Below are 55,978 nucleotides of genomic sequence, written 5' to 3' on the forward strand. Positions count from 1 at the left end.
GCCAGGCCTTGCTGGCAGCGATGCAGACCGCACCGGGGGTGACCTTGATATCGGGGCAAACCGTGGTGGCCCAGGCGCCCGACGCAACCGGCGTTACCGTGACACTGGCCTCGGGCAAGACGCTGCGTGGGCGGGTTCTGGTGGGCTGCGACGGGCGCAGGACGGGCACCGGCACCCGGGCGGGGATCAAGCGGACGGGCTGGGATTACGGCCAGACCGCACTGGTCTGCGCCGTCGCGCACGAACACCCCCATAACGGCGAGGCGCACCAGTTCTTCATGCCGGCCGGACCGCTGGCGATCCTGCCGCTGCCGGGCAATCGCAGTTCGATCGTGTGGAGCGAAACCCATGCCGGCGCCGCCGCGATCCAGGCGCTGGACGACGAGGGCTACCTGGCCGCGCTGCGCCCGCGTTTCGGCGATTTCCGTGGCGAGATCTCGTTGACCGGCGCAAGGTTCGCCTACCCGCTGAACCTGACGCTGGCCAATTCCTTCGTCGCACCGCGCGTGGCGCTCTTGGGCGATGCGGCGCATGGGGTACACCCGATTGCGGGACAGGGCCTCAACCTTGGGTTGCGCGACGTGGGCGCGCTGGCCGAAGTCCTGGTCGAAGCGCGCCGCCGCGGAGAGGATATCGGTGCGAGCGATGTGCTGGAACGATACCAGACCTGGCGACGGTTCGATACCGTGCTGATGGCGGCCGGGACGGACGCGGTAAACAAGCTGTTTTCCAACGATAACCCTCTACTGCGACTGGCGCGCGACCTCGGAATGGGGGCGGTGAGCGCGGTTCCGGGCCTGCGCCGCCGTTTTATACGCGAGGCGGCAGGACTGAACGGAGACTTGCCGCGTCTGATGAGCGGGCGCGCGTTGTAGAGACATCAGCCGCTTTCACCCCGGCAATAGCGGGGGCGCACGGCCGGGGGTTTCACCCCCGGACCCCCAGGGTATTTTTCCAAGAAGAAGGACGGGCCGAGACGCGGCGGCGTCAATCCAGCCTGCGAGCCTCGTCGACCAGCATGATCGGAATGCCACCACGGATCGGGAAGGCCAGGTGTGCAGCCCGCGAGACCAGTTCCTGACGCTCGGCATCAAAGGCCAGCGGCGCATGGGTCACGGGACAGACAAGCGATTCCAGCATCTTGCGATCGGTATGGGGTGTTTCGGTCATTGCATCGTCTCCTCGTTGCTCCCGCTGCGGAGCGCGAATTCGATCAGGGTCACCAGGGTTTCGCGCCGGGTGGCCAGCGAGGGGGCCTCCAGAAGGGCCTGCCTGTCCTCGGGTGCGAAAGGACAGAGCATGGAAAGCGAGTTGATGAGCAATTCGTCCTCGGCCTCTTCGAGACTGTCCCAGTCGGTCGACAGGCCCCGGCTTTCGAAAAAGCGGGACAGGAGCGACAGGAAAGGCTTGCGGAGGAAACCCGGATCGGTTTCGCAGGGGCCCATGTCGCGCTCGAACCCGTCCCAGGAAATGTCGGCCTTGAGATAGGGGGTAAAACCGGACTGTTCGCCCAGCACACGGTAGCGCGAGATACCCGAAAGAGTGATCATGTAGCGTCCGTCCTCGGTTTCCGAGAAGGCCGTCACGCGGCCCGCGCAGCCAATGGATTGCAGTTTGCGCCCCGATCCGCCCGGCCCTTCGCGCGGCTGGATCATGCCGATCAGCCGATGCGGGGTTTTCAGCGTGTCATCCAGCATCGCGAGATAGCGCGGCTCGAAGATGTGCAGCGGCAGGCGGGCGCGCGGCAACAGCAACGCCCCCGGCAGCGGGAAGACGGGGATGGTGTCGGGAAGGTCGGGCGCTTTGAGCATGACTGGCAAGCTAGGACGCGCCTCTCGTCAGGCAAATATCATCGATGAAAGTTTCCTGCGGCCTTTGAGCACGATCGGGTCTTGGGGTTTGAGCGCGTCGAAGATCGTGAAGAGCTGATCCTTGGCCGCCCCCTCGTTCCAGTCGCGGTCGCGGCGGAACAGGTCCAGCAGCTGGTCGACTGCCTCTTCGACCTGGCCCGCGGCATGCAGCGCCTTGGCCAAGTCGAACCGGGCCTGATGGTTGTCCGGGTCGTGATCGACAGCGGCGCGCAACTCGTCCACCGGCCCGGCCTCGGCAGCTTGGCGGGCCAGTTCGACCTGGGCGCGGGCGGCCTCGATCTCGGGGGCGCTGACGATCTCGCGCGGCACAGCGGCAAGCAGTTGTTCAGCCTTTTCGGTCTCGTTCAGCACCAGGTGGGCGCGGATCATGCCACCATGGGCGGCGGCATTCGCGGGATCCTCGCCGAGGATCGCGGCAAAGGTCTGGACAGCATCGACCACCGCCCCCTCGGCCAACATCTCTTCGGCAGCCGCGATCGCCTCGTCGAGGCCATTACCGCCGGCTGCCTGCACCACGCGGTCGATGAAAGACGCGAGTTCGGAGGCCGGCAGCGCCCCCTGGAAGCCATCGACCGGCTGGCCGTCGACAAAGGCATAGACCGTCGGGATCGACTGGATGCGCAACTGTGCGGCGACCTGCTGGTTCTCATCGACATTGATCTTGACCATGCGGACCTTGCCCTTGGCCGCAATCACCGCCTGTTCCAACGCGGGGCCAAGCGCCTTGCAGGGGCCGCACCAGGGCGCCCAGAAATCGACGATCACGGGCACCTCGCGCGAGGCGTCGATCACGTCCTGCATGAAGGTCGCCTCGCCGATATCCTTTATCAGGTCGTTTTGCGGCGCCGCGGCGCCGTTACCACCAAGTTCCAGCATGTCCTCTTCCCCGCTTGTCAGAGATTTGCGCCTTATATGTGCTGCTTGTGACCAAAACCCAAGGGTGGAATCCTAAAGATCGAAACTCGCAAGGACCGGGACATGGTCACTGGGCTGATCCCAGCCGCGGGCGGCGCGCAGGATGCGGCTGGAATGGGCGGCGGCGGCGATATCGGAGCTGGCCCAGATGTGATCCAGCCGGCGCCCCTTGTCGGCGGCATCCCAGTCGCGGGCGCGGTAGGACCACCAGGAATAGAGCTTGCCCTGCGGAATGTCGGCGCGGGTGACATCCACCCAGCCGCCCGCCTCTTGCGCGCCGCCCAGGTGTTCGACCTCGATCGGCGTATGGCTGACGACCTTCAGCAACTGCTTGTGCGACCAGACGTCATCCTCGCGCGGGGCGATGTTGAGATCGCCCACGAGGATCGCCCGTTCCGGCGCGTTTTCGTGGAAAAAGTCGCGCATGCCGGTCAGGTAGTCGAGCTTTTGACCGAACTTCTCATTCACGGCCCGGTCGGGCACGTCGCCGCCCGCGGGGACGTAGAAATTGTGAACCGTCAGTCCGTTTTCCAACCGCGCTGCGACGTGCCGGGCGTGCCCAAGGCCGGCGAAATCCAGATCGCCCGCATCGGCAAGCGGCAGGCGCGACAGGATCGCGACGCCGTTATAGCCCTTTTGCCCGCGCGCCACGACATGCCCGTAGCCCAGGTCGCGGAATGCCTGCAGCGGCATCTTTTCGACCGGGCTCTTGCATTCCTGCAGGCACAGGATGTCCGGGGCCTGTTCGGACAAGAACCGGCACACCAGCCCCGCCCGCAGCCGGACCGAGTTGATGTTCCATGTGGCGATCGTAAGGGGCATGGGCAGGTTCCCGAATGTGGGGTCAGGCTGAACGCGCCAGCGTGGCGTCGATCTGACCCACTACCGGGGCCAGGTCGCCATCGCCGCGCAGCTCGGCGATCTTGGCCCGATACCAGTCCACCGCACGGTCATGCAAGCCGCGCAACTCGGGATCGTTCATGAACTGGTCCAGCCAGGCCCCGACCGCGGCGTCATAGCGGCGGATGGTGGTGTCCTCGACATGGTTCAGGTCGAATTTGCGCCAGTAATCCCAGCCCATGGTCTGGGACATGTGGTTGACCCGGCCGCGGGCCCGCTTGACCAGGAAGGTATCCGCCGCCCTCAGGGCATAGTGGTTGACCTGCGCGATCTCGAAAGAGACCTGGGCGCCCTGGGGTTCGGTCCGCACGAAGGGCGCGCCACCGGGCAGAACGACCCTGATCCGGTCGGCCCAGTCATCTGCGGGGATCGGGGCATGTATGCCCACCCGACTGAACCGGTCAAGCCCGGTAAAAAGCGATTTCTTGAACTTGCCCGCCTTGGGTCGCCGGTCGGGGGCGTGTTCGGCCAGGGTGAACTGTTGTGTAACCGGCCGATCCTCGAACGCCTGCACACCGCTGGGGCCAAAGACACGCCACGGCACCGAAATGACATCCGCATCCGGTCCCGATGCCTCGACCAGGGCGCGCACCGATCCGTCGCCGACATGGATGTTCAGGAACTCGTCCGCATCGCAGACGAAGATCCAGTCGGCCTGCTTGACCTCGCCATAGCGGCGCGACTGTTTCAGCGCCGAGCGCTGGATACCGGCGCGCGGCCATATGCGGGTGGCGTGATGGCGCACCAGCCCGCGCGCCTGCAGCGCCAGCAGCATCTCGGTGGTGGTATCCTCGCAGTCGTTGCTGCAAACCACCATGTGGTCAAAGCCCAATGCCTTGTAATGGGCCACCCATTCAAGAATGAACGGACCCTCGTTCTTCATCGTGGAAATCACGGTATAGCTCTGCCGCGCCATGCCCCATGTCCTGCTCGTTTCGTGGCTCTGGCGGTTACGCCAGTTTGCATCGGCGCGCAGAATCACAAAAACGCGCCCCGCGCACAAGCGCAGGGCGAACGAAAGAGGCCCGCAGGTGCCGACCGTGGCCTTTGCGACTCAGGCGACCAGCCGGTAGCCGCCCGATTCCGTCACCAGCAGGCTGGCATTGGACGGGTCGGGTTCGATTTTCTGGCGCAGGCGGTAGATATGGGTTTCCAGGGTGTGGGTGGTCACCCCCGCGTTGTAGCCCCAGACCTCGTGCAGCAGAACGTCGCGCGCCACCACGCCCTCGGAGGCGCGGTAGAGGTATTTCAGGATGTTGGTTTCCTTCTCGGTCAGCCGGATCTTGCGGTCGTTCTCGGTGATCAGCATCTTCATCGCCGGCTTGAACGTGTAGGGGCCAAGCTGAAAGATCGCGTCCTCGGATTGTTCGTGCTGACGCAATTGCGCCCGGATGCGGGCCAGAAGGACGGGAAACTTGAAAGGCTTGGTGATATAGTCGTTCGCCCCCGCGTCCAGCCCCAGGATGGTGTCGGCATCACTGTCATGGCCGGTCAGCATCAGGATGGGACATTTCACCCCCTGTTTGCGCAGCAGGCGGCATAATTCCCGGCCGTCCGTATCGGGCAGGCCGACATCGAGGATAACCAGGTCGTAAAGCGCCTCTTTCGCCTTGGCCAGGGCCTGTGCCCCGCTATCGGCCTCGAAGACATCGAAATCTTCGGTGGTGACGAGTTGTTCGCTCAACGCTTCGCGCAGGTCGTCATCATCGTCGACCAGCAGGATTTTCTTGAGGTTACTCATGATGCGTCCTCCCCGTTGCCATGCGCCACAGATGTGCGCGCAGCCCCCCCACCCGCAAGTATTGCGACAAGGATTTCACGCAAGCGTGTGGCACAGGCGGGTTTTGTTTCATATCTGTCAGACTTGGCGCTAGATGTGCCCTGCAGAAAGGATCGCCCATGCCCCTGGGACCAGATAGTACCGAACGGCTTGCCCGCGCACGCGGCGATCTGCGCATGGGGGTGCCGGTCGTGGTCGGGTCACTCCTGGTGCTGGCGGCCGAAACCCTCGGTCCGGGGCGGTTGGCGGGGTTGCGCGATCTGGGGGGCGAGCCGGTTCTGGCGATCACCGCGCGACGGGCCGAAACGCTGAAAGCGCGCGCTTATGACGGCGATATGGCGCGGCTTCGCCTGCCCCGAGACGCGAGTCCCGGCTGGGTGCGTGCTGTGGCCGATCCGGCCGACGACCTGGACCGCCCGTTTCTGGGCCCGTTCGAAACACTGCGCGCAGGCGATAGCCGGGCGCACCGCGCCGCGATCCACCTGGCAAAATCGGCGCACCTGTTGCCCGCGGTCGTGGCGCTGGAATTGACGGATGCCGACCGCCTTGCCGCCGAACAGGGCCTGACCCACCTGGCCCTGCCCGAGGCCGAGCGCGTGCTGACCGAGGAAATCGCCCTTCACGAGGTCGCCTCGGCCCGCGTTCCCCTGGCGGTTTCCCGCGCGGGGCGGGTGCATGTCTTTCGCCCCGCCGACGGCAGCGAGGAACATTACGCCGTGGAGATCGGCAGCCCGCCGCGTGGCGCGCCGGTGCTGGCGCGGCTGCACTCGGCCTGTTTCACCGGCGACCTGATCGGCAGCCTGAAATGCGATTGCGGCGCGCAGTTGCAGGCCGCCCTTGCCCAGATGGGGAGCGAGGGGGCCGGTGTGTTGCTCTACCTCAACCAGGAAGGCCGCGGTATCGGGCTTGCCAACAAGATGCGTGCCTACGCGTTGCAGGACCAGGGATTCGACACTGTCGAGGCCAATCACCGGCTCGGGTTCGAGGATGACGAGCGCGATTTCCGCATCGGCGCCGCGATCCTGCGCGAGATGGGATTTTCCGCCGTCCGGCTGATGACCAACAACCCCGCCAAGATCGAAATGATGCGCGCGAACGGCATCGACGTGACCGAACGCGTGCCGCTCAGGGTCGGGCAGACCTGCGAAAACGCGCGCTACCTTGCCACCAAGGCCGCAAAATCAGGGCACTTGCTATAGGGCGGGCTACCCCTGGTGGGGTGCGCGCATCTGCTGGATGGCGGCTTGCACCTTGCGCCATGTCTCGGCCGCCTCGGCCTGGCCTTCGGATTCCAGCGCAGCGGCCTTTTGTGCGGCCTCGGCCTCTGCCTTGTCGCCATGCGCATCGAAAAGGGCGCGGGCATACTCCATCACCTTGGACGATTCCATCTTTCATCCTCCTGTGCAGCCTGTTCGCGGGATGATCCTAGCACGGGGGGCGGGGGCCGGTCTTGATACGGCTCAAGAAGCCCCTTTTTCCCGCGTCCGATCCGGGGCACGATCACGCCATGACACCGTTGAAACCATCCGATCTTGTACTGACCCCGACCCATCTGCGCTTTCTCGGCCGACGTTTTCCCTGCGCAAGGGGCCGGTGCGGCCTGACCAAGGCAAAGCGCGAGGGCGACGGCGCCACGCCACGCGGCGTTCATCGGGTCGTGGGGATGCTGTATCGTCCCGACCGGGTCGCACCGCCCGCCAACTGGGCTGTGCCGATCGGGCCCTCGGACCTCTGGTCGGACGATCCCGGCCACGAGGATTACAACCAGATGGTTCGCGCACCCTACCCGCACGGCCATGAACGCCTGCGCCGCGCCGATCCGCTATACGACCTTGTCCTCATTACCGACTGGAACTGGCCACGGGCCGTGCGCGGGCACGGATCGGCCATCTTTGTTCATCAATGGCGCAAACCGCGCCACCCGACGGAGGGATGCGTGGCGCTCAGGCGCGATCACCTGCACTGGATCGCTGAGCGGCTGACACCGGGCGCGCGCCTGGTCGTGCGCTAGCCGTGATCGCGCGCGCCAAAGATCGCGCTGCCGACCCTCACATGGGTCGCGCCAAAGGCTATCGCCTGTTCAAAATCCGCGCTCATCCCCATCGACAACCCCGACAGCCCGTTTCGTTCCGCGATCTTTGCCAACAGCGCGAAATGCAGGCCAGGGGTTTCCTCGACCGGGGGAATACACATCAGCCCGTTCACCGGCAGGTCCAACGACCGGCACTCGGCCACCAGCGCATCCACATCGGCCGGAAGAACCCCCGCCTTTTGCGGCTCTTCCCCGGTATTGACCTGGATAAAGAGGTCAGGGCTTTGCCCACGCTCCTGTGCGAGGTCGGCCAGCCGGCGGGCGAGTTTCACCCGGTCAACGGAGTGGATCGCATCGAACAGCTCGACAGCGGGGCGGGTCTTGTTGCTTTGCAGCGGCCCGACCAGGTGCAACTCGACGCCAGAGAAACGATCCTTGAAGTCCGGCCACTTGCCTTGCGCCTCTTGCACCTTGTTCTCGCCAAAAACCCGCTGCCCGGCTTGCAACACCGCCTCGACGCGCTCCAGCGGCTGCACCTTGGACACCGCGATCAGCGTGACCGATCCAGGGGCGCGACCTGCCTCGGCCTCGGCGCGGGCGACCTTTTGGCGAATATCCTCAAGCCCCATCTGCGTTTCCTTTCCCTACCGCATCGCCCAGCGCCTCGATCAGCTCGGCCAAGTCATCCTCGTGGCGCTGCCATGCCTTCATCGAAGAGGCATAGATCGGCTGGCGAACCTGGTGCAGACTGAGTGTCGCTACGCGCCTCTCTGTGCGGTGCGAGGCCAGGCACGCGTCTTCCCAGTCCAACCCGCAGGCCGCGATCAGCGCCCGCGCCTGCCCCTCGGGATCGGCGATCAGGTCCTCATACCGGATTTCATACAACACGCCCGGCAACTTTTCGCGCCAGAACGCCACGATTTCAAGAAACATCCGATAGTAAAGCCCAAGATCGCGCAGCGCGTAAGCATAGCCATGCGTGCCCTCGGCAAAGATGTTCTTGTAAATCGACAAGCAGGTATCGCGCGGGTCGCGATGCACCACGACAATCCGCGCATTGGGCAGCGCAAGGTGCACGGGACCGGCCAACAGGTAGGTCTGGATCGACTTGTCGGTCACGATATCCGAACCCGGCAGGCGCATGCGGAAATGCGCCTCGGCCCGGCGGCCCAGCCCGGCCAGTTCCGCATCGTCCAGCGCGGCAACATCGCGCAACCCGCCTGCGCCATCGCCCATCAAGGCCAGTGTTTCGGGCACGAGAAACCCAAGCTCGCCGCCGCCGGTCACGCGGGAATGGCTGGCGATGATCTGTTCGACCAGCGTCGTGCCCGACCTCGGCATCCCGGTGACGAAGATCGGGGCATAATCGGTTGTTCCCGCCACACGGCGCGCGGTGAAATCGGTGCGTGCGCAGGCGGCCTTTACCCTGTCGATCTCGGCCCGCCGCTCTGTGATGTCATAGGGATAAAGCGCCCGCATCAGCGCGTTGGCGCGATGCAGATAGCCAAAGACACGATCGTTCTGACCGCTATCCTCCATCGCCTTGGCCAATGCAAAGGCCAGGTTCATGCGGCTGTGCTCGGACAGATCCTCGCGGGCATAAAGTGTCTCCATCTCGGCGATCAGCGGGTCGTCCTTGGCAATTTTCCGGCCCTTGACCAGCAGGCGGTAGGATTCGCCCTCTTGGGGGGCACGTTCGATGGCCCGGCGAAAACTGGCCTCGGCCTCGTCGAAACGGCCCATCTGTTGCAACTGGATGGCCCGGCGGCCATGGGTATCGGGGCGGTCGGGTGCGGCGGCAACAGCCTTGTCATGGGCCGCCAGCGCATCCTCTGGGCGGCCGGCACCGTCCAACGCCTGGGCCAAGGCCTGGTAGGTCGCCGCGCGCCTGTCGCCCAGCGCAATCGCCTTGTCAAAGGCGCTGGCGGCGGCGGCGTAATCGCGCCCCTGCAGATACGCCTGGCCCAGCCGGAATTGCGGCTCGGGCGCCTTGGGCTGCGCGCGAACGGCACGGGTCAGCACCTCGATCGCCTCGCCGGTCGTACCCAGGCGGATCAGCCCAAGACCCAGCGCAACCAGTGCCGCACCATTTCCCGGCGCCAAAGTAACCGCCTGGCGCAGTTGCGCCACGCCACGCGCGGGCTCTCCATGCTCTGAAAGGAAACGGCCATAGCCGATACGCGCCTCGACGAAATCGGGATCAAGACGGATCGCCGCCTCATGCGCGGCTTGGGCGGGCCCAGTCTGGCCCAGGCGTGCCAGGGTATTGGCGTGGATATCGGCCAGGATCGCCACATCGGGGTGCTGTTGGCGCAAGGCGCGGGCGCGCTGTTCGGCCTTGGACAGTTGACCGGCATTGACCAGTGCAACCAGGTCTTGCACCTGCCGGGGCGCCAGCGTGCCCAACCTGGGACCACGCGGCGGCGCCCCCTGTGCCAGCGCCCGTTCCAGCGCGGCAAGATGCCGAGGGTCCAGCCCGGCGCCACGGGCCTGTTTCAGAACGGCACGGGCCGCCGCCTTGTCGGGGGCGGCTGCCTGTGCCCAGGCTTGCCAGATCGCCGCCTCTGTCGGACGGGCACGGGCGGCGCGGGCAAAATGGACACAAGCCTCGGCGGATCTACCGCGGGCCATGGCGATCCGCCCCATCGCGAACAGCGCCTCGGGCATATCCGGATGCGCGGCCAAAACCTTGCGTAACAACGCCTCGGCCCCGTCGCGGTCCCCCGCCGCCAAGCGCTGTTGGGCTTCGTGATAAATACGTTTCACCTCGGTGGGGGTCAGCGGCAGCATGGGCAGGCCTTCATCGGTTCATCGCATTGCCACAGCCGATAGCACGCTACCGGGCACGGTGTCGAATTCCCTGGCCCCAAAGGGGACACGGGTCCGAAACGGAAAAGAGCGGGCACAAGGCCCGCTCTTCCCAAGCAGTAATAGACCGTGGGTCTATTAGAAGCTCATCGCAACACCGATCGACCAGGTTTCCTGGCCGGCGTCGGGGCCGAAGACGGCGTCCCACTCGCTGTCGCCATAACCGGCGTGGATCGAGGCACCGCCACCCAGGTCATAGGCAACGGCCAGGCCGTAGCCCGAGATGTCGCCGATGCCATCGACGTCATACTGGCCCCAGTTCGCGCCGATCGAGAAGGCGTCGAAGCTGTAGCCGGCCGACAGGGCATAGTGGTCGATGTCCTGGCTGACAACACCGTTGTCAAAGTTCCAGGCCGAGTACTCGATGCCGGCAACAAAGCCGTTGTTGAAATCGGCAGTCATGTCGACGGCGATGATTTCCGACTCGAAGCCGGCGGGGATCACGCCCAGAACGCCGACCGGGGCGTAGGTGCCGTCGGTTTCAAACGACTGGTAGCCGAGGCCAAAGCCCAGGCCGATGCCGCCCATTTCGGTGTCGTAGCTCATGGCGACCGCGTAGCCGTCATCGACGGTGTCCGTGTCGTCCAGTTCGACCGATGCCGACACGCCGAACGCGCCAAAGTCATAGTCATAGCGCAGGATCTGGTTGTCGTAGGCGCCGTCGGCATACGAACCCATGTAACCGGCGTGGATGGTTTCATCGTCACCGATGGTGCCCGGGTTGCCCATGTTCTCGGTCAGGCGCTTGTCAACGGCGCCGTCGATTTCGCCCATGGTCAGGGTGCCGAAGGCGCCCGAGATGAAGAACGCGGTGTTGTCAGCGGCGAATGCGCCGTTGGCGTTGCCTTCCGCTTTCTGGATCTCGGTGCTGACGCCGACGGTCAGGCCGCCATCGGTCTCGGTGGTGGCCGAGAACTTCAGCATCAGGTCGTTGTGGAACTGGGTCACACCACCGGCGGCAAAACCACCGTTGAAGTTGCCGCCACCGACGACACCCATTTCACCGTAGCCCGAGAATTCGATGCCTTGAGCCGACGCGATGCCCGCGGATGCAACCAGCGCGGTGGTCGCGAAGAGAACCTTTTTCATGGTTTTCCCTCATTCGTTTAAAGATGCACCTCAGGTCGGAGCATCCGATCTGAGTATGTATCGGTGTGTCGCCCTTCGGCCCCCGAATTGCAAGCGGCCGGAACCGGGCGGCAAAAGGGTAGCCCCGATTGATGCAGCTATGCCACACCGTCCGACAGCCGCCCCAAGCACCGCAAAGGGGAAAAACCTTGTCCCGCCGGGCGCCCTCCGCTAAAGACCGAAAGGGTTGAACGGGGGCGGTTTGCATGACCTTTCAAAGCTTTTCGCGCGTTGCGACGGTGGTTGTCGTCTCTTCGGCCCTGGCCGGGTGCGGCGGCGGCGGCTGGTTCGGGGGAAATCCCGAAACGCGCCAGGAAAACATAGAGCGTCAGCGCCAGAATACCCCCGTCGGCCAGAGCGAGGCACAGAACCGGTCGACCATCTGGGACCTGTTTTCCGACCGCGACAATCCCAACATCACCGTAGAGGTGAACAAATATATCTGGCAGGCCTCTCTCGAGGTGCTGAACTTTCTGCCGATCCGGTCCGTCGATCCGTTCTCGGGTGTGATCGTCACCGATTTCGGCACGCCGCCGGGCGGCGGCCAGGCTTATCGCGCGACCGTCTATGTCCAGGACCCCGCGCTTGAGGCTCGGTCACTGAAACTGTCCTTGAACACGCGCGGCGGCCCGGTCGACGCCGAAACCACCCGCGCGGTGGAGGATGCGATCCTGACCCGCGCCCGCCAATTGCGCATCCGCGACAGCAAGCTTTAGCGCGCGCCTCTGGACGGGCGCGCCCCGCTTGACTATGCACCACGCCGGGCTAGCAGTGCCCGGCGTTTGACTGAGTGAGGACCGCAAATGGCGCGCTACACCCCCCCCGAGATCGAGCCGAAGTGGCAGAAGGCATGGGAGAGTGACGGCACCTTCCTTGCGCAACGCGACCCCGACCGACCCAAATATTACGTGCTGGAAATGTTCCCCTACCCCTCGGGGCGCATCCATATGGGGCACGTGCGCAACTACACCATGGGCGATGTCGTCGCGCGCTATAAATCCTCTTGCGGATTCAGTGTGTTGCATCCGATGGGCTGGGACGCGTTCGGGATGCCCGCGGAAAACGCCGCGATGGAACGGGGCGGCCACCCCAAGGACTGGACCTATTCCAACATCGCCGACATGCGTGACCAGTTGAAACCGCTGGGCCTGTCCATCGACTGGACCCGCGAGTTTGCCACCTGCGACCCCGAGTATTACGGCCAGCAACAGGCGATGTTCCTCGATTTCCTCGATGCCGGGCTGGTCTATCGCAAGAATGCAGTGGTCAACTGGGACCCGGTCGACATGACCGTTCTGGCCAACGAACAGGTCGAGGACGGGCGCGGCTGGCGATCCGGCGCGCTGGTGGAACGGCGCGAGCTGACGCAATGGTTCTTCAAGATCTCGGATTTCTCCGAGGATCTTCTGGGCGCGCTGGACGGGCTGGACAACTGGCCCGAAAAGGTAAAGCTGATGCAGCGCAACTGGATCGGCCGCTCGCGCGGGCTTCAGATGGCGTTCTCGCTGATCGACGCGCCGCATGATTTCGACCGGATCGAGGTCTATACCACGCGGCCCGATACCCTGAGGGGGGCCAGTTTCGTCGGCATCTCGCCCGATCACCCGCTGGCCCGCGCACTGGAACGCGACGATCCCAAGGTAGCCGAATTCTGCGCCGAATGCCGCCGCATGGGCACCAGCGAGGAAGAGCTGGAAAAGGCCGAGAAACGGGGGCTGGATACCGGCCTGCGCGTTCGCCATCCCTTTGATACATCGTGGGAATTGCCGGTCTACATCGCCAATTTCATCCTGATGGATTACGGCACCGGCGCGATCTTTGGCTGCCCCGCGCACGACCAGCGCGACCTGGATTTCGCGCGCAAATACGGGCTGCCGGTCAGCGACACATTCGTCGCGCTGGAAAACGGCCAACCGGTGACCAACGAGGCCTTCGTGCCGCCCAAGACCGAAAAGGTGCGCTGGCTGCGTCCCTATGCCTGGGACGAGATCGCCACCGGCGAACAGGCCATCGACGCCGCGATCCGCTTCTGCGAGGAAAACGGCGTGGGCCACGGCGTGACCAAGTATCGGCTGCGCGACTGGGGCATCTCGCGGCAGCGCTACTGGGGCTGCCCGATCCCGGTGGTCCATTGCGCCGACTGCGGCGTGGTGCCCGAGAAGAAGGAAAACCTGCCGGTCCTGCTGCCCGACGACGTGACGTTCGACCAGCCGGGCAACCCGCTGGACCGTCACCCGACCTGGCGCGACTGCACCTGCCCGCAATGCGGGGCGCCGGCCCGACGGGAAACCGACACGATGGATACCTTCGTCGATTCCTCTTGGTATTACGCGCGCTTCACCGCGCCCCATGCGGCCACGCCGACCGACATGGCCGAGGCCGAATACTGGATGAACGTGGACCAATATATCGGCGGGATCGAGCATGCGATTCTGCACCTGCTCTATTCGCGCTTCTTCGCCCGCGCGATGCACATCACCGGGCATTTGCCCGAAAAGGCGCGCGAACCCTTCGATGCCCTGTTCACCCAAGGCATGGTAACGCATGAAATCTACCTGACGCGGGATGAAAACGGGCGGCCGGTCTATCACCTGCCCGAGGATGTCGAGGGCGGCAAGCTGAAGACGACCGGCGAACCGGTTGACATCATACCCTCGGCCAAGATGTCGAAATCCAAGAAAAACGTGGTCGATCCGGTGAACATCATCGAATCGTTCGGTGCCGATACCGCGCGCTGGTTCATGCTGTCCGACAGCCCACCGGAACGCGACGTGGAATGGACCGCCGCAGGGGCCGAGGCAGCCTATAAACACCTGGGCCGGGTCTGGCGCATCGCCAACGGCATCGCCGAGGAAATGGAACAGGGCGGCGGTATTGCGGCCTATGAATCCGAGGCCCCCGCAAATGCCAAGGGCGCGGCAGCAGATGGGGGAGACGACCTTGCCCTGCGCCGCGCCCTGCATAGAACAGTGCATGACGTGACAATGGGTATCGAAAGCTTTGGCTTCAATAGCTCGGTCGCAAAATTGTACGCTTTCACGAACACGTTAGCCAAATCCAGTGCCAGCCTTGCCGCGCGGCGAGAAGCCGCAATGGGCATGGCGCAACTCATGGCGCCCATGACCCCCCACCTGGCCGAGGAAATCTGGGACATGCTGGGGGGGCAAGGGCTGGTTGCCCGCGCACCCTGGCCGCAAGCCGATCCTGCGCTGCTGGTCGAGGATACGGTCGTTCTGCCGATCCAGGTCAACGGCAAACGCCGCTCCGAGATCGAGGTGCCCAAGGACATGCCCAAGGACGAGCTTGAAAAGCTGGCGCTGGCCGACGATGCTGTTGTCAAGGCGCTGGCGGGCGGCGCCCCGAAAAAGGTGATCGTCGTGCCGGGCCGCATCGTCAATGTCGTCGTCTGACCGCCGCAAATTCGTGATGTCGCTTGGCGCCCTGGCGGCCCTCGGCGGGTGCGGCTTCGCCCCCGTCTATGGGCCGGGCGGCGTGGCCGAGGGGCTTCAAGGCCAGATCGCGCCAGATGCGCCCAAGACGCGGGCCGAATTCGCGCTGGTGGAACGGCTGGAGGCTCGGCTCGGACGGGCGGGCGCAGCGCGCTACCGGCTGTCCTACCGGATCGACATGGCCGAGGACCGGCTGGGGATCACCTCCCAGCAGGAAACCACCCGGTTCAACCTGACGGGGCGACTGGCATATGACTTGCGCGATCTGAACGGCGACATGCGAACCTCGGGCGAGGTCACGGCCTTTACTGCCTATTCGGCCACCGGCAGCACCCTGGCCACCCTGACCGCCGAGCGCGACGCCCAGGAGAGGCTGATGATCATGCTGGCCGATCGGCTTGTTACCCGGTTGATCGCCACCGCAGGCACCTGGCTACAATGAAACTGTCCGGCCGCGAGGTTGCCCGCTATTTCGCCCGGCCAGAACCGGGGCGGGCGGGGCTGCTACTTTATGGTGGCGACGCAATGCGCGTGGCACTGAAACGCCAGGAGGTCATCGCCAGGTTGCTGGGCCCCAATGCCGAGGAGGAAATGCGGCTGACCCGCATGATGGCCGCCGAGCTGCGTGGCGATCCGGCCGCGCTGTCCGATGCGATCAAGGCGCGCGGTTTTTTCCCCGGCCCGCGCGTGGTTTTCCTCGAGGATGCCACCGACAGCCTAGCCGATACGATCGCGACCGCCCTGGCCGATTGGACGGGTGACGACGCGCAACTGGTGGTAACCGCCAAACAGCTCCCGCCACGCTCTGCCCTGCGCAAGCTGTTCGAGGGGCATTCGAATGCCTATGCCATAGGTATCTATGACGATCCGCCCGGACGGGACGAAATCGAGGCGATGCTGGCAGGGGCAGGGCTGCGCCCGCCCGAGCGCGAGGCAATGGCGGCGCTGACCGATCTGGCTCAGGGGCTAGACCCCGGCGATTTTCGGCAAACGGTCGAGAAACTGGCGCTTTACAAGTTGAACGATCCTGCCCCCCTGACAGCCGAGGATATCGCCGCCTGCGCGCCGGCCTCGATCGAGGGCGGGGCCGACGCGTTGATCCAGGTCGTCGCCGAGGGGCGGCACCGGGAAATCGGCCCATTGTTGCGACGGTTGCAGGCGCAAGGCGTGACGCCGGTGACGCTGTGTATCACCGCGACCCGGCATTTCCGCATTCTACACGCCGCGGCCAGCGACCCCGATGGCGTCGCCAGCGGTGTGGCACGCCTGCGCCCGCCGTTGAATTTCAAGGCGCGCGACCGCGTGGTGCGGCAGGCGCAATCGCTGGGCCAGCGCAAGATCGAACAGGCGCTGAGCCTGCTGATCGACACTGACCTGACGCTTCGTTCCGCGCAGCGCGCGCCGCAGATGGCAGTGATCGAACGCAGCCTGATCCGGCTGGCCATGCTGAGCGGGCGGAGATCCTGACAGCCTGCTTGTTCTGACGAGGCCTGCGCGCGAAACGGTGCGGCGGCCGCGCGCTAGCCCCCTACCCGACCCGCCCGGCAGCGCGCAGCCGCCGCCCGCCCGGCCCATTGGCCAGTGGCGAAACAGGCCGTCAGCAGGTAGCCGCCGGTCGGCGCCTCCCAGTCAAGCATCTCACCCGCCAGGTAGGTGGCGGGCCGTTCGCGCAACATCAAGGCGTCATCCACCGCGTCCCAGCGTACCCCGCCAGCGGTGGAAATCGCCTCGTCCAGCGGTCGCGGCCCGGCGTGACGGATCGGCAGCGCCTTGAGGCGGGCGGCCAGATCGACCGGGCCCTCGGGCAGCGGACGGCCGAATTCCATCACCAGCGCCAGACGCGCAGGATCAAGCCGTAATGCCTTGCGCAGGTGGTTCGTCAAGGATGCCTTGCCACGCGGACGCGAAAGGCGCGCGGCGATCTTGTCGGTGGACCAGTCCGGCATCAGATCAGCCAACAGCAAAGCTCCCTCGCGTACCGGCCGCGACAGGGCATAGATCCCGCCCCCCTCAAGCCCACGGGCCGAGATCACGAATTCGCCCCGATGCCACGCTCCCCCGCCCGCCCTCAGCGCCACGCCCTTGACCGGCTGGCCAAAAACCTTCGCCATCGGTGCGGACCAGTCGACCCGGAGCCCGACATTGGCCGGCTGGAACGGGGCCAGCGGCACGCCCGCCGCGGCCAGGACCCCGGCCCAGTGGCCGTCCGATCCCAGGCGCGCCCAGCTCGCCCCGCCAAGCGCCAGCACGGTCACGCCCGCCTGCACCCTGCGCGCCCCTTGCGGCGTGTCGAACAGAACCGCCGTCCCATCCCAGCCCATCCAGCGCCAGCGGGTGCGCATCTGCACGCCCTGCCCGCCCAGGCGCCGCAGCCAGGCCCGCAACAATGGCGAGGCCTTCATCGCCTTGGGAAACACCCGCCCCGTACTGCCGGCGAACAGGGGCTGGTCGAGCCCCTCGGCCCAGGCACGGACTTGCTCGGGGCCGAAAGCGGCCAGCATGGGGCGCAGACTTGGGGCGGCCTCGGCATAGGTGGCGACAAATTCCTCGAACGGCTGGGCACGTGTCAGGTTCAGCCCCGACTTGCCGGCCATCAGGAACTTGCGCGCCGGGCTGGGCCTGGCCTCGGCCACCAGCACCTTGCAGCCCGCAGCACCCAGCGCCTCGGCCGCCATCAGCCCGGCAGGCCCGGCCCCGATCACCAATGCCTCAACCGCCTCGTTCATCGCCATCCCTTGCCGGAGCGCCTGGCACGCCCCATTCTTGTCCCATGCCCAGTGACTTGCCGATCTGCCCGCTTTGCGGCCGCCCGATCCCGCCCGAGGCGCGGCAAAGCCTGCACCACCTGACACCCAGGCTGCGCGGTGGCAAGGGCGGTCCCACGGTGCTGTTGCACCAGATCTGCCACAACGAAATCCACGCCACCCTGACCGAGACCGAGCTGGCCCGCGACTACAACACGGTCTCGGCCCTGCGCGCCCATCCCAGGCTGGCGAAATTCATCGGCTGGGTGGGCAAGCGTCCTCCCGGATTTCACTCCAAGACTCCGGGGCCAAGGCGGCGGCGCTAGACCGTCCGCCCCTCGCACAGCGCCTTGATGCCAGACCGGATCATGGGCGGCGCGGCCGTCACGTCGGCTACCAACGCCTCTATCGCCGCCTCCATCTCGTCTGCCGGGACTACCCGATCGACAAGACCGAAGCGATAGGCCTCGTCCGCCTCGATCCTGGCTCCGCCCATCAGCAACAGCTTGGCCCGCGCGGGCCCCACCAGCGCGGCCAACCGGCCGGGGTCGGACGGCTGGGGCAGGAATCCCAGTTTCATCACCGGGTAAAAGAACCTGGCCCCCGGCACGGCGAGGCGCAGATCGCAGGCCAGCGCCATGCCGAAGGCACCGCCCGCCAGCGTGCCATTCAGCGCCGCGATACTCAGCCCCGGCAGTGCGGCAATGGCCCCGGACAAGCGTTCCCAGACCGGATCGGTAGCCAGCCCCGCGCGGGCCTCGTCCAAATCGGCCCCGGCAGAAAACACCTTGCCCCGCCCGGTCAGCACAAAGGCCGCCACGTCTTCGCGCGCGGCAGCCTCGACGGTGTCGGCCAGTTCGCTCAGCATCGCGCGGGTCAGTGAATTGGCCTTGTCTGGCCGGTTGATGGTGACGGTCCAGCGTGCGCCGGCGCGATCGATCTCGATCATGCCTCCAGCCCCACCCGCCGGCGGATCGCCCGTTCGCGCAACTGCACCTCGCGGCCCAGGAACTCGTCTGCATCGGGGCTACACATCCAGACCAGCGCCCGTGCAGGCCAAGCGGGAGGCACATGTTCGGACCAGTCCAGACGGCTGATCGGGTTTACCCCGCTGTCACGCACCTGGCGCTGCATGTCCGTTGCCACCGTGCCCGGCGACAGGCCCATGACGCGGATACCATCCTCGCGACCCTCAAGGTCGGCACAGCGGGTGAGCATCGCGGCACCGGACTTGGCGGTGCAATAGGCGCTCCACCCTTCCATGGGATTGTGCGCAGCGCCCGAGCTGACGGTCAGGATCGTGCCCCCGCCCATCGCCGCCATCACCGGCATCGCGGCGCGGATACCGTGAAACACGCCCTTGAGGTTGATATCCAGTGCTTCGGCCCAATCGCCGGGATCGACGGAGGAAAGCCGCGAGATGGGCTCTATCACGGCGGCGTTGTTGACCAGGATGTCCAGCTTTCCAAAAGATTTGACCACCGCGCGCACCGCGTCCGAGACCTGGCCGAAATCGGTCACGTCGCAGGGCAGCGCAATGGCCTGCGGGCCGATCTCGCGCGCAATGGTCGAAATCGCCCCTTCGCTGCGCGCGGCCAGCGCCACATGCGCGCCCGCCTCGGCAAAGGCCCGCGCCGCCGCGGCCCCGATGCCCCGGCTTGCCCCGGTGATAAGCACGCTCTTGCCTGTCAGGTCGGTCATGTCCCTCTCCGTCCCCAGCCCTCCGATGCCCAAGCTCTAGCCCAGCCGTCCGGGCCAGACCAGAGTAACGTGCCGTTGACTCGGCCCTTCCAAGCGCCGAAGCTCGGGGTAACTCACCGACAGGGAAGACATGTCATGACCTATCCGATCGCGGCCTCCGCCGGGGCCCTTGCCCTTGGTTTTTTCTGCGCCGCCCCGAGCCTTGCAGATGTCACCGCCCCCCAGGTCTGGGAGGCCTGGAAAAGTCTCGCCGAACGGGGCGGCCAAACCGTCAGCGGCACCGAGGCCCGGACCGGCGGCAGATTGACGGTCAGCGGCCTGGTGCTGTCCATGACCATGGAGGACGGCACCACCTCTAGCGTGTCACTGGGCGATCTGGTCTTTTCCGAGCGGGGCGATGGCACTGTCGAGATCGCAATGGCCCCGGATTACCCCGTGCTGATCAATACGCGCAGCGACGGGGGCGCGCCTGTCGATATGGCCATGTCCGTGCGCCAATCCGGCCTGTCACTGGTGGCCAGCGGCACACCCGAGGCGCTCCGCTACGATTTCAGCGCGCCCGAGATGGGCGTTCGGATGGACAGCCTGTCGGTCGATGGCACGCCGGTCGAGGCCGAGTTCGACATGACGCTCACACAGCCCGCGGGGCGTTACCTGCTGGAACAGGGGGCACCGGGTCGATTTGACAGCGCCCTGGAGGCGGCGGCGATTCGCATCGCGGCGGCGGGACGTGACGCCGAGGACGGCGCCCGCGTCACCCTCTCGGCGACGATGACGGGGGTCAGTTCCGTCTCGGCCGGAACCCTGCCCGCCGCGATAGCCAATGCCGATCCGGGGGCAGTGCTGGCCGCCGGGCTGGACGTGTCGGGGCGGCTGGCGCACCAGGGGCTGGATTACGTGATCGAGATGTCCGACGAGACCGGGCCAAGCAAGATCACCACCCGCGCCGCCGCCGGCGGGCTTGATTTCGGGATCGGCGAGGGCCGGATGTCCTATGCCATCGACAGCACCTCGACGCGCGCCACGTTCAGCGGGCCGGGCTTTCCCTTGCCGCAGGTCGAGATCGCGATGGACGAAACGGCCTTCGGCCTGCAAATGCCGATGTCGCCGACCGAGGAGCCGGCAGATTTCGCCATGCTGGCCCGGCTGGCCGGCCTGACGCTCGGCGAGCAGGTCTGGACGATGCTGGACCCGGCCGGGCAATTGCCCCGCGATCCCGCCACGCTGATGATCGACCTCGCGGGCAAGTCGCGCTGGAAAATCGACATCACCGATCCTGCCGCGGACATGGGCGGCGCTGCACCCGGCGAATTGCATGCGCTGTCGATCAGGAATTTGCGGCTTGACCTCGTGGGTGCGGAACTGACGGGCAAGGGCGATTTCACCTTCGACAATGCCGACACGGCGACATTTGGCGGAATGCCCCGCCCCGAGGGCCGCCTTTCATTGCGGCTGGAAGGTGGTAACGCGCTGTTGGACCGGATGGTCGGAATGGGCCTGATCCCGGCCGAACAGGCAACCGGTTTTCGCATGATGTTGGGCATGTTCGCCCGCCCCGGCGATGGGGTCGATACGCTGGTCTCGGACATAGAGGTGGACGGCGCGGGACAGGTCATGGCCAACGGTCAACGCCTGCGATGAGGTCGGCAACCTTGCAGGGGCGGACACGGCGTATTAGCTGACACCCGTCCCTTATGCCGGAGGCTCGATGTCCAATTCGATCGAAACCCTGACCCACGCCCTGCTGGATGCGGCGACCCGAGCCGGGGCAGACGCGGCAGACGCGTTGGTGACGCGCGGGGCATCGCTGGCGATCGACGTGCGTGGCGGCGCGCTGGAACAGGCAGAGCGGGCGGAGTGGATCGACCTTGGCTTGCGGGTGATGGTGGGTCGGCGACAGGCTTGCGTGTCATCCTCTGACACGCGGCCCGAAACGTTGGCCGAAATGGCCACCCGCGCCGTGGCGATGGCCCGCGAGGCCCCCGAGGATGCAAGCGTGGGGCTCGCCGACCCCGACCAACTGGCCCACGATGTCGACATTTCCGCCCTGGAATTGCACGACCCCGCCCCGGAACCCGCGCCCGCCGCGCTCGAAAACGACGCGCGCTGCGCAGAGGCCGGCGCGCGCGCCAACCCTGCCATATCCCAGGTTCAGTCGGCCAGCGCGGGCTATACCCGTCGCGCGTTGCACCTGGCCGCGTCGAACGGTTTTTCGGGCGGATATGAGCGTACCGAAAGATCGGTCTCTTGCGTGGCGATCACCGGCAATGGCACGGGGATGGAACGCGACTGGTGTGCGGAAACCCGCACGTTCCAGTCCGACCTGCCCGACCCGCACGAGGTTGGTCGCCTCGCCGCCGAGCGCGCGGTCGCCCGCGCCGGCGCACGCAGGCCCGCAACCGGCGCCTTTCCGGTGCTTTATGACGAGCGCGTCGCGTCCTCCTTGATCGGGCACCTGCTGGCCGCGATAAACGGCCAGGCGATCATGCGCGGCGCATCCTGGGCACGGAACCTGATGGGTGAACAGGTATTGCCCGAAACGCTGTCGCTGATCGAGGAACCGCACCGCCCGCGCATCGGGGGCTCGCGCCCTTTCGATGGCGAAGGTCTGCCAACTACCCGCCGCGCCTGGGTCAGGGATGGCATCCTCCAGGGCTGGGTGCTGGACCTGGCCACCGGGCGCAAGCTGGGCATGGAAAGCACCGCGAATGCAGCGCGTGGTACATCGGCGCCGCCGTCGCCCGCCGCGGGCAATGTCACGCTGACGCCCGGCGAACATACGCGCGAGGCGCTGCTGGCACAGATGGGAACCGGGCTTTGGGTGACATCTCTGATCGGGTCCACCATCAACCCCAATACGGGCGACTATTCTCGCGGCGCCGCCGGGTTCTGGGTGGAAAACGGAGAAGTCGCCTACCCGGTAAACGAATGCACGATCGCGGGTCACCTGCCCGAGATGCTGCGTCGCATCCTGCCCGCCGATGACGCGCGCGATCACCTGTCGCGCCGTGTCCCGAGCCTGCTTGTCGAGGGGCTGACGATTGCAGGCGAGTGATCTCGACTTGCTGACCGCGGCCGCCCGTGCCGCCGGTCATATCGCCGAGAAATATTGGCGGCGCGATCCGCGGATCTGGGAAAAGCCCGGCCACCAGGGGCCGGTGACCGAGGCCGATCTCGAAATCGACCGGATGCTGCGCGACAGGCTGACCAAAGCGCGCCCCGGTTACGGTTGGCTGTCGGAGGAAACCGGGGACGGCCCCGCGCGGCTGTCGGCAACCCGCGTCTTCATCGTCGATCCCATCGACGGCACCCGCGCATTCATTGGCGGCGAGCGCACATTCGCCCATGCGCTGGCGATTGCCGAGCATGGCGAGGTGACGGTTGCAATCGTTTACCTGCCGATGATGGGCGATCTTTACCACGCGACACCGGGGGGCGGGGCCTGGCTGAATGGCCACCGCCTTTACGCCAGCGGGCGGGACAGGCTGGACGGGGCCGCGGTTCTGACCGCGCGCGCGGCATTGGAGCCGGCCCACTGGAGCGGACCGCCGCCGCATCTGAAACGCTCGCTGCGCGCATCGATGGCTTACCGCATCTGCCTGGTGGCCGAGGGGCGCTACGATGCGATGCTGACCCTGCGCGACAGTTGGGACTGGGACACGGCCGCGGGTGCGCTGATTGCCCGCGAGGCGGGCGCGATCATCACCGACCGGCACGGCCATGCCCTGCGGTTCAATACCGAGCGGCCCCTCTCGGAAGGGGTGATCGCCGCCGCCCCCGCCCTGCATGCCGAGATACTGGCGCGGCTGGCCTGAGCGGGCTTTCGCCCCCCGCCGCCTTGGGCTAGGGTGGCCACGATCCAAGCGGCAGTCACCGGAGGCAAAGATGACCCAGCGCCTGCATCTCGTTTTCGGCGGTGAACTGGTCGACCCCGGCCGGACGACATTCAGGGATGTCGACGACATTCATATCGTCGGGATGTTCCAAGATTACCAATCCGCCTACACCGCCTGGAAAGCAGAGGCACAGCGTACCGTCGACAACGCTCACATGCGCTATTTCATCGCCCATATCCACCGGCTGCGCGATGAGGAGGCCGAGGCCGGACCGACCGAGGAACTGGGAGACTGACCCCGGCACCACCGATGGAAACCTATCCCGGACCGCGCCCCGAAGGCCCGCTTTTGTGGGTACATGCCCCCGCGCCCGAGGACAGGGCCGCCATCGCGGAACTTCTTCGGCACCTGACCGAAACGCGCCCGGACCTGGGCGTTCTGCTGACAGAGGCGGGCGAGGCGCCCGACTGGGCCGGCGCGCTGAACCTGCCCGTACTGTTGCGCGATAGCGCCCCGCCCGAAAGGATGCGCGCCGCCCAAGGGTTTTGCGCGCGTTGGGCGCCCGACTTGGCGCTGTTCTTCCCGCCGACCCTGCCCGCCGCCGCCGCGACAGAGGCCCATGCCCGCGGAACCACGCTTTTCCTGATCGCAAGCGATCTGCCCGAGAGCTGGCGCAGCCGCTGGCGCATCGGCACCGGCCTGATACGGCGGCTGTTGCGTCGTTTCGACCGGCTTTATGCCCAATCCCGTGAAACGGCTGTACAACTGCGCGCGATCGGCCTGCCCCGCTGGCAGATCGCACCTTGCGGCCCCCTGTCAGAGGGCAGCGCCGCGCCGCCCTATCCCGAGGCAGAGCGCGAGGCGCTGGCCGCGGGGCTGGTCGGGCGCCCGGTCTGGCTGGCCACCGAAACCCGCCCGGCCGAAGAACCGGTCGTGGTGGCCGCCCATGCCTCGGTGATCCGGCACACCCATCGCCTGTTGCTGATTCTCGCTCCGGACGAGCCCGCCCGTGGCCCCGCGCTTGCCGACCGCCTGCGCAACGAGGGATGGGCAGTGGCCCTGCGCTCGGCCAATGAGGAACCCGAGCCCGAAACACAGATCTACATCGCCGATACCGAGGGCGAGCTGGGTCTGTGGCTGCGCCTTGCGCCGGTCTGTTTCATCGGTGGTACGCTGGGGGCGGATGCCGGGGCCGACCCCTACGCGGCGGCCGCGCTGGGATCGGCCATCCTGCACGGGCCTGCCACCGGCGGCCATCCCGTTCACTACCGGCGGCTGGCCAACGCACAGGCCGCCCGCCAGGTGCGCGATGCCGCGAGCATGGCCGAGGCACTGGGCGACTTGATCGCCCCGGCACGCGCCGCGCTGTTTGCCCGTGCCGCGTGGGAGGTCTCGACCGAGGGCACCTCGGCCACGGACAGGGTGGCGCGGCGGATGCTTGACGCGCTGGAAATGGCAGAGGTCGATTGATGCACGCGCCCAGATTCTGGTTCCGCCCTCCCGATCGCCCCGGTCTGACCGCACGGGCCCTGGCACCGCTTGCCGGGCTTTATGCGCGTGGCACGGCCCGGCGTCTGGCGGGGGGGGCGGCAATGGCGCCCGGCGTGCCGGTGATCTGCGTGGGCAACCTGAACGCGGGCGGCACTGGCAAGACACCCACGGTCATCGCCCTGTTGATGCGGCTGATGGCGCGGGGTGTGAACGCCCATGTGGTCAGCCGGGGCCATGGCGGTCGGCTGAGCGGGCCGGTGCGTGTCGAGGAACGCACCCACCGCGCCGCGGATGTAGGCGATGAGCCGCTGCTGCTTGCAGCCTTTGCACCGACCTGGGTTGCGCGCGACCGCGCCGCGGGCGCACGGGCCGCGGTCGCGGCAGGCGCGCAGGCGATCGTGCTTGATGACGGGTTCCAGAACCCGGCACTGGCAAAGGATCTTTCCATCGTCGTGGTGGATGCCGCCAAGGGCTTTGGCAACGGCCGGGTCATTCCCGCGGGCCCGTTGCGCGAACCTGTCGAAACCGGCCTTGCGCGCGCCGACATGGTGCTTTCGATCGGGCCAGGCGCGGCACAACGGGCCTTTGCCGCGCTATGGGCGGGGTATGTTCACTGCCCGCATCTCACCGGCGCCTTGCGGCCGCTGCCCACGGGAATGGACTGGGCCGGTATGCGCGTGCTGGCCTTTGCCGGGATCGGCCACCCAGAGAAATTCTTTGCCACGCTGCGCGGTCTCGGGGCCGAACTGGCCCGCGCCGAGGCGCTGGAGGATCACCAACCGCTTACCCCCGCGCTGATGGCCCGGCTGGAAAACGAGGCAATGCTGTTGCGCGCCCAGATGGTCACGACGGAAAAGGACGCGGTGCGCCTGCCCGCATCCTTTCGCCAAAAGGTTCTGACCCTGCCCGTGCGGTTGGAAATCGACGACTGGACACAAGTTGATAACGCGCTGGAACGACTTGGGCTGACCGATGGGTCCGTCTGCCGCTGACAGCATCGCGCCTTGACCGGCCCTACCCGCCCAGCTTGTCGTCGAGGATCTTTTTCAGGCGTCGATAGCTCATGTTCTGGTAAAGCTCGCCGTCGATCATCATCGAGGGCGTGCCGTCCACCCCGTCGCGCTTGGTCACCTCGTCTGATCGGGCGATCAGGGCTTCTGCCAGTTTCACATCGTTGAAACAGGCGTCCATCTGCGCGTCGTCAAGGCCCGCGGTGCGGCCGATACGGCGCAGGTTGTCTGCCGTGCGGGCCGGGTCCTTTGGATCGATCCATTCGCGCTGTTTTTCGTACAGCATCGAAACCAGGCCGAAAAACCGCGTCTCGCCTCCGCAGCGCGCCAACAGCCCGGCCCAGATCGCGTAACGGTCCCAATAGACCTCTTGATAGGTGAAATGAACCTTGCCGGTGTCGATATACTCGGCTTTCAGCCGCTTGAAGACATCGTCGTGGAAATCGGCGCAATGCCCGCAGGTGAAGGACGCGTATTCCGCGAATGTGATCGGGGCGTCGGGATCGCCCAGCGTAAAGGGCTGAACCGTCACTGCCTCCTGGGCGAATGCCGCTCCCGGCAGGGTCTGGCCCGGCGCCCCCACCCGCGGCACGGCCCCGGCAAGGGCGGTCAGCACGATCAGGCAAAGCGACAGCGTCAGGATGCGGATCATCTGTTGGAACTCCTCAGCGTTTGCGGCGGGATAGGACGTTTTCGCCCAGGGCTTCAAGGGCTGCGCGCAGCGCATCGTCCTGCACGGTCCCGGACATGCGGGCGGCCTCTTGCCGAAGCGCGGGATCGGGCGTGGAGAGGGGCGCCTTGGGGGCTGGGCTGAACTGCGCCCGCCCCTCGGCAAAGCCGGTGGCGGCGGTCTGGGTCACCCGGATACGCGCGATCGCGGCATAGCCATAGCAGGCATTGACCTTTTCGCGGATCATTTCTTTCTGCATTTCCAGCACGGGCGCCTGCGCGCCGGTCGTCAGCAAGGTCAGCGTCGCACCAAAACCCTCGCGGCCATAGCCGACCTCGACGGGGCGGGCGATGCGCGCGGTTTCTTCGCCGACGATCTCGGCCCAATGGGTCAACAGGCGCGACACGGCAAAACCGCGCTTCTCGCCAACATGGCGGATGCGGGTCTGCAACAGGCTGGCGGTGCGCTCGAACCCGCGCGCCCGTCGCGGTGTCTGGCCGGTTTCTCCCATGGCTGTCTTTCCCCTTGTCCCGGCATATCTTAGGGCTGAGCCAAGGCAGCCGCAAAGCCAATGACCGGGCAAGGAGAATAAAGATTGCGTGACGAGGATCTGAGCTGCGCGTTACTGGTCTGGTATGACGCCCATGCCCGCGATCTGCCATGGCGGGTGGGGCCAGCGGCGCGGGCGGCCGGCATGCGGCCTGATCCTTACGCGGTGTGGCTGTCCGAGGTTATGTTGCAACAGACCACCGTGGCCGCGGTGCGCGACTATTTCCACCGGTTTACCCGGCTCTGGCCCGATGTGGCCGCCCTGGCCGCGGCCGAGGATGCCCAGGTGATGGGGGAATGGGCCGGGCTGGGTTATTACGCGCGCGCCCGCAACCTGCTGAAATGCGCGCGCGTGGTGGCCGGCGAGATGGACGGACGGTTTCCCGACACGCGCGAGGGGCTGTTGGCACTGCCCGGCATCGGCCCCTATACCGCCGCAGCCATCGCCGCCATCGCCTTCGACCGGCCGGAAACGGTGGTGGACGGCAATGTCGAACGGGTGATGTCGCGCCTTTTCGCGGTGCAAACGCCCCTGCCTTCGGCCAAGCCCGCACTGACCGCGCTGGCCGCTCGGCTGACGCCCGCGCAGCGCCCCGGGGATCATGCCCAGGCGGTGATGGACCTCGGTGCCACGATTTGCACCCCGAAAAAACCTGCCTGCGGGATTTGCCCGCTGCGCGCGCCTTGCGCCGCGCGCCAACAGGGCATCGCCGCCGATCTGCCCCGCAAGACGCCGAAAAAACCCAAGCCCACACGGCTGGGCATTGCCTATATCGGGCGGCGCAGCGACGGCGCCTGGCTGCTGGAACGGCGCCCCGAAAAGGGGCTGTTGGGGGGCATGCTGGGTTGGCCCGGCACCGGCTGGGCCGAGGCCGCGCCCGCCGAGGCGCCCCCTGCCCCGGCCAACTGGCGCGATGCGGGGGAAGAGGTGCGCCACACCTTCACCCATTTCCACCTGCGCCTTGCCCTGCGCGTCGCGGATCTGCCCGGCGACTGCGCCCCAGCGCAGGGGCAGTTCCTGCCGCCCGAGGCGTTCCGCCCCTCGGACCTGCCCACGGTGATGCGCAAGGCCTTCGACCTGGCGCGCGGTCAACTGGGGGCGCGTTGAGTGACGCGCCCTGCGGGTCTATACCGGTGGGCAAATGGGGGCGCGCGACACCCTCGGAGAACGCAATGTCACAGAAACCGCCCATCGCCCGACTGAGAAACGCCCTGCCCTTCTGGCTGTCGCTGGGGATGATCCCCCTGGCGCTGATCGGGGCCACTGTCGGCGGCTGGACCGTGATCCTGCTGCCGGTCTATGGCTGGCTGTCGGTCACGGTGCTGGATGCCATCCTGGGCCTGAACGAAAAAAACCCCGATCCCGACACGCCGGACCGGGATCTGTTCTGGTACCGCTTCATCACCATGATCTGGTTCCCGATCCAGTTCGTCACGATCTTCGGGATGCTCTGGTGGGTCACCCATACCGACCACCTGTCGGCGCTGGAAATCCTCGTGCTGTTCTTCGGGGTCGGCGTGATCTCGGGCACGGTGGGGATCGTCTATTCCCACGAGCTCTTGCACCAGTCCAACAGGCTGGAGCGCTGGCTGGGCGACCTGCTGTTGTCCACCGTGCTGTACAGCCATTTCCGCACCGAACACCTGCTGGTGCATCACCCCCATGTCGGCACGCCGCGCGACGGGGTGACGGCGCGCTATAACGAGGGGTTCCACCGCTACTTCTGGCGGGTGCTGAAGACCGGGATTCCGTCGGCATGGCGGGCCGAGCGGCTGAAACTGGCGCGGGCGAACCGCCCGGTCTGGCATCGAACGAACCCGTTCTGGCGCTATGGCGCGCTGCAACTGACGATGATCGGTCTGGCGCTGTGGATCGGCGGCTGGGCCGGTCTGGCGCTGTTCGTCTGGCAGGCCTTCATCGCGGTCTGGCAGCTGGAGCTGACCAATTACGTGGAACATTACGGGCTGACCCGGCGCTATCTGGGCGAGGGCAAGTATGAACATGTCCGGCCGCATCACAGCTGGAACGCGGCGCATACCGCGTCGAACTGGCTGCTGATCAACCTGCAGCGCCACTCGGACCACCATTACAAGCCGCAGCGCCGCTTTCCGCTGTTGCAGACCTATTCCGAGGACGAGGCCCCGCAATTGCCGCTGGGGTATCCGGCAATGACCGCGCTGGCGATGATCCCGCCGCTGTGGCGGCGGCGGATGAACCCGCGGGTGCGCGCGTGGCGGCGGAAATACTATCCCGACATCATCGACTGGACGCCCTACAAGGCGGCCAGCAATCCGATGCCTGCGGGCACCTAGGCCCAGCGTTCCAAAGGTATGCCTGGCCACCCGGCCGGGCATACGTTCTGACACAGACCGGTTAGCGCGTCAGAACCGGCGCCTGCCCGATATGGGCGTTATCCTCGGCGGCGTGAACAAGGAAATGCGCCACGTCCCCACGCGCGATCAGGCCATTATGCCAGGTGGCGGGGTCAACCTGCACCTCGTAGGCATGGGTGGGCTTGCCATCGGTCAGGATGCCGGGCCGCGCGATTGTCCAGTCCAGCCCCGAGGCGCGGATCATCTCTTCCTGCTTGGTCTTGTCGGCATAGGCCCGTTCGAAGACCAGCTTGAAGCCCAGCTTTTCGACCGTGCTCATCGCCGCGCGGCTGTCGCCGGCACCAAAGCCGGTCACGACAAGCAACCGGTTCACGCCTGCCGTCTTCATCGCGGGCAGCAGGATTTCGGTCGCCTCGGAAAACAATGTCGTGGGCCGGACCAACGCCTGTGGCGTCTTGGCGATGCCCAGCGCCACGATTACCGCGTCCACATCCTTGACCGCCGCGCCTACATCCGCCGCGTCCAGCGCATCGCCCGTGCGCCGTTCCAGCCCGGTATCGTCGATGCCGATCTTTTCCGCGGACCGGGCAAAGGCGCGCACCTCGTGTCCGCGGTCCAGCGCGTAGCGCACGGTTTCCAGGCCGATACCCTTGCTTGCCCCGATAACCAGTAGTTTCATGATGTCACCTCCTGCCCCCCAGATAGGGTGCCCGCCCCCGAATCCGAGGGCGGGATGCGATCACGAAACCGATGACGCTTACGAAATCGAGGGGCCACGCGGTGTGAAGGTCAGCCAGATGCCGTCCTGGCCGCGCACCGTCAATTGCGCCACCGGCATCGGCTCGCGCCCCTCGACCAGACCCACCCGGTAATGACGCAGCAGTTCCGACAGGATCAGCGGCCCCTCGGCCATCGCGAAGGCGGCACCGGGGCAGACCCTGGGCCCGGCCGAGAACGGGATATAGGCCTGGCGCATGCTTTCGCGGCCCTCGGGTGTGTCCCAGCGGCCGGGGTCGAAATCGTCGGGCCGGTCCCAGATACGTTCATGCCGGTGCAGGTGCCAGGGGCTGATGACGATCTGCGCGCCCTTGGGCACGTCACGTCCGCGGAACTGTTCCTTGGCCGTGGTTTCGCGCAGATACATCGGGACCGGCGGGTATAGGCGCATCGATTCCCGGAAAACGGCACGAGACAGTTTCAACCTTGTCAGCACGCCGAAATCCATCTGGTCAGGCTCGATCACCTCTGCCGCCTCGGCGGCGACACGATCCTGCCAGTCGGGGAACAATGCCAGCAGGTACAGCGCCCAGGCCAGGGCCGCGGCACTGGTTTCATGGCCCGCCAACAGGAAAATCCCGACCTGGTCGACCATTTCCTCGGGGGTAAAGCGGCTGCCATCCTCGGGGTCGGCGGTAGTCATGATGCGGGTTGCCAGGTCGTCGGGCGCGGTGCCTGCGGCGATCTCGGCGGCACGGGCATCGACGAGGCCGCGGATCAGACCGCGGATCTGGCGCGCGGTGCGTGTCGTGCCGCGCGAATGCAGCCCCGGCATCCAGCGCGGCAAGGGCAAGAGCGTGCCGGTATTGATCATCGGGCGCGAGGCCTGATGCGCGCGAAACGCCTCGAACGTGGCCATCGCCGTGTCGCTTTCGACGGGTAGTGAAAACAACGCGCGAAAGATCACGTCCAGCGCGATATGGCTGGTCTGTGCCTCGACATCCAGAGGGCGGCCATCGGCCAACGGTTTCAACCGCGCAACACCCGCACGCGTCGAATCCCACATCACGGGGAAGACGTCGCGAATACGGCCGCCGTCGAAGGCCGGATCGATGATGCGGCGCTGACGTTCCCATTCGCGGCCATTGGTGATGAAGATCGAATGCCCCAAGAGTGGCGTCAGCCCCTTGAAAAGCCGCATCGACTTGGGGAAATCGCGGGGCCGGCGGGTCAGAACCTTATCAACTATGTCAGGGTCGTTGCACAGGAACGAGGTGAAAAAGGGCGAGCGGAACTCGGCCATCCAGGCGCGGAAAAGGCGCTGGGGCTGCGCGGCCAGGATGTCCTGGCGTAACAGGCGCAGCACGACGCGCGGCGTCAACCGGCCGGGGCGGGCCGGCGGCTTGACCGGCTGGGGCCGGGCAAAGGGACAGCCAGCCTGGGCGGGATCGGCCTCCACGAAAGTATCGCTCGTCATTCTCAACCTCGTTTTACAGTTGCATTCCGCGCCCTGCGACATTGACCTATGATACCACTTTAGGTCAAACATTTCATATGTTTAGATCTATTCCTACTCCTATTCCAATTGGCGCGACCGGCACGGTCGGCCGATCATCGCATCGCGGCCCCGCCCAACGAAAAGACCCCGCCACTCGGGTGGCGGGGCAAGGTCGTGCCGCGACGAGGGTCGCGGGCACAGGCGGTCGAATGGAAACTTGTCAGTGGGGACGGCCGGACATCTCTGAACGGATCTGCTGTCGCAGAACGTCGATCGGCACCGTCTTGCCGTCGCGCTTGAAATGCCAATAGGTCCAGCCATTACAAGAGGGCGCACCTTCCAGCGCCGCGCCGACCTGGTGGATCGAGCCGGTCATCGCATCGCCCACGAGCGTGCCATCGGCGCGCACCTTGGCGGTCTTGCCGCGCGGCGAGACCAGGACCTCGCCGGGGCGCAACATGCCGCGCTCGACAAGCTGACCGAATGGCACGCGTGGTTCGGCCCGTTTCGACGAAGACACCATCAGCGCCTCGCGGTCGAACCGGCGCACGCGCGACAACCGTTCCTCGGCAATCTTGCGATAGCGTTCCTCGCGCTCGATCCCGATGAAATCACGGCCTAGCATCTTGGCCACGGCACCCGTCGTACCGGTGCCAAAGAACGGGTCCAGCACCACGTCGCCGGGATTGGTGGTGGCCACGAGAACCCGGTGCAGCAGGCTTTCGGGTTTCTGCGTCGGGTGGGCCTTGTCGCCCTTGTCATCCTTGAGCCGCTCATGCCCGGTGCAGATCGGCAGCACCCAGTCTGAGCGCATCTGCACACCTTCGTTAAGCGATTTCAGCGCCTCGTAGTTGAAGGTATATTTTGCCCCCTCGGCCCTGGAGGCCCAGATCAGCGTCTCGTGCGCGTTGGTCAGCCGCTTGCCGCGGAAATTCGGCATCGGGTTGGACTTGCGCCAGACCACGTCATTGAGAATCCAATAGCCCTGGTTCTGCAACTCGGCACCCATGCGAAAAACGTTGTGATAGCTGCCGATCACCCAGATCGCGCCATTGGGCTTGAGCACCCGCCGCGCCGCTGCCAACCAGTCACGGGTAAAGCGGTCATAGGCGGCGAAACTGTCGAACTGGTCCCAGTGATCATCCACCGCGTCGACGCGGGAATTGTCGGGGCGATGCAACTCGCCCTTCAGTTGAAGGTTGTAGGGGGGATCGGCGAATACCAGATCAACGCTGGCCTCGGGCAGGCTGTTCATCTGCTCGATGCAATCGCCGGACAAAATCGTATTGAGCGGGAGCGCACGCCCCCCCTTGATCGTGGTCATGGTGTCTCACTGCCTCTGTTCGCGCCGGTGATCCGGCGTCGCGTATTGGGGCCAAATGTGAGTCAAAGGCGATTCGCCGTCAATTTCTTTTTTGAATCAGTCAGTTACAGATTTTCCTTGCACAAGATGTTGTGCACCGGCCTGAACGAACGCCTATGGTGTGGGCTGACCCCAATATCTCGAAGCGCCTGTAGATGCGCCTTTGTCGGGTAACCGGCATTAGCCGCCCAACCATAACCGGGAAACTGTTGCGCAAGCGCCGCCATGATCGCGTCGCGGGCGACCTTGGCCACGATAGAGGCCGCCGCTATCGACAGGCTGCGGGCGTCGCCCCTGACCACGGCCAAACCCCGGCAGGGCAGATCGCGCGGCAAGCGATTGCCGTCGATCAGTGCAAGATCGGGGGGCGTGGACAGCCCCGCGATCGCGCGGCACATCGCAAGGTGGGTCGCCCGAAGAATGTTCAGCCTGTCGATTTCCTCTACGCTGGCATGGGCGAGAGAGACCTCGGCCACCGCCCGGATATCCGCCGCAAGAGCCACGCGCCGCGATGCGGTCAGTTTCTTTGAATCGTTCAACCCCGGCGGCAGGCACAAGGGGTTCAGCCGCACCGCCGCCGCCGTTACCGGACCGGCCAGGGGGCCGCGACCGACCTCGTCAACGCCGACGATGACGCGCGCCCCTTGGGCGCGCGCATCGCTTTCCAGGCTGAAATCGGGTCGGGGCGCGGTCATGAGGCGTCACTCAAACGCCGAAGCCCCCCGAACACAAGCCCGAACCAGTCAGTCGGCCACACCGTAACCATACCGGTTCAGGCAGCGCAGGTTATAGACCTTACGATTGCCGCTCTCGACGCGGTTCTCGGGGACAAGACAGATATCGGGCAGGTTGAAAAGACCCGCCCCCGCCAGGCATTCCCCGGTGGCGACGCGGCGCGGGCCGCGCTTGGTCTGGACGGTCTTGACACACTCGTCCGGTATCGACCGGGGGCGGCGTCTTTCGGGAAAGGCGGGCCCGGTATCGTCGGACGGCGCGGGTACGATCACGTTCGGCCATGTGGCCCCTGCCCCGGGATCGGCACCGGGCGCAGGCGCCGGGGTATTATTCACCCCGGAATGTGGAAAGACACGATGGGGCGAGACAAGCGGCGCGGCCGGAGCCTCGGGCGGGCTTGCCCCGTCGGGCAGGAAAGGCCAGGGGACGATTTCCTGCCCCTCGCCCGTCGTCCCCGCCACCAACAAAACCGCCCCGTTATCCGGCGGCGCATCGGCCAGACCAGGAATGGCACCTATACCGAGCGCCGCAGCAAGCGGCAAAAGGGCGATGCGGATCGGGATCATGGGAGTTCCTTTCACTCCTGCGGCCTGCATATGCCTACATCCTTTGCCAAGTGATCATGGAAAGGCAACAATCCCTTACCACCTTTGGCCAGGTTCCGCTTGTTTGCACCGCGTGGGCGGTTGGTATTGAACTGTGCCGCGCGCTAACCCAAGGTAGCATCCATGTCTCGCCTTCTGACACTTGTCGCGGCCATGTTCGTGCCCCTTGCCCTGGCCGGTCAGGCCGCTGCCGGATGCTATGCCGATTACAAGGCAAGGCAGAACAACCCCCTGCGGCTGCATTACGGAGTGATCGAGTTGCCCGATACCGCCTGCGCCGACCGCGGCACCGCAGCGCGCGAGATCGATTACAGGATCGGGCGCGACGGGTGGCAACTGTTGAACGTGATGTCGATTTTCGACTCCGACGGTCTGGCCGATCGCAGGTCCAGCGCGGGAGACTACTTTCTCAAATACTGACTGAGACCCCGCTTTGACCGCGCTCTGCAAGCAGCCGACCGATTCGTCGCCGCAGCGCCGCCCCAAAGGGGACAGTCTTGCCTGACCGCCCCTATTGCCGCCGAGATGTGGACAACACGACCGGAGGCTGCCCCCCGACCTGACGCAGTTCCGTCAAATTTGTCGTTCTTGATTTCGAAACGCCAAACCCGGCGCGAGCCAAGACCAAACAGCGAAACCCGTCACGCACCAGCATTTCATGCCGGTCCCGCTAGGCGCCTCATTCTCACCGTTCGACAAAGTGAAACAATCAAGGCGAATAACACGCAGAAAGCCCCGCGAGGCGACCGCTCCACGGACATGGAAAAACCCAAATCGTGACAAATTTTACTTTTTCCAGTCGCCCGCTCGAACGTAGACTGTGGTTGCCTTGCTGGGGGGCGTTGTCTGTTGGCCATGGGGGATGGCCGCACATGTTGCCGTGACGGACAGTGCATTTGCGCCGTGCCGTTTCCTGCATCTCTGAACGGGGTGCTTGTGCCCTCAGGCTCGGTCATGTGCGCCATCCGAGGATCAGCAGCCATCGCCAGGGGTTGAGGGGACAGGATCGGCATCGTCGGTCCACCGCCCCTGGGCAGGGACGGATACGCAACCCCGGCAGAACGGTCATCTTTCCGGGGCTTGGGGAACGCTGCCTTGCGGGGGATGGGAATGGGCAACGAAACGGATGAAACGACACCTGTCGCGATCGAGGTAGCTTTCGGCATGCCCGTGACGGGAACCGGGCCGGTCGCGGCAGAAGAGTTCGGCGCCGTCCAGACCGGCTATACCGGCTTTGGCGCGTTCGACGAACAATTCACCGCGATGAACCTGACAACACTGCGCTGGCCGGGCGGTACACTGGCCGAGACCCGCGACGACGTCTATGGCCTTGATATCGATGGCCTGTTCGACGGTACGCAGCTTTACAATCCCGACCCCGACAGGGTGCGGCCCGACCTGACCGATACACTGGCCTACGCGGTGGAAAACGATCTGTACTTCGCCATGATCGTGCCGACTGTGCGCTATGCCGGCGATATCGAACAGGGCGAGGCCGATCTTGCCGCCTTCATGGCCGATCTTTTGTCGGGTACCTATGGGCCGCTGCCCGCGCAGTTCACCATCGAGATCGGCAACGAACACCGCGGCTACGACGTCTTTGCCGAGAATCCCGGCCTTTACGGCGAGATCGCCAACCGATTTGTCCTCGTGATCGAACAGGCGCTGACCTCGCCCACGATAAACCAGGTCGGGGCAGAAATCGATATCGCGGTGCAGATGGGGTATGACGCCGATGATGACCTTGCGATCCGGGCGGAAATGTCGGATGCGGCACTGGTCGCGATCGACAGCCTGATCTTTCACGCCCTTCCTCTGAATTTCGACGCGATCAACCGGGCCGAGGACAACCCGGCGGCGCATCCCGACGATTACGGTCAGACGAACTGGGAAAACCGCGCCGACTATTTTTCGGACTGGTCACAGGATGTCGCAGCCGCAGGGGGCGATCCCGCGCAACTGGAACTGTTCGTGTCCTCGATGACCATCGGCACTGCGGCTGTCGACCCCGCCTTTGTCGATCTAGACCACGAGGATTACGGTGCAGAGGCAGCCAGCGCCTACCTGGAACTGTTCGCGACGATGCACGGGCTGGGGATGGATGCAGGCGCGTTCTGGGGCGTGTCGGTAACCAACCTCAGCACTGTCAGCTACGACACGGCCGAGGGCATGTTGCTGACACCTGCCGGGGCCACGATCCAGTTGATGGCCGAAAACCTCGTGGGGTTGTCCCTGCTGGAGGGCTACCAAGACAACACACGCGACGACCCCGTGATGGTCTACGCGTTTGAAAATGACGACACCGCCATCCTGTTCCTGGCAAGCAACGACATCCCCGAGGCGGGCGTCAACGTCGAGATCGCGCTTGCCCCCCTCGAAACCGTCGGCACGGTCACGGCAACCTCTGTCACGGCCACAACCGGCGTCACCGCCCCCCAAGGGCGGCAAGACGTGACCGGCATCTACGAAGAGGGCGTATTGGCCGACGTCGAAACCGTGCTGGCGGGCGACACGCTGAGCGTGCCGATCACCCAGGACTTCCAGATCGTCATGGTCGCCATCGATAAGACAGGCCGCCCGGAAAAGGCCGGAGAGCCGGCGACGGTCATCGAGATCGAGGGCACGACCCAGGCCGATTGGATCACCGGATCCCCCTCTGCCGAGATCGTCTCTGGGCTGGCCGGGGCCGACATGATCGAGGTTGGCGGTGGCGCGGATACCGTATCGGGCGGCCTTGGCAACGATACGATCCATGGCGGCAGCGGCGACGATTTCCTGACCGGTGGCGGTCGCGACGACATCATACGCGGCGGGGCGGGCAACGACACGCTCAGCGGTGGCGACGGCAATGACACGCTGGTCGGCGGGGCGGGGGCGGACCAGTTCAATTTCAACTTCGATGCACTGGCCCATCTGCGTATCGACATGATCGAGGATTTCGAGGTGGGGGTCGATAGCCTGCTGTTGCGCGGCGTTGATAACGGCGGCAACGGCGCACAGGGCAGTCTCGACGCGCTGGAGATGACCCAGATCGCGGGCGGCGTTCGTATCGCCTATGACGGCCACAGGATCGACATTCTGGGCGAGGGCCTGACCTTGGCGGACCTGACCGGCGACACCATCATCTTTGCCTGAGGGCAGGCCCTGCACCAAGGGACGGGCGGGCCGGCGTCATTGCCGGCGCCCCGCCGCGGTCGTCCCGAAATCTTGCGCAACGCCCATCGCCAGCCATGTCGCCGACATGGGCCATGCACAGAGTTATTGCTCTTAGGGCATCAACGCATTCGTTCTGGCGACCAGGCAATAAGCGAAGTATTATTTCAAAACAATTGGTTGTCAGAACCCCCGCATTGCGCGCCAGCATAAGCATGCGCATCGAAATCAAAATAATGCGCAGTCCGCGCCATGCCGCTGGGCATGAAAAGGCCCGCCAAGAGCAGGCCGCAGGTCGTTCGATTTTACGCGGGGTCACGGGGCATCGTCAGCCCCAGCCAGCAAGAGGGCGGTCCGTTTCTCATGTTCAAAACCTTCCCGGGGGCTTGGGGCCAGCATGGGAATGCCGCCTGGGTCCGAGGTTGGCACCCTTCTGCACCCCCAAGAAAACCAGAGCATAAAATACTTTAGTATTAGAACCTTGGTTTCCCTCTACGCACCCTGCGAACCCGCTGCGTGGCGTCCGAGTGCAACAGAACCATAGCCAGCGCAATAACTGATAAAAAAACTCTCCTATTGCGACAGGCAAAAAGTTGAGTAATTTAATTTGCGATAAAATGACGCAACCTCACGCGAACAGGAGCCCCCCATGACGTCTATCACGTTGTCTCTGCGCATCAGCCTCGTTGCCGGTTCTCTTGCGGCGGCTGGCGCCGCCCAGGCGCAATCGGCGCGCGAGGTGATCGACGGCTATGCCGATCTGGCACTGGCCAAGTATTCCGACAGCCTGGCCGCCGCGCAGGCGCTGGACGCCGCCATCGACGCCTTCATTGCCGCCCCCAGCGCCGAGACCCATCAGTCGGCCAAAAACGCCTGGCTGACCGCGCGGGTGCCCTACCAGCAATCCGAGGTCTACCGCTTCGGCAATGCGGTGGTGGACGACTGGGAAGGCAAGGTGAACGCCTGGCCGCTGGACGAGGGATTGATCGATTATGTCGATACCGGGGCCTATGGCGAAACCAGCGAGGAAAACGGGTTTTTCCGCGCAAATCTCATCGCCAACCCCACCCTGACCGTCGGCGGACAAGAGATCGACGCGGCCGAGATCACGCCCGCGCTGTTGCAGGAGTTGCACGAGATCGACGGAATCGAGGCGAACGTTGCCACCGGCTATCACGCCATCGAATTCCTGCTTTGGGGGCAGGATACGAACGGCACCGGCCCCGGCGCCGGCGCGCGCCCCTACACCGATTTCGTGCAAGGGGATGGCTGCACCAACGCGCCCTGCGACCGGCGCGCGGATTACCTTGCCGCGGCCTCGGATCTGCTGGTCACGGACCTTCAGGATATCGTGGCCGCCTGGGGCGAGGATGGCGCCGCGCGCGCCGATCTGGCGGCGCAATCCGACGCCGAGGGGCTGGCCACGATCCTGACCGGCATGGGCTCGCTCAGCTATGGCGAACTGGCGGGCGAGCGGATGAAGCTGGGCCTGATCCTGCACGACCCCGAGGAAGAGCATGACTGCTTTGCCGACAACACCCACAATTCGCATTACTACGACGCACAGGGCATCCAGAACGTCTATCTCGGCCGCTACGAACGCCCCGACGGGTCGGTGATGGAGGTGCCTTCGCTCGCGGGCCTTGCTCAGTCGGTCAATCCCGAGGTTGACGCCGTCGTGACGGCCCGGCTTGAGGCGACCATGGCCGCGATGGGGGCGATGAAGGAGCGTGCCGACAGCGGGGTCGAGGCCTACGATCAGATGATCGGCTATGGCAATGACGCGGGCAACGCCATCGTGCAGGCCGCAATCGACGCGCTGGTCGACCAGACCCGGGCCTTCGAGGATCTGGTGGCCGCGCTTGATGCCTCTGACATCTCGGTCGAGGGATCAGATAGCCTCGACAACCCCACGGCGGTGTTCGAGTAACCCTCGGTCAGCCGTCAAACGCCTGAAACAACGGAGGGGCAGTATTTCCGGCCCCTCCGCAATCATTGAGCCTGCCTTGAAAATCCCTGCATCCTTTCTGTTACTTTGCGGCCTGACCCTTGTGCCGGGATCGCCCGTTACAGCCTTCGAAACGCCAGCCGACCGCAAAGCCCGTATCGTGGCATCCACGCAGGACTTCGGCGCGGCAGAACCTCACGAACACCTGCAAGGCGGCAGCGGCACCAACCGCAGCCGTTTCGACCGGAACGCCTTTTCCCTGCCCTCGGCTGCGCTGAGCTTCGAGGAGCGCGGCGACTTCTTCCTGGGCAACGGGGTGTTCGACCGCGCCTGGGTGGTCGCGCCGTCCTCGACGCTGGCCTCGGACGGGCTGGGGCCGCTGTTCAACGCACGTTCCTGCCAGGGCTGCCATGTCAAGGACGGGCGCGGCCACCCGCCGGCGCCGGGTGACGGCAACATGGTGTCGATGCTGTTTTCGCTGAGCGATGCGCACGGCAACCCCGACCCGGTCTACGGGCTCCAGTTCCAGGACCAGGCCGTGCCCGGCATGGCAGCCGAGGGCAAGGTCCGCGTCAGGTACCGGCCCGTGCCATTCACCTATCCCGATGGCACGACCGTCATGCTGCGCAAGCCTGTCTACACCCCCGATGCGGCGCTTTCGGACGGCGTTGCCCTGAACCCGAGGATCGCGCCGCCGATGATCGGGCTGGGCCTGTTCGAGGCGATCCCGGAGGCAGCCATCCTGGCCCATGCCGACCCGGCCGATGCCGATGGCGACGGCATCTCGGGCCGCGCCCACTGGCTGGCGGGCGCCGGGGGCCGCGTGCTGGGCCGTTTCGGATGGAAGGCGACGGAAGGCACGATCCGCGACCAGTCGGCCGTTGCCTTTCACAACGACATGGGGCTGTCGACCAGCCTGTTTCCCGCCCCGCACGGCGATTGCACCGCGGCCCAGACCGCGTGCCGCGGCGCGATCCACGGGGACGAGAATGACGGGCCGGAAGTGACCGACGACCTGCTCGATCTGGTGACCTTCTATGCTGCCAACCTGGCGGTTCCGGCGCGTCGCGACGTGGACGACAGGGACGTTCTGGCGGGCAAGGAATTATTCTACAAGGCCCGCTGCACCGCCTGCCATGTGCCGAAATTCGCCACCGCCGCCGACGCGCCCCGCGAACGGCGCAACCAGTTGATCTGGCCCTACAGCGATTTCCTGCTGCATGACATGGGTGCCGGCCTCGCCGACGCCACCCCGACCGGCGGGGCAGAGGCCGCCGAATGGCGCACGCCACCGCTCTGGGGCATCGGCTTGACCGAGGTGGTGAACGGTCACACCTTCTTCTTGCACGACGGTCGCGCGCGCTCGCTGGAGGAGGCGATTCTCTGGCACGGGGGCGAGGCCCTCACCGCTCGTGATACATTTGCCGCCTTCCGCGCCGAAGAGCGCGCCAAGATCTTGCGTTTCCTGGAGAGCCTATGAGCCGAAAACACCTCATCGTCGCCGCCTGTCTCTCGGCCTTGACCGCCGGACCGCTGGCCGCCGAATCCCGGCTCGACACCGCGGACGCCGCCCTGCTGCAACAGGGGCTGATCACGACGGCGGACGACTTCGTCCTGCCCGGTTATCGCGACTATGCCGAAGCGGCGACGGAGATGACCGAGGCGCTCGACGCCTATTGCAGCGGCACCGGACCGATTGCCCCGGTCCACGCGGCATTCGAGGACAGCTTCCTTGCCTGGCAGCGGATCAGCATCATCCAGATCGGCCCGGTCATGGCCGAAGAGGGACCGATGCGCCTGCAGCTCTGGCCCGACCCCAAAGGCTTTGCCCGCCGCGCCGTGCAGATGGCGGTGCGCGCGCAAGACCGGGGGCTTCTGGCCGAGGGCGGGCTTCAGGGCCGCTCGATCGCGCTTGTGAACCTGACCGCGCTGGAGGATCTGCTTTACCACGACCTCGCGCCCGGCACCTATGAATGCGACCTCGCGGGGGCCATCGGCGCCTATCAGGCCGATCTGGCGGGCAGCTTCGTGGCGGCATGGACCCCGGGTGCGGCGTTCCGCGCCGAGTACGACACGGCCATCGACGGGAATGCCCGCTATGCCTCGGTCGACGATCTGATCCGGGAGCTTCTGGCCGGGGCAGTCGTCCATGCCGACCGGTTGCGCAAGTTCAAGATCCAGCGCGGGCTGGGGCAAGCGCCCGGAGAGGCGCATCCCGAACGGACCGAGGCGGTGGACAGCGGTCTGGGGCTTGCCAGCATCCAGGCCGGTTTCCGCGCGCTGGCTGACCTTTACAAACTGCCCTACGGGTTTTTCGACATGACGACCGAGCTCAGCGGCACGAGCGAATACCACATGCTGGGCAAAACTGCCGGCAGCATCGCGGATGCCTTGGCGCTCGAGCCGCGCAGCCTTGTCGAGATCGTCGCCGAAGACGGCGCCATGGCGGCAGAATTGCGCAGCTTCGGCGAACTGACGCTGTATCACGAAACCTATCTCAAGACCGGTCTGCCGCAATCCATCGGTCTCACAACCGGGTTCACCTCTGCCGATGGCGATTGAAACAAGACGACAGGTTCTACGCGGCCTCGCCATGGGGCTGGGCGTGGTCTGCTGCCGCGGTGCGCTGGGGCAACCGGCAGAGCAGGCGGTCTATGTGGGTGTCGAGACCTCGGCCGAGTCGGGCCTGAGCCGGGCCAGCTTCTTTTCCGCCAGCGGCGCGCGGCTGGGGCAGGCGCCGCTCGATTTCCGCGCCCATGGCATGGCCGGGCATGGGCGCCGGTTGGCGGTCTTTCCGCGCCGTCCGGGCGATCGTTTCGCGCTGGTCGATACCGAAACGCTAGAGATACTGTCGATCGTGACCGCCCCGGCCGACCGTCATTTCTTTGGCCACGGCGCCTTTACCCGCGATGGCCGATATCTGCTGGTGACCGAAAACGATCTTGAGACCCTGCAAGGCGGGATCGGGGTCTACGAAACCACTGGCGCGTTTCGCCGGATCGGGCAGATCGCCTTGCCGGGGCCGGGCCCGCACGAAATCGCCCGCCAGCCGGATCGCGACATCTTTCACGTCGCGCTTGGTGGCCTGGAGACCCACCCCGCCTATGGCCGAACGCCGCTGAACCTGCATGACTTTCGCAGTCAGATCGTGATGCTGGATTTCGCGCGGGGCGACCTGACGCCGCTTGGCTACTGGCCGGGAACCGAGGGTATATCGCTGCGCCATCTGGCGATGGATGACCAAAGGCGGCTTTATATCGGCGGCCAGATCAAGAGCCGGGACCGCGCGATGGGCGAGGCCGTGCTATGGCTGGTCGAGGGCGATCGCGTGCAAAAGCTGGACCCCGAGGCCGCGCTTGGCGGCTATGTGTCCTCGGTTGCCGCGCATGGCGGGCGGGCCGTTGTCTCGTCCAAGGAAACCGGCGTGGCCCTGTGCCTGGACGGGCCACGGGCCATCGGGGTGCGGCGGATGGAGGGCGCCGGCGCCGTGGCCCTTGGCCCGGGCCTGTCGGCGGCGTCCGGCTTCACATTGCTGGATCTGAATGGCAGGCGGATCGAGACGCTGCCCCGGCACGAATTCGACAATCACGGAATGGCGGTCGGATAGGCGACAGGGCCGGGCAGATCAGACGAGGGGGCCGGCGCTAATCCAGAAGATCCTCGTACCGGGCATCGGTCAGCGTTTCCAGGAAGGCAACCAGCGCATCAATCCGCTGGTCGTCGAGGGCGGGACCGATTTCCAACTGTTCCAGCGACACAGTCTCGGGCACCGGCGGCGGGCCGAAGGGTTCACCGGTCTCGGGGTTGATCTTCCGCGCCTGTGACTTCGTATTGTAGGTGTTGTAGAACAGGATGACGGTACGCAGGTCCTGAAAAACCCCGTTATGCATGTAAGGCGCGGTCACCGCGACATTGCGCAGAGTCGGCGTGCGGAACTTGCCACGCTGGGCCGGATCATCAACACCCGGGTTATCGAAAAGCCCGCCGTCGATCGTGCCCAGCGGTACACCGTTCATCTCGCGCAGGGTACGGTTTTCGGGCGTTCCGATATTGTGATAGCTGTGATCGGTAAAGGTCTCGGCCGGGTCCATCTCGGTCTCGGCCAGCTTGTGACACTCCGCGCAATTGGTGAACTGCTCCGAAAAGAACAGCAGGCGGCCAAGCTCTTCCTCCTGGGTCAGTTCCGCCTCGCCCCGCAGCCAGCGGTCGTATTTGGAATCGAACGGCGCGAACATCTCGGTCCGTTCGAAGGCGGCGATTGCGCGGGTCATGGCCGTATAGCCGGCCTCGGCGTCATCCAGCACGCCCCTGCCATAAAGCGCGGGAAAGGCCGCCATATAGACCGGGTCTTCGCGCAGGCGCGCGACAACGGATGCCCTGTCAGGCATGCCCATCTCGATCGGGTTCAGCGGCGGGCCGGCGGCCTGATCCTCAAGCGTGGCGGCGCGGCCGTCCAGGAACTGCCCACCGATCCATTCGCCATCTTCGCCGCGGTGGAAAGTCGGGATCAGCGCCGCATAGCTGGCCGTGGGCGCGTTGCGGTCGCCCAGCGACACCCCGTCATCGCCGGGCGAGGCCATGCCGCGCGGATCGGCAAAGCCGTAGTCGGGGTTGTGACAACTCGCGCAGGCCTGCGTCCGGTTGGCCGAGAGGTTGACATCGAAGAACAGCCGCGCGCCAAGCGCCTCGGGCGTCTGGGGCACCTGTTCAGACATGCTCCCGGCTGATGGGCTACCAAGAACCAACGCGACAGGCAGAGCGGCGAGAACAGACCTGATGGCGATCGACATGCGCATGACGTTTTTCCGACATAGATAGTCAGGTATATGACCGAACGCATGAGCCGAGGCAAGGCAACCTGATTTTCGGGATACCATGTATCAGCGCACGGGGGGGGCTGGCCGGTCAGCGTCCCCTCGGCGGCCCGACAGACAAGTCCTTGATCGGGCTGGAAACCAGGGGGTGCCATTCCGTGTTCGCATACCGCACCGCTTACGCCCTCACATTGTGACTTGTGGTTTGTCCACCTCTACATATGGTTCTTGCGTCGGACCAGGCGGCAACGTCCCTGACAGGAGGGCCCGGCGCCGGCTTACCCCGGGGACCATGGCGGACGATTGACGGTATACCGGCGCGCCATGACCAGGGCAAAGTGGCGATAGGATGGGCCGATTCATTGCCCCTGCGCGTTACGGGAGTGCTGGATTTCCGGCTCTTCGGCGAGGATCGCCGCTATCGGGGTGCTGTCGCCATGGCGTCGTGGAAAGGCCTCGCGCAGCGGCGCCTCGGCCAGCGCGCTTGCCAGCTCCTCGCCCAGGGCCTTGTGCATGGCCATGTGTTCGGCGTTATCCTCCAGCGGCACGCCCGGTTTCCAGACCCGCGAGAGATCACGCAGCGCCGCGCGGTCGAATTCAAAGAAGGTGCGCGTGGCATTCTCGGCCTCGACCGGGGTCAGGCCCGACCTTTCGATCACGCTCCGCCCGGTGCGCAGCGCGCTGTCGAACAGTTCTCGCACCACGTCATCGGCCCCGGCGCGCAACAATTCATATGCGTTCACGCGGTCTCGCGCACGGGCGATTATGAACAGGTCGGGCCGCACCCGGCGGGCATGGGCGACCAGCTTGGCCGAGGCGACTGGGTCGCCAAGGCAGACAACCAGAACCTCGGCGGTCTCGATCCCGGCAGAGGCCAGCAGTTCGGGCCGCGTGGGATCGCCGAAATAGGTCTTGAACCCGAGGCGTCGCATCCTCTGGACCACCCTTAGATCGTGATCGACAACGGTCGTGGCGCACCCCATCATGGTCACGATGCGGTTGACCGTCTGACCGAACCGCCCCATGCCCGCTATGATGACCGGGTGGCGTTCCTCGATATGGTCATGGTCGGGCCGTTCGCCATCCGGGCGCTGACGCAAGCGCACCATCACCTGGTGCATGATGAACAGTGCGGGCGTGATCAGCATCGACAGCGCGATCACGAGGTTCGCCAAGTTCGCGACATTCTGCGGCAGGATGCTCTGAGAGGCGGCAAAGGCGCTGAGAACGAAACCGAACTCGCCCGCTTGGGCCAGTCCCAGCGTGAACAGCCAGCGATTGTCGCGATCCAGCCGGAAAAGCAATGCCAGCATGTAAAGAACCGCCACCTTGATCAGGACAAGGCCGGTCACGTAGACCGGCACCATGACAGGCGCCTCGCGCACAAAGGAAAAATCCATCCCCGCGCCCACGGTGATGAAGAACAGGCCCAGCAAAAGACCCTTGAAAGGTTCGATCGAGCTTTCCAGCTCGTGCCGGAATTCGGAATTGGCCAGAACCACGCCCGCGAGAAAAGTTCCGAGCGCGGGCGAAAGCCCCACCATCAGCATCACCGAGGCGATGCCGCCCACGATCACCAGCGCCATCGCGGTGTTGAGTTCGCGAAGCCGCGCGGCCTGGACAAATCGAAAAAGCGGCCGCACGAGGTAGTGGCCGGCCAGAACCGTTCCCATCACCGCGCCCAGCGTCACCAGGGTAACGCCCCAGGCCGGCAACTCGGCAATCAGGCTGACAGGGCCGTGATCCCCGACCACGTTCCCGTGTCCTGCGCCATCGATCGCGAGAAAGGGCATGACCGCCAGCATCGGGATCACCGCGATGTCCTGCATCAGCAGTACGGAAAACGCGCTGCGCCCTCCGGGCGTGTTCATCAGCTTTTTCTCGGACAGGGTCTGCAACACGATCGCGGTCGAGGACAGCGCAAAGATCATCCCCATCGCCAGCCCCGCGCGCCATTCCTGGCCGAATGCGATCGCCGCGATCGTGATCAATGCCAAGGTTATCAAGACCTGCAACCCGCCCAGCCCGATCAGCTTGTCCCGCATCGCCCAAAGCACGCGCGGCTCAAGTTCGAGCCCGATCAGGAACAGCATCATCACCACGCCGATCTCGGCGAAATGGCGCAGGCTATCCATCTCGGACCCGGTCAGGCCGAGAACCGGACCGAACAGGATGCCGATCAGCAGATAGCCCAACACCGACCCAAGACCCAGCCGCGAGGCGATCGGCACCAACAGCACGATTGCCCCGAGATAAAGCGTGGTCTGGAAAAGGAATACGTCCATCCATCCGCCCCCTTGCGGCCACGGCCCCGCGTGGCGCGGTGTCTCACCTTTCAGGCATTGCGCCAAACTAGCGACTGTCCCGCCCGCGGCAAGTCAAATCCCGTCACCGGCACGGCAGCCTATCCGCGAACCTGTCATCCCTGCACCACACCGCCCGGTCGGCAAAGCGCCCGCGACGGCGGGAGGGGTGAACATTCCGCCCCGGCCGATCTAGACTGCGCGCGAGACGAGGATAGTGGCGATGACGGACAGAACACATCCCGGCCCCGCGGCACTGGATATCGAAAACGCGGGCGAGGCGCAGCACCTGCGTTTTGCCGGCCGGGTGGGGATCGACAATCTTGCCGAGATCCAAGCCCGGCTCGCAGGGGTCGTTGCCGCCCCCCGCGTCGTTATCGACCTGTCGCAGGCTGACATGATCGATACCTCGATCGCCTGGGTGATCGAGACCACCCGCCGCAAGCTGGTTGACGCGGGCGGCACGGTCGAGATCAAGGGGGCCGCGCCGGACCTTGCCAATCTTCTGGACACCGTTGCCGAGGCGATGCCCGTACCCGAACCTGTCCCGGCGCCGCCCGGCGCCCTGATTGCCCTTTTGACGGGGCTGGGCAAGGCAATGACCGGCCTTGGCTCGGCACTGGTGGAGTTCGCGGGCATTCTGGGGCTTTTTCTCGCCCGGCTGGTCCAATCCGTGCTGAGGCCGCGCCGGTTTCGGCTGACCGCACTGGTCCACCATTGCGAGGCGGTCGGCGTTCAGGCGGTTCCGATCGTCGCTCTCATGGCGTTCCTGATCGGTATCGTCCTCGCCTTCCAGGGGTCGGCGCAGCTTCGCCAGTTCGGGGCCGAGGTCTTTGTCGTGGACCTGATCGCGATCTCGATCCTGCGCGAGCTGGGTATCCTGTTGACCGCGATCATCGTGGCGGGGCGCACGGCCTCGGCCTTTACCGCGGCCATCGGCTCGATGAAGATGCGCGAGGAAATCGACGCGATGCACACCCTCGGGATCGATCCTGGTCACGCGCTGATCGTGCCGCGGGTTCTGGCCATGGTGGTGATGCTGCCTATCCTGGGCCTGATCGCGAATCTCTCGGGACTGTTCGGGGGGGCGCTGATGTCCTGGGTGGAACTGGGCATCTCGCCGGCAATGTTCGTGACCCGGCTGGTGGAAGGCACGGATGTCGAGCATGTCATTGTCGGCCTGGTCAAGGCACCGGTTTTCGCGGTGCTGATCGGGGTTATCGGGTGCCAGGCGGGACTTGGCGTGGGCAAGACGGCGGAATCGTTGGGGCGGATGACATCGTCGGCGGTCGTGGCCGCGATCTTTGCGGTGATCCTGGCCGATGCGCTGTTTTCCATCTTTTTCCAGAGGATCGGGATCTGAGAATGGCCCAGACGGTGATCGAGGTCCGGGGCCTGCGCAACCAGTTCGGCGCGCATGTCGTTCATGACGGATTGAACCTGGATGTCTATCGCGGCGAGGTTCTCGGGGTCGTGGGGGGCTCTGGTTCAGGCAAGTCGGTCCTGTTGCGCACCATTGCCGGGCTGCAAAGGCAGGCGGCCGGAACGGTGCGGATGCTGGGCGTCGACAACCAGACCGCGACAGAGGCCGAACTGGCTGTCCAGAGCCGCCGGATCGGCGTGATGTTCCAGGACGGGGCGCTGTTCTCGTCGCTGAGCGTTGCCGAGAACGTGGAACTGCCGCTGAAATCCGTCCCGCGCCTGGCCCCCGAAACCCGCCGGGCGCTGGCGCGGCTGAAGATATCTATGTCGGGCCTGCCATGGAGCGCGGGCGACAAGTACCCTGCCGAGTTGTCGGGCGGGATGCGCAAGCGCGCGGGACTTGCCCGCGCGCTTGCGCTTGATCCCGAGATCCTTTTCCTGGACGAGCCGACGGCCGGGCTTGACCCGATCGGCGCGGCGGCTTTCGATACGCTGATCCGCAAGCTCTCGCGCACGATGGGGCTGACCGTTTTCCTTGTCACCCACGACCTGGACACGCTTTACGCAGTATGCGACCGGATCGCGGTGCTTGCGGAAAAACGCGTGCTGGTCACCGGTCCCATCGACGATATGCTGAAGGTCGACCACCCTTGGGTACAAGAGTATTTCCAAGGGCCCCGTGCCCGTGCCGCGCGAGATACGATTGCGACACGCCCCCGAAGGGAGTAAGCGAAAGCCATGGAAACCCGCGCGAACTATGTGCTGATCGGGGCCTTCACGCTGGCTGGCTTTGTGGGCCTGTTGTTGTTTTCCATGTGGTTCGCGCGGATCGAACTGGACCGGCAATATGCCTATTACGACATCGAGTTCACATCGGTGTCGGGCCTGTCGGCAGCGTCCGAGGTGCGTTTCAGCGGGCTGCCGGTCGGACAGGTCGTCGATGTGCGCCTGTCGCCGGATGCAAGCGGCAGGATTCTGGTGCGCATCGAGATCGGTGCTGATACACCTGTGCGCACAGGCACCATTGCCACGATCGAATCCCTAGGCGTGACGGGGGTTGCGCATGTGGCCCTGTCCGCGGGCGATCCGGGCAACCCCTTGTTGCAACCGGCGCCAGGGCAGGATGTTCCCGTGATTTCCTCGGGGCGCTCCACGCTTCAGACTCTGACCGAGGATGCACCGCAGATTGTCGAGGAGGTGTTGGCATTGACCCGCCAACTGGGCGAGTTTCTGGGCCCGGATAACCAGGCCCGTGTCGGGACGATCCTCGAAAATCTCGAACGCTCATCGGGTGATCTTGGCCGTGCGCTGGACGATTTTTCCGCGGTGACCGACACGATCGCCTCGTCCAGCGGAGAAATCGCGGCCTTTACCGGCCGGCTTGAGGCGATATCGGCCGCTGCGGTGCAGATGCTGGAAACCGCCGATGACACGCTCTTGGCCGTGACCGACCTGGCCGGACGGGCACAGATGACGCTGGATGCCGGCGACGCGACGCTGGAAAGCGGGCGCGCGGCCCTCGAGGCCGCCGATCTCTTTATCCGAAATGAGTTACCACGCCTGGCCAGCGATCTGACCGAAGCAGCCGAGGGTATTCGCCGGCAGATCGACACGCTCGGGGCCGATGCGCAGGCGACGCTGGCGGAATTCCGCAGGACCGGCACGCTTGCCTCGGCCCGCCTTGCAGAGGCCGAGGCGACCCTTGCGGCAACCGACACCATGCTGGCGGATGCCTCGCGCACGCTTGACAGTATCGACACGGCTGCCCGCCGGTTTGACGGGTTTCTTGCCAATGACGGCACCGCCCTCGTGACCGAGGCGCGCGGGCTGATCGCCGAGGCCGGGCGCGGCGTCGCGGCAGTGACAAGCTTTGCCGAGACCGACCTGCCCGATATCGTCGCCGATATCCGAACCGCCAGCGAAACCGCAGCGCGGGTCGTCGATGAGGTCGGGGCTGACCTGTCCTCTGCCGCCGGCCGGCTGGACAGCGTGACGGCCGAGGCCTCGGATACGCTGGGCGTGGTTTCCAACACGTTCCAAAATGCCAACCAGACCCTTGAACGGCTGAACGCCGCCCTTGAAACCGGTGACGCGGCACTTGCCGCCGCTGACCGGGCCTTTGCCACGGCCGACCGCGTGATGACCGGGGATATTGCCGACATGGCCGGGGCACTGCGCGAGACGCTGGCCCGTGTCGATGCCGCCATCGCGCAGGTTGCGGACGATATGCCGGTGATTACCGGGGATCTGCGCGAGACGGCTGCACGCGCGAACGCGGCCTTCGACGAGGTGGAACGCACCGCGGCCAGCCTTGGCCCGCCGCTCAGGGCCTTTGCCGGGCACGGCCTGCCGGAATTCGCCACGCTTGCACAAGAGATGCGTGAGCTTGTCCGAAACCTCGACCGCCTGGTGACGCGCATAGAACGCGACCCGGTCGAGTTCCTGGGGCGCCAGACGCCCGTCTACAGACGCTAGGACCCCCCAATGCAGCGCCTCGTTTTCCTCGTTCTTTCCGTCACTCTCGCGTTGCCGGGCTGTTCTGCGATCGGCGCGCTTGGCCGGGCAGGCGGACCGCCGCAGGACGTATTCGAAATCCGAGCACCGGCCGATCTGCCGGTTGCGCGCAGCCGGGCGGGGGATGTCGATTTCATCATCGCGGTACCCGCGGCCAGCGGCGCGCTGGATACAGACGGGATAATGGTCCGCCCAGGCGCCAACCAGGTTCAGTACCTGCCGGATGCACGGTGGTCCGAGAACGCGCCCGTGATGGTGCAGAGCGCGCTGGTCGAGGGGTTCGAACGCACCGGCGCTTTCGGTTTTGTCGGGCGTCGTCCCTTGGCGGGATCGGGGGATCTGGCGCTGGTCAGCAGCCTGACGGATTTCAACGCCGAGATCCTGCCGGACCGGCAGGGCGCCGTGATCCGCATGACCCTGATGGCCCGCCTTGTGCGCGAGGATGACGCCGCCGTCCTGGCCAGCCGCCGCTTTAGCGAAGAGACCGTCGTGACCGATACCCGCGACGCGGCGATCCTGGCCGGTTATGTCTCGGCGGCAGAGCGTGTTCTCTTCGATCTGACCGCATGGGTTCTGTCGGCCCGCAATATCACGACCTTCTGAGCCGGGCGATCCGGCAAGGGGCGTTGCCTAGCGCAACGCTGCGGCAAGGCGCTGCCATTCCTCGCGACAGCCCGGCAGGCCCAGCCGCAGCCAGCGATCCGCACCGGGAAAGACGCGTGACCAAATCCGGTCGCGGGCAAGTCGCGCCTGTGCGGCCCGCGCGTCGGGCGTGTCATAAAGCCGGAACAGCGCGGTGCCGCCCACAAGGTGCCACCCCGCCCCCGCGGCCAGCGCGTCGGCGCGGGCGGTCTCTGCGGCGAGGCGCCCGATACTGGTCGCGCGCCAACCCGGATCCGACAGCGCCCGCGCGCCGATTTCCAGCGCCGGCCCAGACACCGCCCACGGGCCGGCGCGTTCGCGCATCCGCTCAAGGCTGGCCTGCGCACCCAGGGCAAAGCCCAACCGCATTCCGGCCAGCCCGTAGAACTTGCCGAACGATCGCAGAACGATCACGTTGCCGGGGCAGTCCCCGCCCAGCATGGACAGTTCCGGGTGAGGGTCGGCAAAGCTTTCGTCGACGATCAGAAGGTCAACCTGTCGCGCGATCTGCGTCAACCGGGCGGGATCGGTGCGGCGACCGTCGGGGTTGTTCGGATTGACCACGATCGCCATCGCGGCCCCCTCCAGCGCATCGAGATGGGTCACGGGCTGGACCGCGTGACCAGCCGCCGCAAGCACACCGGCATATTCGTTATAGGTCGGAATGACGATCCGCACCGGCCCCTCGATGCCGAGCGTGGGCAGCAGCTGGATCGCCGCCTGCGCACCGGCAAGCGGCAGGATGGACCAGCCCGTGCCATAGGCCATCCGCGCCGCCGCAACCAGCCGGTCATGGGCAATGCGGCCAGGCAACGCGGCCCAGGCCTCGGCGGGCAGAGACGCAACAGGGTAGGGCACCCGGTTGATGCCGGTGGACAGGTCAATCCACTCGTCGGGCTGGCCCCCGAAGGTTTGTATCGCCATGGCCAGGTCACCGCCGTGATCGCGTCTCATCCGCATTCCTCGTTCATGCCATCGGGATCATAACCGCCAGCGCCAGCGCCAATACCATCATCCCCCGCAGGTACAGTGCCAGCCCCCGCGCCATGGTCTGCGCGTCCGGGTCCGGGGCGGCGGCATTCAGCCAGGGCTCGTCACTGCTCCGTTCGCCATAGGCCCGCGGCCCCGATAGCCGCACGCCAAGCCCCCCGGCCATCGCGGCCTCTGGCCAGCCCGCATTGGGCGAACGGTGAGACCCCGCATCGCGCAGCATCGTGCCTGCCGCCGCGCCCGGCCGCGCGCAGACAAGGCAAAAGATCGCCCCGGTCAGCCGGGCCGGGACCAGGTTTGCAATATCGTCGAGCCGTGCCGCCACCCTGCCGAAATGGCGATACCGTTCGGTTCGATGCCCGATCATGCTGTCCAGCGTGTTGATCGCCTTGTAACCCGCGATCCCCGGCAGGCCCAGGATGACACCCCAGAAAACCGGCGCCACCACCCCGTCAGATGCGTTTTCGGCCAGGCTTTCCAGCGCGGCCCGCGCGATACCGGCGCGGTCAAGCTGCGCGGGGTCGCGCCCCACGATCATCGCAACAGCCTTGCGCGCGCCGTCCGGGTCGCCCGCCGCGAGGGGCCTCGCCACGCGGGCGACATGATCGTAAAGGCTACGCCCCGCGACAAGCGGCGCGGCAACAAGTCCCGTCAGAACCGCGCCAGCCCATCCGCCGGGCAATAGCACCGCCAGGGCCAGCGCAGGCAGAACCGCCGCCGTCAGCGTGACGATCACGACCGCCCCGCCCAGGATCATCCGCGTCCGCGCGGACCGCGTGGGCCGGTTCCAGCGTCGTTCAAGCCACGCGATCAGCCGGCCCAGCCAGACCACCGGGTGACCGATGCGATCATGAAGCCTGTCAGGCCAGCCAAGGATGCCCTCGACCAACAGCGCGATCAGCATCGCCGCGGCGCTCATGCCGCGCCCCCCGCGCGGAATCGCACGACCCCGAACAGACCGAGGGCGCGCAGGGTCTGGCCCGTATCCGGCGGCACGGTGCCGGGCGCAAAGATCAGCCCCAGCGCCGCACCGGTATGCGCCGCAACAACGCCAAGCGCCCCCAGCCGTCGCCCCGCCGCCTGGACAGGCGCGGGATCGGGCCCGCCGCGCAGCGCATGGTTGCGCCGCGCACTTTCGCTGGCCAGGGCCGCGAACCCGGCGCGCGTGGCGGTTCTCCTCCAGTCCGCGACAAGATCGTCGATGTCGGCAAAGCGCATATCGACCGGGTCGGTGGGGCGCCCCGCACCGGCGAACCCGCCCACGACATCAATGGCAGGCAGAGGCGGCAGTGACCCCAGTGCAACGGCCCGGCGCGGAGCCCAGAGCGTGCGCTCGGGCCGGGCCAGCATCAAGGGGTCGGTCGCGCCTTCCAGCGACAGACATAGCGCGGCCTCGGCCTCTGGCGACAGCGCCCCCCCGGACAGACAGCGCGCCGTCGCCAGCAGGGCCGCGGTCGAGGCCCCCGCCCCACCCCCCGGCGGCATGTCCGCGCGCAGGCGCAATCGCCCGCGCGCGCGCCCGAGGCCAAGGGTCGCGAAGAGTTGGCGCAGACGCGTGCCCGACAGGACCGGCCGCGCCCCCTGCCACAATCCAAGCCCCGGCCCCGGTTTCCAGGTCGCCCGCACCGCCAGCGCCGGGCAGGGCAGCGTGATCAGTGCAACGGGCCCGTCGGGGCCAAGGCGGCCTTGCAGCAACTCGCCAAAATGGCCAGCCACGCGGGTATGATGCGCGACGCCTCGCGGCGGGCAGTGGGGATGGTGGCGCATGCGGCTCTCGACAGGATGAACGGCCGATTGAATGACATTCCCAAGGGGGCTATGCAACTGGCCTTGTATCCGCAAGGAGAGACCGTCTTGGCCCAGATCATCCTCGTGACCGGCGGCGCCCGCTCCGGCAAGAGCAGCCATGCCGAGGCCCGTGCGCGGGCCTTGCCGGGCGCGCGACTTTACATCGCCACGGCCCGCGCCGAGGATGCAGAGATGCGCGCCCGTATCGCAAGGCATGTTGCCGATCGCGGTGAGGGATGGATCACGATCGAGGCCCCGATCGACCTTGCCGGGGCGCTCGATCGCTGTGACGGGCGCGGGCCGAGACTGGTCGATTGCCTGACCCTGTGGCTGTCCAACCTCATGCTGGAAGGGCGCGACTGGGAACCAGAGGCCGAACACCTGGTCGCGGCATTGGCCCGCCAGAAAAGCCCGGTCATCCTTGTCAGCAACGAGGTCGGCATGGGCATCGTGCCCGATAACGCGCTGGCGCGCGCCTTTCGTGACGCGCAGGGTTGGCTGAACCAGCGTGTCGCACGGGTTGCCCACGAGGTCGAATTCGTTGTCTCGGGTCTGCCGATGCGGGTGAAATAGGCCATCCTGCTTGACATTGCGGGGGCCGCGCGGCACCCCTTGTCCCGTTCTGGTGCTCCCCTTGGGGAGTGAAAAGGGAAGCCGGTGCAAACCCGGCGCTGCCCCCGCAACTGTTAGCGGCGAGCCCTTGTCCGAAAGCCACCGGCGCCCGCGCCGGGAAGGCGGGCAGATGGGCCGAGACCCGCAAGCCAGGAGACCTGCCAGAACGTTGAACCGACCCTGGGCGGTGGGCCCGGAGGCGAGGTGCGCGAAGGGTCCGGCCCTGTTCGTGATACCGCGCCCCTGTTCCGTCCCCTTGGTCAATGGCCGCCCCGATCGCCACTTCTGCGGGGTGGTTGCCCATCAATCCTGTCCTCCGTGCGGGGTATGCGCGGAGCGGCGGGGGCCGATCTGAAAGGAGTCGTCGGCGATGCAACCCAAGGACAAGACCACGAGCGAAGCCTACAAGGGCTTTACCAACGCGGATTGCCCCTTTCTTCCCTGCCACAAGGGCGTGCAGCGCGAATTCAACTGCCTTTTCTGCTATTGCCCGCTGATCGCCTTTGAATGCCCCGGCGCCTACAAGGTCTATACCGACCGGAATGGCCTGACGCGCAAGGACTGTTCGGCCTGCACGCTGCCCCATGACGGGTACAGCCGGTCCTGGACCTTTATCCAGCGCTGGCTGGAATATCCCGTGATCTGGTCCGGAAAACCGCAGACAGATCCGCCCACCCGGCGCCCCCGCCCCCCCGAACAAGAGGACGAAAGCGTGAAGGTCTGAATGGTGGCCGCCCCCATGCGCACAGCCCCGTGAGAGACCCCGCAATACCGTGCGCTGGCGGGGCGGCGAGGTGAACGCCCCGGCGCAAGCCGGCCCGCGCCCCGATCGGGCGGGGTGCGGGGCGCGCCTTACGAATCGCCTTGGAGAATGCCGAAAAGTTCCCGCGTGTGCCGTTTCAAAAGATGGTGCTGACGCAGGCGTTCCACAACCATGTCGCGCACGAGGTCCAGCGCGATACGCTGGTCGGGCGTGGCCGGGGGCATCGGGTCGATATTGGCAAGGCCGACAAAGCCAACGGGCGTACCCTCTACCCGCATGGGCGCCAGGTGAACATAGTGGTGCACCTTGAACTCCTCGGGCAAATCGTCGAACCCGTCGAAATCGGTCGCCGGGTTCAGAAGTTCGATCTGTTCTTCACCCTTCCAATCCGGCTGGATGTTCTGTGGCAAGGTGTAGGCGTTCTGGACATATCCGTAGCGCCCGACGAGAAAGAACTGGTCGGAATGGACAAGGATGACAAAGGCATGGGTCGCCCCGCGCAGCCGGGCCAATGCCTCGCACGCCTTGTTGAGGTAGAAATCGCCGGTCTCGGTCATCACCAACAGGTCCGCGACAAGCGCCTTTGAGCGCGCCGAGGCCGCATCGACGACCTCGAAAGCGCCTTTTTTATTGGTCATGATGTTTAGATGTCCCCAAGCCCCGATTTATCGCTATAAACTCTTTGATACAAATGCGTCAATAAGTACCACCTTAAAGGGAAATCGATATGGCCGCTCGTGCCTTGCGGGCGCCCCGGCGGTTTCGCGCTGCCCGCCGGCGGCGGATGTCAGCCACGCCTTTGTTCAAGCCAGACCTCCACGTCCTCGGCGTAT

54 protein-coding genes and 1 riboswitch (1 of these 55 running past the window's edge) are annotated in these 55,978 nt (G+C 65.9%); of the genes, 28 read left to right on the plus strand and 26 right to left on the minus strand.

Annotated features, from left to right (window positions below; genetic code table 11):
* A protein-coding gene (locus EV663_RS06310; protein ID WP_132950946.1) for an FAD-dependent monooxygenase crosses the window boundary here: on the plus strand, positions 1–875 show its 3' portion. It extends 352 nt beyond the left edge of the window; 875 of the gene's 1,227 nt are visible here — the last part of the coding sequence; its start codon lies off the left edge, out of view; its stop codon occupies positions 873–875.
* A 112-nt stretch (positions 876–987) separates the two neighbouring features.
* On the opposite strand, the gene EV663_RS06315 is transcribed toward EV663_RS06310, so the two are convergent.
* The 6 genes from EV663_RS06315 to EV663_RS06340 form a co-directional block, all read right to left on the minus strand.
* Positions 988–1,170 (minus strand): Trm112 family protein, encoded by a 183-nt coding sequence (locus tag EV663_RS06315; protein ID WP_132950947.1) that lies wholly within the window; start codon positions 1,168–1,170, stop codon positions 988–990.
* Positions 1,167–1,811, minus strand: a complete 645-nt coding sequence (locus EV663_RS06320) for an LON peptidase substrate-binding domain-containing protein (protein ID WP_132950948.1) — start codon at positions 1,809–1,811, stop codon at positions 1,167–1,169. The genes EV663_RS06315 and EV663_RS06320 overlap by 4 nt, the downstream gene beginning before the upstream one ends.
* A gap of 27 nt (positions 1,812–1,838) precedes the next feature.
* The gene (gene trxA, locus EV663_RS06325) at positions 1,839–2,747 is read right to left on the minus strand and encodes a thioredoxin (protein ID WP_132950949.1); all 909 of its coding nucleotides are present in this window, start codon (positions 2,745–2,747) and stop codon (positions 1,839–1,841) included.
* Positions 2,748–2,819: 72 nt separating this feature from the next.
* Complete coding sequence (locus EV663_RS06330; protein WP_132950950.1) at positions 2,820–3,608, minus strand: exodeoxyribonuclease III; 789 nt, start codon at positions 3,606–3,608, stop codon at positions 2,820–2,822.
* Positions 3,609–3,630: 22 nt separating this feature from the next.
* Complete coding sequence (locus EV663_RS06335) at positions 3,631–4,602, minus strand: glycosyltransferase family 2 protein (protein ID WP_132950951.1); 972 nt, start codon at positions 4,600–4,602, stop codon at positions 3,631–3,633.
* A 138-nt stretch (positions 4,603–4,740) separates the two neighbouring features.
* The gene (locus tag EV663_RS06340; RefSeq protein ID WP_132950952.1) at positions 4,741–5,427 is read right to left on the minus strand and encodes a response regulator transcription factor; all 687 of its coding nucleotides are present in this window, start codon (positions 5,425–5,427) and stop codon (positions 4,741–4,743) included.
* A 158-nt stretch (positions 5,428–5,585) separates the two neighbouring features.
* Here EV663_RS06340 and ribA point away from each other — a divergent pair, with 158 nt between their 5' ends.
* Entirely contained in the window at positions 5,586–6,665 is a 1,080-nt protein-coding gene (gene ribA, locus EV663_RS06345) for a GTP cyclohydrolase II (protein WP_132950953.1), read from the plus strand.
* Positions 6,666–6,671: 6 nt separating this feature from the next.
* Here ribA and EV663_RS06350 read toward each other — a convergent pair whose 3' ends face one another.
* Positions 6,672–6,854 (minus strand): hypothetical protein, encoded by a 183-nt coding sequence (locus tag EV663_RS06350; RefSeq protein WP_132950954.1) that lies wholly within the window; start codon positions 6,852–6,854, stop codon positions 6,672–6,674.
* 128 nt (positions 6,855–6,982) lie between these two features.
* Here EV663_RS06350 and EV663_RS06355 point away from each other — a divergent pair, with 128 nt between their 5' ends.
* Positions 6,983–7,477 (plus strand): L,D-transpeptidase family protein, encoded by a 495-nt coding sequence (locus EV663_RS06355; protein ID WP_132951069.1) that lies wholly within the window; start codon positions 6,983–6,985, stop codon positions 7,475–7,477.
* Here the strand turns inward: EV663_RS06355 and EV663_RS06360 are convergent.
* From EV663_RS06360 to EV663_RS06370, 3 genes are all read right to left on the minus strand, one after another.
* Positions 7,474–8,127 carry a YggS family pyridoxal phosphate-dependent enzyme gene (locus EV663_RS06360; protein ID WP_132950955.1) on the minus strand — a complete coding sequence of 218 codons (654 nt, stop codon included), beginning with the start codon at positions 8,125–8,127 and terminating at the stop codon, positions 7,474–7,476. The two genes, EV663_RS06355 and EV663_RS06360, sit on opposite strands and share 4 nt — an antisense overlap.
* Complete coding sequence (locus EV663_RS06365; protein ID WP_132950956.1) at positions 8,117–10,288, minus strand: tetratricopeptide repeat-containing sulfotransferase family protein; 2,172 nt, start codon at positions 10,286–10,288, stop codon at positions 8,117–8,119. Before EV663_RS06365 ends, EV663_RS06360 begins: the two co-directional genes overlap by 11 nt.
* A 156-nt stretch (positions 10,289–10,444) precedes the next feature.
* A complete protein-coding gene (locus EV663_RS06370; RefSeq protein WP_132950957.1) occupies positions 10,445–11,455 on the minus strand; it encodes a porin in 1,011 nt (336 codons plus the stop codon).
* 245 nt (positions 11,456–11,700) lie between these two features.
* Between EV663_RS06370 and EV663_RS06375 the strand changes: the two genes are divergently transcribed.
* The 4 genes from EV663_RS06375 (at position 11,701) to holA (ending at position 16,410) form a co-directional block, all read left to right on the plus strand.
* Positions 11,701–12,210: a DUF3576 domain-containing protein gene (locus EV663_RS06375; protein ID WP_132950958.1), complete on the plus strand. Its 510-nt coding sequence runs from the start codon at positions 11,701–11,703 to the stop codon at positions 12,208–12,210.
* An 87-nt stretch (positions 12,211–12,297) separates the two neighbouring features.
* Positions 12,298–14,904 (plus strand): leucine--tRNA ligase, encoded by a 2,607-nt coding sequence (gene leuS, locus EV663_RS06380; RefSeq protein ID WP_132950959.1) that lies wholly within the window; start codon positions 12,298–12,300, stop codon positions 14,902–14,904.
* Complete coding sequence (lptE, locus tag EV663_RS06385; protein ID WP_132950960.1) at positions 14,891–15,385, plus strand: LPS assembly lipoprotein LptE; 495 nt, start codon at positions 14,891–14,893, stop codon at positions 15,383–15,385. Before leuS ends, lptE begins: the two co-directional genes overlap by 14 nt.
* Positions 15,382–16,410, plus strand: coding sequence for a DNA polymerase III subunit delta (gene holA / locus EV663_RS06390; RefSeq protein ID WP_132950961.1), 1,029 nt, complete (start codon positions 15,382–15,384; stop codon positions 16,408–16,410). Before lptE ends, holA begins: the two co-directional genes overlap by 4 nt.
* Positions 16,411–16,463: 53 nt before the next feature.
* Here holA and EV663_RS06395 read toward each other — a convergent pair whose 3' ends face one another.
* Positions 16,464–17,669 carry a TIGR03862 family flavoprotein gene (locus EV663_RS06395; RefSeq protein WP_132950962.1) on the minus strand — a complete coding sequence of 402 codons (1,206 nt, stop codon included), beginning with the start codon at positions 17,667–17,669 and terminating at the stop codon, positions 16,464–16,466.
* A gap of 44 nt (positions 17,670–17,713) precedes the next feature.
* Here EV663_RS06395 and EV663_RS06400 point away from each other — a divergent pair, with 44 nt between their 5' ends.
* Positions 17,714–18,013: an HNH endonuclease family protein gene (locus EV663_RS06400; protein WP_132950963.1), complete on the plus strand. Its 300-nt coding sequence runs from the start codon at positions 17,714–17,716 to the stop codon at positions 18,011–18,013.
* Here EV663_RS06400 and EV663_RS06405 read toward each other — a convergent pair.
* On the minus strand, positions 18,010–18,636 hold the full coding sequence (locus EV663_RS06405; RefSeq protein ID WP_132950964.1) for an enoyl-CoA hydratase/isomerase family protein: 627 nt from the start codon (positions 18,634–18,636) through the stop codon (positions 18,010–18,012). The two genes, EV663_RS06400 and EV663_RS06405, sit on opposite strands and share 4 nt — an antisense overlap.
* The gene (locus EV663_RS06410) at positions 18,633–19,388 is read right to left on the minus strand and encodes an SDR family oxidoreductase (RefSeq protein WP_132950965.1); all 756 of its coding nucleotides are present in this window, start codon (positions 19,386–19,388) and stop codon (positions 18,633–18,635) included. The genes EV663_RS06405 and EV663_RS06410 overlap by 4 nt, the downstream gene beginning before the upstream one ends.
* A gap of 135 nt (positions 19,389–19,523) precedes the next feature.
* Here EV663_RS06410 and EV663_RS06415 point away from each other — a divergent pair, with 135 nt between their 5' ends.
* From EV663_RS06415 to lpxK, 6 genes are all read left to right on the plus strand, one after another.
* Positions 19,524–21,029, plus strand: coding sequence for a DUF2125 domain-containing protein (locus EV663_RS06415; RefSeq protein WP_165910144.1), 1,506 nt, complete (start codon positions 19,524–19,526; stop codon positions 21,027–21,029).
* Positions 21,030–21,096: 67 nt separating this feature from the next.
* Positions 21,097–22,443 carry a TldD/PmbA family protein gene (locus EV663_RS06420; protein WP_132950967.1) on the plus strand — a complete coding sequence of 449 codons (1,347 nt, stop codon included), beginning with the start codon at positions 21,097–21,099 and terminating at the stop codon, positions 22,441–22,443.
* Entirely contained in the window at positions 22,430–23,203 is a 774-nt protein-coding gene (locus EV663_RS06425; protein ID WP_132950968.1) for an inositol monophosphatase family protein, read from the plus strand. Before EV663_RS06420 ends, EV663_RS06425 begins: the two co-directional genes overlap by 14 nt.
* 70 nt (positions 23,204–23,273) lie before the next feature.
* Positions 23,274–23,519 (plus strand): DUF4170 domain-containing protein, encoded by a 246-nt coding sequence (locus EV663_RS06430; protein WP_132950969.1) that lies wholly within the window; start codon positions 23,274–23,276, stop codon positions 23,517–23,519.
* Positions 23,520–23,533: 14 nt separating this feature from the next.
* Complete coding sequence (locus tag EV663_RS06435; RefSeq protein WP_132950970.1) at positions 23,534–24,694, plus strand: 3-deoxy-D-manno-octulosonic acid transferase; 1,161 nt, start codon at positions 23,534–23,536, stop codon at positions 24,692–24,694.
* Positions 24,694–25,707, plus strand: a complete 1,014-nt coding sequence (lpxK, locus tag EV663_RS06440) for a tetraacyldisaccharide 4'-kinase (RefSeq protein ID WP_132950971.1) — start codon at positions 24,694–24,696, stop codon at positions 25,705–25,707. The genes EV663_RS06435 and lpxK overlap by 1 nt, the downstream gene beginning before the upstream one ends.
* Before the next feature lie 22 nt (positions 25,708–25,729).
* Here the strand turns inward: lpxK and EV663_RS06445 are convergent, their stop codons facing one another.
* Together EV663_RS06445 and EV663_RS06450 are read right to left on the minus strand one after the other, a co-directional pair.
* Positions 25,730–26,377, minus strand: coding sequence for a DsbA family protein (locus EV663_RS06445; RefSeq protein WP_132950972.1), 648 nt, complete (start codon positions 26,375–26,377; stop codon positions 25,730–25,732).
* A 13-nt stretch (positions 26,378–26,390) separates the two neighbouring features.
* Positions 26,391–26,906: a DUF721 domain-containing protein gene (locus EV663_RS06450; RefSeq protein WP_132950973.1), complete on the minus strand. Its 516-nt coding sequence runs from the start codon at positions 26,904–26,906 to the stop codon at positions 26,391–26,393.
* 84 nt (positions 26,907–26,990) lie between these two features.
* Between EV663_RS06450 and mutY the strand changes: the two genes are divergently transcribed.
* Together mutY and EV663_RS06460 are read left to right on the plus strand one after the other, a co-directional pair.
* On the plus strand, positions 26,991–28,052 hold the full coding sequence (gene mutY, locus EV663_RS06455; RefSeq protein ID WP_132950974.1) for an A/G-specific adenine glycosylase: 1,062 nt from the start codon (positions 26,991–26,993) through the stop codon (positions 28,050–28,052).
* 65 nt (positions 28,053–28,117) lie between these two features.
* On the plus strand, positions 28,118–29,257 hold the full coding sequence (locus EV663_RS06460) for an alkane 1-monooxygenase (RefSeq protein WP_132950975.1): 1,140 nt from the start codon (positions 28,118–28,120) through the stop codon (positions 29,255–29,257).
* A 61-nt stretch (positions 29,258–29,318) separates the two neighbouring features.
* Here the strand turns inward: EV663_RS06460 and EV663_RS06465 are convergent, their stop codons facing one another.
* The 5 genes from EV663_RS06465 to EV663_RS06485 all read right to left on the minus strand — a co-directional run bounded on the left by EV663_RS06465 (position 29,319) and on the right by EV663_RS06485 (position 34,157).
* A complete protein-coding gene (locus EV663_RS06465; RefSeq protein ID WP_132950976.1) occupies positions 29,319–29,957 on the minus strand; it encodes an NAD(P)-dependent oxidoreductase in 639 nt (212 codons plus the stop codon).
* Between the two features lie 78 nt (positions 29,958–30,035).
* Positions 30,036–31,472 carry a cytochrome P450 gene (locus EV663_RS06470; RefSeq protein ID WP_132950977.1) on the minus strand — a complete coding sequence of 479 codons (1,437 nt, stop codon included), beginning with the start codon at positions 31,470–31,472 and terminating at the stop codon, positions 30,036–30,038.
* Between the two features lie 241 nt (positions 31,473–31,713).
* Positions 31,714–32,817, minus strand: a complete 1,104-nt coding sequence (locus EV663_RS06475) for a site-specific DNA-methyltransferase (RefSeq protein ID WP_132950978.1) — start codon at positions 32,815–32,817, stop codon at positions 31,714–31,716.
* A 104-nt stretch (positions 32,818–32,921) separates the two neighbouring features.
* Positions 32,922–33,551, minus strand: coding sequence for a ribonuclease HII (locus EV663_RS06480; protein ID WP_132950979.1), 630 nt, complete (start codon positions 33,549–33,551; stop codon positions 32,922–32,924).
* A gap of 48 nt (positions 33,552–33,599) precedes the next feature.
* The gene (locus EV663_RS06485; RefSeq protein WP_132950980.1) at positions 33,600–34,157 is read right to left on the minus strand and encodes a hypothetical protein; all 558 of its coding nucleotides are present in this window, start codon (positions 34,155–34,157) and stop codon (positions 33,600–33,602) included.
* Between the two features lie 162 nt (positions 34,158–34,319).
* Between EV663_RS06485 and EV663_RS06490 the strand changes: the two genes are divergently transcribed.
* From EV663_RS06490 to EV663_RS06515, 6 genes are all read left to right on the plus strand, one after another.
* Positions 34,320–34,616: a hypothetical protein gene (locus EV663_RS06490; protein ID WP_132950981.1), complete on the plus strand. Its 297-nt coding sequence runs from the start codon at positions 34,320–34,322 to the stop codon at positions 34,614–34,616.
* Positions 34,617–35,306: 690 nt separating this feature from the next.
* Entirely contained in the window at positions 35,307–37,331 is a 2,025-nt protein-coding gene (locus EV663_RS06495; RefSeq protein WP_207904403.1) for a calcium-binding protein, read from the plus strand.
* Positions 37,332–37,998: 667 nt separating this feature from the next.
* Positions 37,999–39,279 (plus strand): imelysin family protein, encoded by a 1,281-nt coding sequence (locus EV663_RS06500; protein WP_132950983.1) that lies wholly within the window; start codon positions 37,999–38,001, stop codon positions 39,277–39,279.
* A gap of 76 nt (positions 39,280–39,355) precedes the next feature.
* Positions 39,356–40,777 carry a di-heme oxidoreductase family protein gene (locus EV663_RS06505; RefSeq protein ID WP_243697888.1) on the plus strand — a complete coding sequence of 474 codons (1,422 nt, stop codon included), beginning with the start codon at positions 39,356–39,358 and terminating at the stop codon, positions 40,775–40,777.
* On the plus strand, positions 40,774–41,859 hold the full coding sequence (locus tag EV663_RS06510; protein ID WP_132950985.1) for an imelysin family protein: 1,086 nt from the start codon (positions 40,774–40,776) through the stop codon (positions 41,857–41,859). Before EV663_RS06505 ends, EV663_RS06510 begins: the two co-directional genes overlap by 4 nt.
* The gene (locus EV663_RS06515) at positions 41,849–42,904 is read left to right on the plus strand and encodes a DUF1513 domain-containing protein (protein ID WP_132950986.1); all 1,056 of its coding nucleotides are present in this window, start codon (positions 41,849–41,851) and stop codon (positions 42,902–42,904) included. Before EV663_RS06510 ends, EV663_RS06515 begins: the two co-directional genes overlap by 11 nt.
* 37 nt (positions 42,905–42,941) lie before the next feature.
* Here EV663_RS06515 and EV663_RS06520 read toward each other — a convergent pair whose 3' ends face one another.
* Positions 42,942–44,012: a cytochrome-c peroxidase gene (locus EV663_RS06520; protein ID WP_243697889.1), complete on the minus strand. Its 1,071-nt coding sequence runs from the start codon at positions 44,010–44,012 to the stop codon at positions 42,942–42,944.
* 458 nt (positions 44,013–44,470) lie between these two features.
* A complete protein-coding gene (locus EV663_RS06525; RefSeq protein ID WP_132950987.1) occupies positions 44,471–46,396 on the minus strand; it encodes a monovalent cation:proton antiporter-2 (CPA2) family protein in 1,926 nt (641 codons plus the stop codon).
* Between the two features lie 241 nt (positions 46,397–46,637).
* Between EV663_RS06525 and EV663_RS06530 the strand changes: the two genes are divergently transcribed.
* Genes EV663_RS06530 through EV663_RS06545 form a run of 4 tightly spaced genes read left to right on the plus strand, consistent with a single transcriptional unit; the run spans position 46,638 to position 50,953 of the window.
* On the plus strand, positions 46,638–47,777 hold the full coding sequence (locus EV663_RS06530; RefSeq protein ID WP_132950988.1) for an ABC transporter permease: 1,140 nt from the start codon (positions 46,638–46,640) through the stop codon (positions 47,775–47,777).
* A 2-nt stretch (positions 47,778–47,779) separates the two neighbouring features.
* A complete protein-coding gene (locus tag EV663_RS06535; protein WP_132950989.1) occupies positions 47,780–48,565 on the plus strand; it encodes an ABC transporter ATP-binding protein in 786 nt (261 codons plus the stop codon).
* A 9-nt stretch (positions 48,566–48,574) separates the two neighbouring features.
* Positions 48,575–50,311: an MlaD family protein gene (locus EV663_RS06540; protein WP_132950990.1), complete on the plus strand. Its 1,737-nt coding sequence runs from the start codon at positions 48,575–48,577 to the stop codon at positions 50,309–50,311.
* 9 nt (positions 50,312–50,320) lie between these two features.
* Complete coding sequence (locus EV663_RS06545; RefSeq protein ID WP_132950991.1) at positions 50,321–50,953, plus strand: ABC-type transport auxiliary lipoprotein family protein; 633 nt, start codon at positions 50,321–50,323, stop codon at positions 50,951–50,953.
* Between the two features lie 27 nt (positions 50,954–50,980).
* On the opposite strand, the gene cobD is transcribed toward EV663_RS06545, so the two are convergent.
* From cobD to EV663_RS06560, 3 genes are read right to left on the minus strand one after another with little or no spacing between them, the layout of a single operon-like run.
* The gene (gene cobD, locus EV663_RS06550; RefSeq protein WP_132950992.1) at positions 50,981–51,946 is read right to left on the minus strand and encodes a threonine-phosphate decarboxylase CobD; all 966 of its coding nucleotides are present in this window, start codon (positions 51,944–51,946) and stop codon (positions 50,981–50,983) included.
* Between the two features lie 13 nt (positions 51,947–51,959).
* Positions 51,960–52,901: an adenosylcobinamide-phosphate synthase CbiB gene (gene cbiB, locus EV663_RS06555; protein WP_132950993.1), complete on the minus strand. Its 942-nt coding sequence runs from the start codon at positions 52,899–52,901 to the stop codon at positions 51,960–51,962.
* On the minus strand, positions 52,898–53,749 hold the full coding sequence (locus EV663_RS06560) for a propanediol utilization protein (RefSeq protein ID WP_165910145.1): 852 nt from the start codon (positions 53,747–53,749) through the stop codon (positions 52,898–52,900). Before EV663_RS06560 ends, cbiB begins: the two co-directional genes overlap by 4 nt.
* An 87-nt stretch (positions 53,750–53,836) precedes the next feature.
* Here EV663_RS06560 and cobU point away from each other — a divergent pair, with 87 nt between their 5' ends.
* Together cobU and EV663_RS06570 are read left to right on the plus strand one after the other, a co-directional pair.
* Complete coding sequence (gene cobU, locus EV663_RS06565; RefSeq protein ID WP_207904404.1) at positions 53,837–54,343, plus strand: bifunctional adenosylcobinamide kinase/adenosylcobinamide-phosphate guanylyltransferase; 507 nt, start codon at positions 53,837–53,839, stop codon at positions 54,341–54,343.
* Positions 54,344–54,376: 33 nt separating this feature from the next.
* Positions 54,377–54,562, plus strand: a riboswitch (cobalamin riboswitch).
* Positions 54,563–54,752: 190 nt separating this feature from the next.
* The gene (locus tag EV663_RS06570; RefSeq protein ID WP_132950994.1) at positions 54,753–55,106 is read left to right on the plus strand and encodes a cysteine-rich small domain-containing protein; all 354 of its coding nucleotides are present in this window, start codon (positions 54,753–54,755) and stop codon (positions 55,104–55,106) included.
* A 128-nt stretch (positions 55,107–55,234) separates the two neighbouring features.
* Here the strand turns inward: EV663_RS06570 and EV663_RS06575 are convergent, their stop codons facing one another.
* Positions 55,235–55,783: a hypothetical protein gene (locus EV663_RS06575; RefSeq protein ID WP_132950995.1), complete on the minus strand. Its 549-nt coding sequence runs from the start codon at positions 55,781–55,783 to the stop codon at positions 55,235–55,237.
* Positions 55,784–55,978 lie beyond the last annotated feature (195 nt).

It is taken from the genome of Rhodovulum bhavnagarense, from assembly GCF_004343505.1.
GTDB lineage: Bacteria > Pseudomonadota > Alphaproteobacteria > Rhodobacterales > Rhodobacteraceae > Rhodovulum > Rhodovulum bhavnagarense.

What these genes read in the sequence shown, in the direction of transcription:
- cobD (WP_132950992.1), bottom strand. Translation starts at nt 51,946, where the DNA reads ATGAGACGCGATCACGGCGGTGACCTGGCCATGGCGATACAAACCTTC.
- EV663_RS06365 (WP_132950956.1), bottom strand. Translation starts at nt 10,288, where the DNA reads ATGCTGCCGCTGACCCCCACCGAGGTGAAACGTATTTATCACGAAGCC.
- EV663_RS06520 (WP_243697889.1), bottom strand. Translation starts at nt 44,012, where the DNA reads ATGTCTGAACAGGTGCCCCAGACGCCCGAGGCGCTTGGCGCGCGGCTG.
- EV663_RS06370 (WP_132950957.1), bottom strand. Translation starts at nt 11,455, where the DNA reads ATGAAAAAGGTTCTCTTCGCGACCACCGCGCTGGTTGCATCCGCGGGC.
- EV663_RS06405 (WP_132950964.1), bottom strand. Translation starts at nt 18,636, where the DNA reads ATGATCGAGATCGATCGCGCCGGCGCACGCTGGACCGTCACCATCAAC.
- EV663_RS06410 (WP_132950965.1), bottom strand. Translation starts at nt 19,388, where the DNA reads ATGACCGACCTGACAGGCAAGAGCGTGCTTATCACCGGGGCAAGCCGG.
- EV663_RS06500 (WP_132950983.1), top strand. Translation starts at nt 37,999, where the DNA reads ATGACGTCTATCACGTTGTCTCTGCGCATCAGCCTCGTTGCCGGTTCT.
- EV663_RS06525 (WP_132950987.1), bottom strand. Translation starts at nt 46,396, where the DNA reads ATGGACGTATTCCTTTTCCAGACCACGCTTTATCTCGGGGCAATCGTG.
- EV663_RS06510 (WP_132950985.1), top strand. Translation starts at nt 40,774, where the DNA reads ATGAGCCGAAAACACCTCATCGTCGCCGCCTGTCTCTCGGCCTTGACC.
- EV663_RS06350 (WP_132950954.1), bottom strand. Translation starts at nt 6,854, where the DNA reads ATGGAATCGTCCAAGGTGATGGAGTATGCCCGCGCCCTTTTCGATGCG.
- EV663_RS06475 (WP_132950978.1), bottom strand. Translation starts at nt 32,817, where the DNA reads ATGACCACGATCAAGGGGGGGCGTGCGCTCCCGCTCAATACGATTTTG.
- EV663_RS06375 (WP_132950958.1), top strand. Translation starts at nt 11,701, where the DNA reads ATGACCTTTCAAAGCTTTTCGCGCGTTGCGACGGTGGTTGTCGTCTCT.
- EV663_RS06460 (WP_132950975.1), top strand. Translation starts at nt 28,118, where the DNA reads ATGTCACAGAAACCGCCCATCGCCCGACTGAGAAACGCCCTGCCCTTC.
- EV663_RS06395 (WP_132950962.1), bottom strand. Translation starts at nt 17,669, where the DNA reads ATGAACGAGGCGGTTGAGGCATTGGTGATCGGGGCCGGGCCTGCCGGG.
- cbiB (WP_132950993.1), bottom strand. Translation starts at nt 52,901, where the DNA reads ATGAGCGCCGCGGCGATGCTGATCGCGCTGTTGGTCGAGGGCATCCTT.
- EV663_RS06415 (WP_165910144.1), top strand. Translation starts at nt 19,524, where the DNA reads ATGACCTATCCGATCGCGGCCTCCGCCGGGGCCCTTGCCCTTGGTTTT.
- ribA (WP_132950953.1), top strand. Translation starts at nt 5,586, where the DNA reads ATGCCCCTGGGACCAGATAGTACCGAACGGCTTGCCCGCGCACGCGGC.
- EV663_RS06330 (WP_132950950.1), bottom strand. Translation starts at nt 3,608, where the DNA reads ATGCCCCTTACGATCGCCACATGGAACATCAACTCGGTCCGGCTGCGG.
- EV663_RS06545 (WP_132950991.1), top strand. Translation starts at nt 50,321, where the DNA reads ATGCAGCGCCTCGTTTTCCTCGTTCTTTCCGTCACTCTCGCGTTGCCG.
- EV663_RS06560 (WP_165910145.1), bottom strand. Translation starts at nt 53,749, where the DNA reads ATGCGCCACCATCCCCACTGCCCGCCGCGAGGCGTCGCGCATCATACC.
- EV663_RS06420 (WP_132950967.1), top strand. Translation starts at nt 21,097, where the DNA reads ATGTCCAATTCGATCGAAACCCTGACCCACGCCCTGCTGGATGCGGCG.
- EV663_RS06400 (WP_132950963.1), top strand. Translation starts at nt 17,714, where the DNA reads ATGCCCAGTGACTTGCCGATCTGCCCGCTTTGCGGCCGCCCGATCCCG.
- EV663_RS06515 (WP_132950986.1), top strand. Translation starts at nt 41,849, where the DNA reads ATGGCGATTGAAACAAGACGACAGGTTCTACGCGGCCTCGCCATGGGG.
- EV663_RS06540 (WP_132950990.1), top strand. Translation starts at nt 48,575, where the DNA reads ATGGAAACCCGCGCGAACTATGTGCTGATCGGGGCCTTCACGCTGGCT.
- EV663_RS06445 (WP_132950972.1), bottom strand. Translation starts at nt 26,377, where the DNA reads ATGATCCGCATCCTGACGCTGTCGCTTTGCCTGATCGTGCTGACCGCC.
- EV663_RS06435 (WP_132950970.1), top strand. Translation starts at nt 23,534, where the DNA reads ATGGAAACCTATCCCGGACCGCGCCCCGAAGGCCCGCTTTTGTGGGTA.
- EV663_RS06335 (WP_132950951.1), bottom strand. Translation starts at nt 4,602, where the DNA reads ATGGCGCGGCAGAGCTATACCGTGATTTCCACGATGAAGAACGAGGGT.
- leuS (WP_132950959.1), top strand. Translation starts at nt 12,298, where the DNA reads ATGGCGCGCTACACCCCCCCCGAGATCGAGCCGAAGTGGCAGAAGGCA.
- EV663_RS06340 (WP_132950952.1), bottom strand. Translation starts at nt 5,427, where the DNA reads ATGAGTAACCTCAAGAAAATCCTGCTGGTCGACGATGATGACGACCTG.
- EV663_RS06490 (WP_132950981.1), top strand. Translation starts at nt 34,320, where the DNA reads ATGTCTCGCCTTCTGACACTTGTCGCGGCCATGTTCGTGCCCCTTGCC.
- holA (WP_132950961.1), top strand. Translation starts at nt 15,382, where the DNA reads ATGAAACTGTCCGGCCGCGAGGTTGCCCGCTATTTCGCCCGGCCAGAA.
- EV663_RS06360 (WP_132950955.1), bottom strand. Translation starts at nt 8,127, where the DNA reads ATGGGGCTTGAGGATATTCGCCAAAAGGTCGCCCGCGCCGAGGCCGAG.
- EV663_RS06575 (WP_132950995.1), bottom strand. Translation starts at nt 55,783, where the DNA reads ATGACCAATAAAAAAGGCGCTTTCGAGGTCGTCGATGCGGCCTCGGCG.
- EV663_RS06535 (WP_132950989.1), top strand. Translation starts at nt 47,780, where the DNA reads ATGGCCCAGACGGTGATCGAGGTCCGGGGCCTGCGCAACCAGTTCGGC.
- EV663_RS06450 (WP_132950973.1), bottom strand. Translation starts at nt 26,906, where the DNA reads ATGGGAGAAACCGGCCAGACACCGCGACGGGCGCGCGGGTTCGAGCGC.
- EV663_RS06480 (WP_132950979.1), bottom strand. Translation starts at nt 33,551, where the DNA reads ATGACCGCGCCCCGACCCGATTTCAGCCTGGAAAGCGATGCGCGCGCC.
- EV663_RS06485 (WP_132950980.1), bottom strand. Translation starts at nt 34,157, where the DNA reads ATGATCCCGATCCGCATCGCCCTTTTGCCGCTTGCTGCGGCGCTCGGT.
- EV663_RS06430 (WP_132950969.1), top strand. Translation starts at nt 23,274, where the DNA reads ATGACCCAGCGCCTGCATCTCGTTTTCGGCGGTGAACTGGTCGACCCC.
- EV663_RS06570 (WP_132950994.1), top strand. Translation starts at nt 54,753, where the DNA reads ATGCAACCCAAGGACAAGACCACGAGCGAAGCCTACAAGGGCTTTACC.
- lpxK (WP_132950971.1), top strand. Translation starts at nt 24,694, where the DNA reads ATGCACGCGCCCAGATTCTGGTTCCGCCCTCCCGATCGCCCCGGTCTG.
- lptE (WP_132950960.1), top strand. Translation starts at nt 14,891, where the DNA reads ATGTCGTCGTCTGACCGCCGCAAATTCGTGATGTCGCTTGGCGCCCTG.
- EV663_RS06320 (WP_132950948.1), bottom strand. Translation starts at nt 1,811, where the DNA reads ATGCTCAAAGCGCCCGACCTTCCCGACACCATCCCCGTCTTCCCGCTG.
- EV663_RS06495 (WP_207904403.1), top strand. Translation starts at nt 35,307, where the DNA reads ATGGGCAACGAAACGGATGAAACGACACCTGTCGCGATCGAGGTAGCT.
- EV663_RS06470 (WP_132950977.1), bottom strand. Translation starts at nt 31,472, where the DNA reads ATGACGAGCGATACTTTCGTGGAGGCCGATCCCGCCCAGGCTGGCTGT.
- EV663_RS06530 (WP_132950988.1), top strand. Translation starts at nt 46,638, where the DNA reads ATGACGGACAGAACACATCCCGGCCCCGCGGCACTGGATATCGAAAAC.
- EV663_RS06465 (WP_132950976.1), bottom strand. Translation starts at nt 29,957, where the DNA reads ATGAAACTACTGGTTATCGGGGCAAGCAAGGGTATCGGCCTGGAAACC.
- trxA (WP_132950949.1), bottom strand. Translation starts at nt 2,747, where the DNA reads ATGCTGGAACTTGGTGGTAACGGCGCCGCGGCGCCGCAAAACGACCTG.
- EV663_RS06315 (WP_132950947.1), bottom strand. Translation starts at nt 1,170, where the DNA reads ATGACCGAAACACCCCATACCGATCGCAAGATGCTGGAATCGCTTGTC.